Genomic DNA, 40,906 nt, shown 5'->3' on the forward strand with positions numbered 1-40,906 from the left:
AAAGACGAATAATTCAACAAATAATTTTATTAAAAAATCAAAAATGACTAATTACTTTAATTCACTATCATTAAGAGGTCAATTATATCAACTAGGACAAGCAGAATTTCTAAATAACTCAGAATTCGCAAAAGGTACAGACGCATTAAAAGACAAAAAAATTGTGATTGTAGGCTGCGGTGCGCAAGGGTTAAACCAAGGATTAAATCTACGAGACAGCGGTTTAGATGTTTCATACGCGTTACGCAAAGAAGCGATTGAACAACAAAGAGATTCTTGGAAAAATGCAACAAGTCATAATTTTACAGTAGGAACTTTCGAGGAATTAATCCCAAATGCTGATGTTGTTGCGAATTTAACGCCGGATAAACAACATACGCAAGTTATCAATACTGTTCAACCACTTATTAAACAAGGTGCTACACTTTTATATTCTCATGGATTCAATATCGTAGAAGAAGGTGTGCAAATTCGTAAAGATATTACAGTAATAATGGTTGCACCAAAATGTCCAGGTTCGGAAGTTCGTGCAGAATATTTAAGAGGATTCGGAGTTCCTACATTAATTGCCGTTCACCCAGAAAATGATCCCGAAGGAAAAGGTTTTGATCAAGCAAAAGCATATTGTGCAGGAACTGGTGGTCACAGAGCGGGAGTTTTAAGATCATCATTTGTTGCGGAAGTAAAATCAGATTTGATGGGAGAGCAAACCATTTTATGTGGTCTTTTACAAACAGGTTCTATTCTTTCTTTCGAAAAAATGATTGAAAACGGAATTGATGCTGGTTATGCTTCAAAATTAGTTCAATATGGTGTGGAAGTAATTACAGAAGCCTTAAAACATGGTGGAGTTAGCGGTATGATGGATAGATTAAGTAATCCTGCTAAAATTAAAGCTTTTGAACTATCAGAGGAATTAAAAGATATTATGCGTCCATTATTCCAAAAACATCAAGACGACATTATTTCTGGTGAGTTTAGTAAAACAATGATGGAAGATTGGGCGAATGATGATAAAAACTTATTAAAATGGAGAGCTGAAACTGAAGAAACTGCTTTTGAAAAAACACCCGCTGGAGATGCAAATATTACTGAACAAGAATATTTTGATCATTACACTTTAATGGTTGCTTTTGTTCGTGCTGGAGTTGAATTAGCTTTCGAAACTATGGTGGAAGCAGGTATTAAACCTGAATCTGCTTACTACGAATCATTACACGAAACACCATTGATTGCAAATACAATTGCTCGTAAAAAATTATTCGAAATGAATCGTGTAATTTCTGATACAGCAGAATATGGTTGTTATCTTTTCGATCAGGCTTGTAAACCTTTGTTAAAAGATTTTATGACAAAAGTAAACGTAGACGTTGTCGGAAAAAATTACAACGAAGGAAAAGACAATGCTGTTGACAATGCGACATTGGTACACATAAATGATGTTTTACGTAATCATCCTGTCGAAACTGTGGGAAAAAAACTTCGTAAAGCAATGACTGCTATGAAAACCATAAAAACGGCATAATCAAATATTAAAATAACTAAGAAAATAGTGAATTATGACAAAGGGACTTAGAAGTGAGAAAACTGAGACCTTAGGCGTTTCGCTTGACGAAGTAAACTTAGCACAAATGAATTTGAAAGGAGTTGCCAAAAACACTCCTTTCGATTTCAATGAAAATTTAAGTCGTCAATTTGATGCGAATGTCTATCTAAAACGAGAAGATTTACAAGTCGTCCGTTCATACAAATTACGTGGTGCTTATAATAAAATCGTTCAGTTATCAGAACAAGAAAAAAATAATGGTGTAATCTGCGCAAGTGCAGGAAATCACGCACAAGGTGTGGCGTATTCGTGTCAACAATTAAATATCAAAGGTAAAATTGTGATGCCAACGACGACACCTCAACAAAAAATAAAACAAGTAAAATGGTTTGGGAAAGATCAAATCGAAATCATTTTACATGGTGATACATTTGATGATGCATCGGCTTTTGCACATCAATTATCCCAAGAAGGAAATATTACATTTATTCATCCTTTTGATGACGAAAAAGTAATCGCAGGACAAGGAACTGTTGCTTTAGAAATTTTGAATCAATGCAATCAACCAATCGATTATATTTTCGTGCCAATTGGCGGTGGAGGTTTAGCATCTGGCGTTATTTCTGTGATGAAAACACTTAGTCCAAACACCAAAATTATTGGCGTAGAACCGAGTGGCGCAGCAAGTATGGCAGAAGCTATCAAACAAAAACAATCTGTTGCATTAGCGAAGATTGACCCTTTTGTAGATGGCGCAGCTGTAAAAAAAGCAGGTGAAAAAACCTACAAAATCTGTGCAGAAGGTTTAGAAACAACTTGTGCTGTTCCAGAAGGAAAAGTTTGTTCGAGCATTTTGCGTTTGTACAATGAAGACGCAATTGTTGTAGAACCAGCAGGCGCTTTGAGTGTTTCGGCTTTAGATTTTTTCAAGGAAGAAATCAAAGGAAAAAATGTGGTTTGCGTGCTTAGTGGAAGCAACAACGACATTACGCGAATGGAAGAAATAAAAGAAAGAAGTTTGCAATATGAAGGTTTGAAACATTATTTCATTATCAATTTTCCTCAACGTGCTGGCGCTTTAAAAGAATTAGTGAACGAAGTTTTGGGTGAAAATGATGACATCACCTATTTCCAATACACGCAAAAAAATAACAAAGAAACAGGTCCAGCAGTAGTTGGCATTGAATTAGACAAAAAAGAAGATTTAGATGGTTTAATTTTTAGATTAGAAAATCATCATTTCGACTATCAATATCTTAACACAGACAACACACTCTTTTCGTTAATGATTGGATAATTTTTCCATCATTAATATACTATTCAAAAAAAGCAAAGCTTCTATTTAGTTAGAAACTTTGCTTTTTAATTTATTAATTATTCAACAACCAATTTTTTAACTCATCAAAATTATTGTTCATTTTAACTTTATTCGATTGTTTCGATTTCAATTCTTCGACTTCTTTTGGATAGACAATTTTATCTCGTATTTCTTTCGGAAAAACTTCAGGAAATTTACACGGATGCGCTGTCGATAAAAATACCACTAACTCTTTTTCATCTTGCTTTTTCGCTTGGTATTCCTTCGCTGCCAACCACGCAATCGACGTATGCGGACAAGCAATGTAATCATATTCTTGATTAATTTTAACAATTGCATTTGTCGTTTCAATATCTGAAAAAGCTTTTGAAACCATTTTTGATTTTAATTGCTCCATATCTTGCTCGAAAAATTCCATCACACGAACCCAATTGCTCGGATTTCCAACATCCATCGCATTCGAAAACGTTTGTACAGAAGGTTTGGGTAGATAATTTTCGGTTTTTAAAAATAATGGAACAGTATCATTCGCATTTGTAGCCGCAACAAATTGTTCTACTTCCAATCCTAATTTTGAAGCCAAAATACCTGCTGTAATATTCCCGAAATTTCCACTCGGAACAACAAAAGAAACTTTCTCAAAACCTTTTCTTTTTGCTTGGGCAAATGCCTCGAAATAATAGAAAGATTGCGGAATTAAGCGAGCAATATTAATTGAATTTGCTGAGGTTAAGTTTAGATTTTTCATTAAATCTTTGTCTAAAAAAGCTCGCTTGACCAATGCTTGACAATCATCAAAAGTTCCGTCGATTTCTATGGCACGAATATTTTTTCCATTCGCCGTTAATTGCAATTCTTGTATCAGCGACACTTTTCCTTTTGGATACAAAATCGTTACTCTCGTTCCTTCTACTCCCAGAAAGCCAAGTGCTACAGCGCCTCCTGTATCGCCAGAAGTTGCGACCAAAACATCTAACAATTGATTATCTTTTTTTGAATAATGTGCCATCACGCGACTCATAAATCTTGCTCCAAAATCTTTAAAAGCAAAAGAAGGTCCGTGAAATAATTCCAAAATAGCTAAATCATCTTCTAAAAACACCAAAGGCGCAGGAAAATTAATTACATCATCAATTAAATTATTAATCGTTTCTTCAGAAAAATCATCTTTTAATAAGTGATTTGTCACCTTTTTCGCAATCTCTTGAAATGAATAATTTTCAATAGAATTCAACCAATTTTCATCTAATTTTTCCAACGACAAAGGCATATACAATCCTTTATCTTCTGGCAAAGATTGGAAAACCGCTTGTTTAAAATCGACTCTGTTATTATGATTATTTGTACTATATAATTTCATTTTTAGTGTTTTATGTAAGGTCCTTGTTGATTAATTTTAGAGACAAATGATAAATGTTCAATTTCTTTTATCGTCAAAAAATCATTTAGTTTTTGTTCGATATTTTCTGCACCCAATTTACTTTTAGATAACGCCATAACTGTTGGTCCAGAACCAGAAATACCGAATGTTAATGCATTATTTTCGAGCGAAATACTTTTCATTTCATTAAAATATGGAATCAATAAAGAACGATTTGGTTCGACAATATCATCTTGCATCGAACGACCAATTTCTTCGTAATCATTCTCATAAAGCGCTGCAACCAAACTTGCAATATTTCCCCATTGCTTTATTGCTTTACTCAATTGCACTTTATCTTTAATTAATTTGCGCGCATCCTTTGTTGGCACTTCTACTTTTGAGTAAATCAGTGTGACATATAAATTTTCAGGAACAGGTAAAGAACGCACCAAAATCGGCTCATAAGAAGGAATCAACGTAATTCCTCCAAACAACGATGGCGCAACATTATCCGCATGAGCAGCGCCACAAGCCAATCGTTCGCCTTCCATACAATAAGGCAAAAGCTCATTTTTAGAAAGTGGTTTTCCTAATAATTCATTCAATGCAAAAAGTCCAGAAACTGTGCTCGCCGCGCTTGAACCTAAACCACTTCCAATTGGCATTTTTTTGTGTAATTCTATCGATAATCCAAAAGAATCTTGTAGACCTAAATCACAAAATAATTTCCATGCCGAATGAGAAACTGTATTTTTCATCGCATCCAAAGGCAATTTACCCTCGTCACCTGTAATTGTCAGAATTTCGATTCCTAACTTTTCTGTCTTTTTCATGATTACCTCATCACCTGGATAATCCACCGCAAAGCCCAAAATATCATATCCACAGATCATATTGGCAACTGTTGCAGGAGCAAAAACATGTACTTTATCTAAAAACTTCGCTTGATCAAGCTTATATTTATTTTCGATTATTTGATTCATCTTTTATCGTATTGAACTTATATTAACTAAATCTGCAAAAACGCCAGCTGCTGTAACTTCTGCACCAGCTCCAGGTCCTTTCACAACCAAAGGACGTTCCTTGTAACGCGCTGTTGTAAAAGAAATAATATTATCGCTTCCAGACAAGGCATAAAACGGATGTTGATTATCCACCAATTCTAACGAAATTGATATTTTTCCATCTTCTAAAATCCCGATGTAACGAATCACTTTCTGCTCCTCATCTGCTTGATGTTTTATCTTTTCGAAATAATCATTTTCGTTGACTAATTCTTGATAAAAATCTTCTACAGTTGCAGCTTCTAAACAAGATTTAGGCAAAATAGAATCGATTTTTACATCTCCCGCTTCAATTTCGTAACCATTGTCACGAGCAAGAATCAACATTTTTCGCATAAAATCTATTCCACTCAAATCATCGCGAGGATCTGGTTCTGTATAACCTAATTCTTGCGCTTTTTTTACAATTTCGGCAAATGTATTTTCACCTTTAAAATGATTAAATATATACGAAATTGTTCCTGATAAAATTGCTTCAATTTTTAAGATTTGATCTCCACTCATTCTTAAATCTTTCAACACGCTAATAATTGGTAAACCTGCTCCAACATTCGTTTCATAAAGGAAATCAATGCCATATTTTCGAGCAGTTTCTTTCAATTTTTTATACTCTTGATAAGAAGATGAATTCGCAATTTTATTACATGTTACAACCGAAATACTGCTTTCAAAAATTTGTTTGTAATAATTTGGCAAATCAGAACTCGCAGTATTATCTACAAAAACACAATTTGGTAAATTATACTGTTTCATTTTTTGGATAAATTCATTCAAATCAGCTGGAGAAGAAGAATTTTCTAATTCATTTTTCCAATTCGATAAATTAATTCCGTTTTCATCAAACATCATTTTTTTTGAATTTGATAATCCAACCAATTTTATTTCGATATCATTATTTTTTGCTAAAAAATCTTTCTGTTTTTCTAATTGATTTAAAAATGTCGACCCAATATTTCCTACTCCAACATTGAAAACATGAATTGTTTTTTTCAAATGATTAAAAAACGCATCATGTACCGCATTTAAAGCTTTTGACAAATCATTTTCGTTAATCACAACCGAAATATTATACTCCGAAGAACCTTGCGCAATCGCTCTGACATTGATTCCATTTCGTCCTAATGCATAAAATAACTTGCCCGAAACACCAACCATTTTCTTCATGTTTTCTCCAACAATTGCAATAATTCCGAGATTTTCTTCAATTTCAATTGGTTCCAACCATTTTACTGCAATTTCCAAACAAAACTCTTCTTCAATTAATTGCTTTGCTTTTTCGACTTCATTATGATGAATGGCAAGCGTGATACTATGCTCTGACGAAGATTGCGTAATCAACACAATGTTGATATGATGTTGCGCTAAAAGTGAAAAAAGTTTTCCACTAAAGCCCAATTTGCCAACCAAGCCGCTTCCTTTTATATTGACTAATGCAATATCTTTGATCGACGAAATTCCTTTAATTGGATAATCTGTTGGTTGCGAATCGAACTGAATTTTTGTTCCCTCAAAATCCGGTTGAAATGTGTTTTTAATTAAAATCGGAATTCGAAGTTTAAAAGCTGGAGCCATTGTTGGCGGATAAATCACTTTCGCACCGAAATACGACAATTCCATCGCTTCTGTATACGATAAATTTTCTAACGAAAAAGCTTTGTTCACAAAACGAGGATCCGCCGTCATCATTCCATTTACATCTGTCCAAATTTCAATTTGTTCTGCATGTAAAGCCGCACCAATCAAAGCCGCAGTGTAATCAGAACCTCCTCTTCCCAAAGTTGTCACTCGTCCTTCTTCATTAGCAGCAATAAACCCTGTTACAACTAATAATTTATCCGAATAATCTTTTGCTAATTGTTGAATATTCTGAAACGATTTTTCCTCGATAACATTCGCTTGACCAAAATTATGATCAGTCAAAATATAATCTGATGCATTAATCGCCAATGAATTTCCAACATGCTCTTGCATTACTTTTGCTATTAATAAAGCACTACATCTTTCGCCGAAACTCAAAATCAAATCTTTTGTTTGAGGGCTTAATTCTTTCAGAATTTCCACCCCTTCTAATAATGCTTCCAACTCATTCATCAACAATTTTAATTTTGTTAAAATCGGATTTTGATTCGGCACATCGATTAAAGCTTTTACAATTTCGAAATGTTTGTCTTGAAAAAGTTTTAAATCATTTTCATCAAAATTTCCTGATGAAGCTTCTTCAGACATTTTGGTTAATAAATTGGTCAAACCAGAAATAGCAGACACAACCAAAATAATCGAGTTATTTTGTTGCTTTTCCTGTTTAACAATTTCTACGACCGCGCGAATACCTTCTACCGATCCGACTGATGTTCCTCCGAATTTTAAAACTTTCATAATTTAAATTTTGATCATAAAAAAAGCATCTTCCTTTTGAGAAGATGCTTTTGCATTATTTTTTTAGAATTAAATACATAACAAAACTCCTCTAAGTGTGAACACTAGAAGTCGTCGTAATTGAAATGATTGTATCTAATCCGTTTTGTTTCATTATTGATAACGAATATACAAACTTTTTCAATAAATCATTACGTATTTATTCTTTTTTTATATTTATTTCACCGAATCCTTTTTTACAGCCAATGAATCATTTGGTTCAGCAACAGGTTTTACATCACTTGCATAGCCAACAACAATTCCGTCTAGTTTATCAATTTTTCGTACTTTAAAAGTTTCTGTACCTTCTGCTCCTTTAAAAGATACTTTATAAACTGCTTCGTAAACTGTTTTGTCACCATCTTCAAGAGGCGTCATTTTCTCAAAGTTGTAGACATCAACTGGCCCATATTGTTTAACCACCGCATTCAAATCATCCACATTTACGCCTTCTACTTTCGAAAAAAGTGAATCTGGCTTATCTGCTCTGTATTTGTAAACATCTAAAACTGCTTCTTTCACCTTATAATCTGGCAAATCTGATTTTTTATTACATGCTGTTAAAGCCAAAATACCACCAACCATAAGTAATGCACTTGCTTTCATAATTCCTATTTTTTGTGTTAATTGATTATAACTAATGTAAAAATAAATAAGATAAAAAACAAGTATTTTTATTGAAATCAAATAGATAGAAACAAAAAAAGTCGATTCTGTTACAAAATCGACTTTTGAATATATTTTATTGTAAAATAAATTTTACACTTTAAAATTCACATAAAAACCTTCGTGACCTCGAACATTGAAAACGGTATTGTCTTCAAAAATCAAGTATTGACCTTTTATTCCTTTCAAAACACCTTCTATTTCTGGCGTTTTTTTCAAGTTTAATGATTTTACTTTTTCTGGATAAGATAAAACTGGATAGTCTAACTTCCAAACTTCTGGCTCATCAACCAAAAATTGTTGAAAATCTGGATTCACTTCATTTCTGATTTCGTGATACTTTTCAAACAAATTAATTTCTGGCACATCATTTTTCAACATTCTTTGCCAATTTGTTTTATCTGCAATAACATTTTTCAACGAAACCTCTATCATTCCAGCTTCGTAACGATTATCCGTTCGCGCAATAATAATAGCTTCTGAAGCTCCTTGATCGATCCAACGTGTCGGCACTTGCGTTAAACGCGTTACACCAACTTTTATTCCTGATGAATTTGCCAAATACACAATATGCGGTTGCAATTCGAATTTCGTTTCAAACTCTAAATCACGTTGCGCAATTCCCAAATGTGCTGTAGAAAGTTCTGGATTGATAATACTTGGATTAGCTTCTGGAACTGTAAAAAAACAATTTTTACAATATCCCATCTGATAAATCTCTTTGTCCTCGTGACAGTTTAAACATTCGTAATGATCAAAGTTAATCTTGATTTTTTTTCCTAACAATTGATTCATAACAATAAAATCATTCTTGAAATTCCAATAATAATTGATTGGCGTTCCATTTTCAGTTGTCATTTTACGAATTTGTCCTTCAAACTGCATCTTGCTAAAAAAGTTTAATTAATTTTGTGTAAATCTACAAAACTTTTAGCGGATGGGAATAGTCAATAAGATTATGGAAATTATGATGCGTAGCCGAATGAATATCATCGAGGAAAGTATCAAAAATCCAGTTGGTACGCAAGAACGTGTGTTATTTGAGAATATCAAAAAAGCCAAATCGACTATTTACGGAAAAGAATTTCATTTTGACGAAATCAAAACGACACATAAATTTCAAGAGCAAGTCCCTGCAGTGCATTACGAGGATTTTCAACCTTATATTGAATTAGCAAGAAAAGGTGAAAAAGATGTTACTTGGCATGGAAAAATAAAATGGTTTGCGAAATCTTCTGGAACAACAAATGCCAAAAGTAAATTTATTCCGATTAGTAATGAATCCTTAGAAGATTGCCATTACGCAGCAGGAAAAACAATGTTTGCATTGTACTTAAATGCTTATCCCGAAACGGATATTTTTATGCACAAAAACTTAAGAATTGGCGGAAGTAGTGAACTTTATCAAAAATATGATACGCGTTTTGGTGATTTATCAGCTATTCTGATTGATAATTTACCTTTTTATGCAGAAATGAAAAACATTCCAAATCGTGAGATTTCTTTAATGTCTGATTGGAATGTAAAGATGAATGCTATTATTAATGCAACAAAAAATGAAGATGTTGGTTCTTTAACTGGTGTTCCTTCGTGGATGTTAGTCGTTTTGAATAAATTATTAGCCGAAACTGGAAAGAATTATTTGGACGAATTATGGCCAAATCTCGAAGTGTTTTTTCATGGTGGAATCAGCTTCAAACCTTATGCAGAAAATTATAATTTAATTACTCAGAAAAAATTAAATTATTTCGAATTATATAATGCTTCCGAAGGTTTTTTTGGAATTCAGGATCAATTAAATAGTAAAGAGTTGTTGTTATTATTAGACAACGGAATTTTTTACGAATTTATTCCAATGGAAGAATTTGGTTCAGAAGCTCAACGATTTTTAACGATTAAAGAAGTTGAAGTTGGTAAAAATTACGCCATGGTAATTACAACAAATGGTGGTTTATGGCGTTATATTATTGGTGATACGGTTCGATTTACCTCAACTAATCCACACAGAATTGTTGTTTCTGGACGAACAAAACATTATATCAATGCATTTGGCGAAGAATTGATGATAGAAAATGCAGAAGAAGCTTTGAAACGTGCTTGTATGCAAACAAATTCAATTGTTTCTGAATATAGTGCTGGTCCAATTTTTATGCAAGGAAAAGAAAAAGGCGCTCACGAATGGATGATAGAGTTTGATAAAGAGCCTGAAAATTTTGAGCAATTTATTGATTGTTTAGATAAAGGTTTGCAAGAAGTTAATTCCGATTACGAAGCAAAACGTTACAATAATATGACACTTAATCGACCGATTGTACACAAAGCACGCACAAAATTATTCATCGAATGGATGGCTTCAAGAGGTAAATTAGGTGGACAAAATAAAGTTCCTCGTTTATCAAATACAAGAGACTTTATTGAACCATTAATTGAATTAAATAATCGATCATAATAAAAAAGAGAATCAATATGATTCTCTTTTTTTGGTTTAAAATAAATAGGATAATTACCTCGAAACAAGTAAATTTACTATTAAGAGAAAAAATACCTATTAATGCGAAGTACGAATTTATCTGAACTTAAATTCCACCAAATTGTGGAAAATAAGTTTCAAATTTACAACAGTCTCTTTATGAGTCTTCCCTACGAAAAAATGCAAAACATCGGATCATTGATTCCGTTTTTGTATGATGAAAGTCAAAAAGGTTTACCCGAAGGTAAATCACCAAATGAAATCATCAACAATTTTTTTGAGAAATACACTGATTTAAAAACCGAACAAGAGCAAATCGATTTGATGTTTCGAATGATACAATACATCGAGCGACAAGTTGTTTTGTTTGATAGTATCGAAGATGCTGCATTTCCGTCATTACATTCCGAAAATGAAAAAGGAAGTTTGGAAAGCATTTATCATATTGCACAAGCGCAAGGTAAAATGGAGCAAGTAAAAACCAGAATCGAAGATTTTGTAACAAGAGTTGTTTTTACAGCCCATCCAACGCAGTTTTATCCAACAAATGTTCAACAAATTATTCAAGATTTACGCGACGCAATTCAACAAGATTCGGTAAGTAAAATTGATTTATTGTTGCAACAATTAGGAAAAACACCTTTTATCAACGAAGAAAAACCAACTCCTTACGATGAAGCTGTTTCTATTATTTATTATTTGAGAAATGTATATTATCAAACAATTGGACGATTATACAACGAAATCAACCAATTGTTTTTTACAGAAAGTGAACCTCTAAAATCTCCTGTTATTCAATTAGGTTTTTGGCCTGGAGGCGATCGCGATGGAAATCCGTTTGTAACAGCAGAAATTACATGGAAAGTTGCAAGTTTATTGCGTACAAGTATCTTAAAAAATTATTACAATCATCTTAAAATTGTTCAACGTAGATTAACATTCAAGCATGTTACAGAACCTTTAAAAGCGTTGAGTAATTTGATTTACGAAAATATGTTCAATGAAAATGGAACAATTACAATTGATGAAATCAAAACGCGCTTACAAACGATTCGTACAATTTTAATTGAACAACACAATGGTGTTTTCTTAGATATTTTAGATGATTTTATCACACGTGTTGATATTTTCGGATTGCATTTTGCTTCTTTGGATATTCGTCAAGATTCGCGTGTTCATCAAAAAGTGATTAACCGAATTGTTGAAAAATATACTGGAATTAATCTGAAAGATTTAAGCGAAGCAGAACAAATCGAATTGTTAATAAATCCGTCTTTTACAGCTAAACCAGAAGATTTTGAAGATGATATTGTGATTGATACAATCAAAAATGTTTATCAATTAAAAAAAATTCAGCAACGAAATGGTGAATTAGGTGTTAACCGATACATTATTTCAAATTCTGAAACCATTTTCGATGTTTTAAATGTTTATGCTTTATTCAAATTTTGTGGTTATCAAGACGATGAAATTAAGTTTGATATCATGCCACTTTTCGAGACGATTAGAGGTTTAGATGGTGCTGAAAATACGATGAATAAATTGTATAATTTACCTATTTATGCGCAACATTTAGAACGTAGAAAACAACGTCAATCGATTATGTTAGGTTTTTCGGACGGAACAAAAGATGGTGGTTACATCAAAGCGAATTGGGAAATTTATCGTACCAAAGAAATCCTTTCGAATGTTTCGGATAAAAATCAAATCGAAGTTATTTTCTTTGACGGTCGTGGTGGACCTCCTGCGCGTGGTGGTGGAAAAACGCACGAATTTTACGCTTCTCAAGGGAAAACAATTGCGAATCACGAAATTCAAATTACAATTCAAGGACAAACAATTACGTCGAATTATGGAACAATGCCGCAGGCAAAATATAATTTTGAACAATTGTACACAGCTGGTATTATTTCGGATGTTTTCTCGACAAGCACAAGTCAGATTTCGCCAGATGAGCGAATTTTGATTGATAAATTAGCCACAATTAGTTATCAGAAATACGAAGATTTGAAAGCGCATCCTTCATTTTTACCTTATTTAGAAAATATGAGTACGCTTAACTATTATGGAAAAACGAATATCGGAAGCCGTCCGAGTAAACGAGGTGGTGATAAAAAATTAGAGTTCGATGATTTGCGTGCTATTCCATTTGTGGGTTCTTGGAGTCAATTAAAACAAAATGTTCCGGGATATTTTGGTGTTGGAACAGCTATAAATGAATTGAAAAAACAAGGTCATTTAGAGGATGTAAAAGATTTATTCAAGAATTCGAGCTTCTTCAAAACATTGATCCAGAATAGTATGATGTCGATGGAAAAAACTTATTTTCCATTAACATCTTATATGAAAAATGATCCTGAATATGGTGAATTTTGGAATATTTTGCACGATGAATTTGAATTATCAAAAGCATTATGTTTAGAAATTTCGGGTTACACAGAATTGATGCAAGACGAACCATTGAACAAATCTTCGGTACAAATGCGCGAAAAAATTGTGTTACCATTATTAACGATTCAACAATTTGCGTTGAACAAAATTCATCATGAAAGTGAGTTCAAATCAATCTATGAGCAAATTGTGATGCGTTCGTTATTCGGAAATATTAATGCGAGTCGAAATTCGGCTTAATTTTCAGAATATCTTAATACCTTCGCAACGATGGAAAAGATTATTTTAGGGATTGATCCTGGAACAATGGTGATGGGTTTTGGTTTGATTGAAGTCAAAAATAACAAAATAAAGTTGATTACTTTAGACGAATTGTTGTTGCATAAACTTCCGAACCAGCAAACGAAATTGAAAAAGATTTTCGAAAAAACTTTAGCCATTATCGATCAATATCATCCTGATGAATTAGCCATTGAAGCGCAGTTTTTTGGCGTTAATGTTCAGTCTATGTTAAAACTTGGACGTGCACAAGGCGTTTGTATTGCCGCTTGCCTGCATCGCGATATGCCTGTGGTAGAATATGCGCCAAAAAAAATTAAGATGGCGATTACTGGAAACGGAAATGCATCAAAAGAACAAGTTGCGGGCATGTTACAACATTTACTTGGTTTGAAAGAAATTCCGAAACGTTTGGATGCCACAGATGGTCTTGCCGTTGCGGTTTGTCATTATCTAAATTCGGGTAAAACAACTGGGACGTCAAATTCTTATTCGAGTTGGGATGCCTTTGTAAAAAATAATCCGAATCGAACAAAATAAAATATATTTGTAGTAGAATTAGCAACCTAATTCGTAAAACATAAAACACATCAAATGAAAAAATATTTAATCGCAGCATCAGTTTGTGCAACAGTTTTCTCTTCAGTGTTATTTTCTTGTAAAGATTCGACTGGAAAAAACAATACTGCAATCACTGAAATTGTTTCGAAAATTGAACAAAACAAATACAAAATTGGCGACAAAATCGATATTCCTTTAACTAATTTAGATGGAATTACGAAAGTTATTGTTTCGGTAGATGGACAAGAAGTTCCTGCTGATTTTACGATTGACGGAAAAACAATTGGATTAGGAAATCATACGGTTAATTTGAAATTCTTCAAAGGAGAAGAAGAAACAAATTCGCGCGATTTTACGTTTGTGGTTTATGCAAATGAGCCGGCTGCGCAATGGAATTATGAAATTGTAGGAACTTATCCACATAATCCAGATTATTTTACGCAAGGTTTTTATTTCAAAAACGGAAATATTTTCGAAGGAACTGGACTTCGCGGAGGAAAAACACGTTTGATTGAATATAAATTGGGGGCAACTGAACCTACAAAATTATATCAAATCAAAGACGATGTTTTTGGAGAAGGAATTACAGAACTGAATGGTTTTATTTATCAATTAACATGGCAAGATCGTGTGATTTATAAATATGATTTAAACTTTAATCAAGTTGAAAAATTTGATATGCCAGCTCAAATTATCGAAGGTTGGGGAATTACAACAATTGGAAAAGAATTGGCCATAACAGAAGGTTCTCAACGTATTCATTTCTTTGATGAAAACTTTAATTATCTAAGAACTGTTCAAGCTTTTGACAGTCAACAACCATATAGTTATTTGAATGAAATTGAATACCACGATGGTTTAATTTATGCAAATGTTTACCTAAAATCTGGACATGCAGATAACAGTAATATTGTGGTAATTGATCCGCAAACTGGCGCTGTAAAAGTAGAGTTTAACTTCGCTGAATTGAAAGGAAAACAAGGAAATCCGCAAGCACAAGAATTGAACGGAATCGCTTTCAAAGACAACGGAAATATGTTATTAACAGGTAAAAACTGGGATAAAATATTTGAAATTAAGATTAAGAAATAATTTCCTTAACACATAAAAAAGCAAAAAGCTCGACCTGCAAAATCGAGCTTTTCTTTTTCAAAAATCATCTAAAAAATTATAAGTAAAAATTTATGGTTATGAAAGATCCTATAACCAAAATTGATCTTTCCAATCTGTGTTAGTTAAAAGTGAATTAAATTGTTCTTTAATTACTTTTAACTTTTTTTGTGTTGCATTTTTCTCAAATTCAGGAAACATTTGTTTCTCCTCAAATCTGATGTGCAAATCCAATTCTTCTTCGATATAAATCAAACTTTTCATCGGATTTTTTGCATCTATTTTGAACAAGCGTCTCAAACGTCTATGTTCTTTCAATGCTCTTTTTACCAAGTAATGATCTTCATCTAAAAGCGAAAACAAGTAATTTTCTTCTATCTCAAATTTTTTGAATAATACTTTTTCCCCATACCAATTTACATAATCAACAATTCGTTGAATATCGACTCCTTTATCTATTCCAGCACGAATATTCCAACAAAAAAATAATGTTTTATGATGCCTTTCGCACGCTTCATTTAGATTTACTGTTACAGTATAACTCATCTGAGAAGCAGTTGTTTGAGGAAGTTCTATTAATAGGTTCATTGTTATAATTTTTCAATTCGGATAATCGGATATTTTTATCTTATTTTTAATCAAATTTTTTTAATGCTTAAGAAAAGCAATTCCTTTCTCTAGATCATCAATCAAATTAAACATCGATGTCTTTTCTAGCATACCTCGCAAATCATTACGAATTGCAAAAACACGGCTATGTAAAGCACAAGGTTTGTTAGTATCGCATTCTACTAAACCTAAAATGCAACTATGATAAAGACCATCTCCGTCAATCGCTTTGATGATATTCACTAATTTGATATCTTCTAAATGCGCTGCATCCATTTGGAAACCTCCCATTTTTCCTTTGACAGATGAAATCACATTTGCTTTAACTAATTGTTGAAGAATTTTGGCTGTGTAAGCTTCTGGAGAATTAATAGAATTTGCAATTTGTTTTAAATTGACTCTCTTTCCTTCTACAGATTCTTGTGCAATAAACACACAAGCCTTAATTCCATATTCGCACGCTTTAGAAAACATTAATTTCTTTTATTCATTATAAATTATGAAGCAAATATACAACTAATTTTAAATCGGACAAATTTATCTTATTAAATTTTTAAAAATAAAAAAACCACTCAAAAATGAGTGGTTTAATATTATCTGAAAAGAAAATTTCTTAATCTTCGTCTTCGTCTTGATCAGCATCCTTAACTGCGTTACGAGAAGTACGAATAGCTACTACTACTGCGTTATCTGGATGAGCGAATGTGTAGTTATCATTTTTCAATGTTTCTACATACATTTTGTGACCAATTCTCATTGGAGTGATATCGATTTCGATTTCGTCTGGTAAGTTTGCTGGAATAGCACGAACTTTTAATTTACGCATATTGAAACGTAAAACCCCACCAGCTACTAAACCACGAGCACGTCCTACTAAACGAACTGGAACTTCCATAGTTACTGGTTTGTCCTCGTTTAATTGGTAAAAATCTACGTGTAAGATTTTATCCGTTACTGGGTGAAATTGGATGTCTTGTAAAATTGCTTGAATTTTAGCTCCATCAGCTAACTCGATAGTTGCTGTATGAGCATCTGGAGTGTAAACTAATGATTTGAATGCTTTTTCATCAGCTGAAAAGTGGATAGGCTCTCCAGAACCGTAAACCACACAAGGTACTTGTTCAGCATTACGTAGGTTACGTGTAGCCACTTTACCTAAGTCTTCTCTTTTTACACCTTGAATTGTAATTGACTTCATAATAATATGTATATAATAAAAATAATTTAATATTTAGTTAAACCACTAGATAACAAAACGTTGACTAATAGATTTGTTGCTATGTACTAGATGCATAACATCAGCAAAAAGCGGAGCGCAAGATAATACTTTTATTTTAGATACGGAAGTATTTTTTAATGGAATACTATCAGTTATAGCAATTTCCGTTAATAGAGAGTTATCAAGACGCTCATAAGCTGGTCCAGATAAAACTCCATGCGTTGCAATCGCACGAACAGATTTTGCTCCTTTTTCCATAATCAATTCAGCCGCCTTTGCAAGTGTACCCGCTGTATCAATCATGTCATCCACTAAAATAACATTTTTACCTTCAACCTCACCGATTAACATCATGCTATCAACTTGGTTTGCAACTTTACGTTCTTTGTGACAAATTACGATATCTGCATTAAGGTATTTAGCATATGTATTTGCACGTTTAGCACCTCCCATGTCTGGAGAAGCAATACAAATATTATCTAAGCCTAAACCTTTAATGTATTCAACAAAAATTGTTGAAGCAAATAAATGATCAACAGGAACTTCAAAAAATCCTTGAATTTGATCAGCGTGTAAATCCATAGTCATTACACGAGTTGCTCCAGCTGTCATTAACATTTTTGCAACTAATTTTGCTCCAATTGGCACACGTGGAGCATCCTTACGATCTTGACGAGCAAAACCAAAATAAGGAATAACAACTGTAATACTTTTAGCAGATGCGCGTTTTGCTGCATCACACATTAAAAGTAATTCCATTAAATTGTCTGTTGGTTGCATTGTAGAACCAATTAAGAAAACGCGAGCTCCGCGAATTGGCTGTTCAAAAGCGGGTACAAATTCTCCGTCGCTAAATTCTACAATTTTAGATTTACCAAGTTCTTGACCATATTGATCGGCAATTTTTTGTGCTAATTCTAATGATCCTCTGGTCGAAAAAAGAAATGCTGATTGTTCCATTGTTTGTTTTGGGAAATATTTATGCAAAAATAATTTAAATGATTTAAAAATGATATAAGAAAATCAAAAATTAATTTCGGCACAATTATTGAATATTTTTTAAACAAGTTAAAATAATCATAAAGACATAATCATGACTTTCGTTAGTTATAGTGTTTTTTAACAGTTTTTGATTGATTCGTTTTTAAGTATTTATATAAATTTGCAATTAAATATATCCTCATGAAAAAGATTTCATACCTATTAAGTGTAATTGGATTAGGAATTTTTGCTCACGCGCAAGAAACTACTGAAACAATTAACAACGATTACAACAAATGGTCTATCGAGGCCAATGGAGGTGCGGTAAAAGCAAGAAAAGCATTCGCTCCAGGTTATTATTCAGAAACACCAAGTTTTTTCCATGCTGATTTTGGTGTACGTTATATGTTCAATCCAAAATTTGGTTTAAAATTAGATGGTGGATATGATCGTATCAAAGAAGGCGAAGATGTAGCTCGTTTCCGTTCTAATTATTACCGTGTAGATTTACAAGGGGTTGCGAACTTAGGACGAATCATGAATTTTGAAACATGGACAAATAGAATTGGATTATTAGCTCATGGTGGTGCAGGTTACTCTTGGATGAATAATGATGCGACAAAAGGTGCTGATGGTAAAGTTTTCGACGACAATGATAACATGGTAAATGTTATGGTTGGTTTAACACCACAATTAAGATTAACTGATCGTGTTGTTTTAACAGGAGATGTATCTTACGTAAGAAATATTCGTCAAAATGTAACATTTGATGGCACAGCTAACACATCAGGTTCAGGATTTGGAGGTGAAATTTGGAATGCTACTTTAGGTTTAACATTTTACTTAGGTAAAAACGAAAAACATGCTGACTGGGTTTACGAACCAACTCGTTCTGACTTAGAAGATCGTATTTCTAACATCGAACAAATGTTAAAAGATACTGATGGTGATGGTGTTGCTGATTACTTAGATCAAGAACCAGATTCAGCTCCAGGTGCAGTAGTTGACACAAAAGGTGTTACTATCGACCACAACGGAAACGGAATTCCAGATAATATTGAAGAATATATCAAACAAAATGCAGGAGGAAACACAACTGTCATTAACGATGCTGATTTCTTAGAGCAAATGATTAATTCAGGTATTATCAACGTATACTTCGATTACAACTCTGACAAACCATACCAACAATCTGTTGGAGGTATCAAATTTGTATCTGAGTACTTAAAAGCTAAACCAAATGCTCAAATTGACATTTTAGGTTTTGCTGATCCAGTAGGAGGAGATGCTTTCAATAAAGACTTATCTCGTAGAAGAGCAGAAAATGTTAAAGCTATTTTAGTTAGTCAAGGAGCTAATGCTTCTCAATTAACTACTGTTGGTGAAGGGGAAGATAAAGAGTTCAAAAACTCTCAAGTTTCATCTCATCAATTAGCAAGAAGAGTTGTTTTCAGAGTAAAATAATTCTCTCTTAATTTAAGATATTAATCAGGGATAGATTTTTCCATTTTTTGGAGTCTCTATTCCTGATTTTTTTATTATCTTTACCACCACTTAAATTACTAAAATATTGAATCCTTTTAACCAACACTTTAATGCTCCTAGATGGGTAGTATTAGTGCTAGACATACTTATTGTTTTCTTTAGCTATGTAATAACCAATTTTATACTTAATAGTTTTCTAAATTCTTTTAGTTTAGAAAAATTATTATTTAAATTACCATTTGTTGTAGCAGCATATACTCTATGTTTCCTATACTTCAAAACATATAAGGGAATTGTAAAAAAAACGGGGTTAAAAGATGCTGAAAATGTATTTGTATCTAATACTACGGCTTTTCTGATTCTTTTCTTCATCTCTTTTATCTATAGACAATTCATTGAATCTAATCTTTCGGAGAACACTCCTGTTTCATATGTTTTCAGAATGTCTTACTCTGTTATCTTTGTCCATTTATTTATTTCAACAGTAATAATGGTTATTGCCAGATTATATTATAAATGGATTTATAATTATTTTTTCTCAAAAAATAAGGAACAACAAAAAATATTAATTTACGGTGCAGGAGATTCAGGATTAATTACTCGAGATATTTTACAAAATGATACTCAGTTTAATTATAAAGTTGTAGGTTTTATTGATGATAAACCTTCTAAAATTGGAACATTTATAGATGGTGTTAAAATTTATTCTATAAATGATATTGATAATAAATTCATTGAACGAAATGATATTTCAGAAATTATTATTTCTATTCAAAATATTAAAACGAATCAATTATTAAATCTATCCAAATCATTAGAAGATTTGAATGTAAACATAAAAATAATTCCACCTATTTCTAATTGGATTGATGGTACATACAAGCCTGCTCAAATCAAACAATTAAAAATTGAAGATTTATTAGGTCGTGAATCAATTAAGTTGAAAAACCCTATTATTAATGAAAATGTACAAGGTAAGGTAATACTTGTTACTGGTGCTGCAGGTTCTATAGGAAGTGAAATTTCAAGGCAACTTGCTATGATGGATTTTGCTCAACTAATTTTGATTGATCAGGCAGAATCGGCTCTATATGATGTTCAACAGTCTTTAAAAAATGAAATTTCTGAAGAAAAACAAAATAGAATAGATTATATCGTTTCGAGTGTAAGAGATCGAAAACGAATGTTAAGCCTTTTTGATAAATATCATCCGCAAATTATTTTTCATGCAGCTGCATATAAACATGTTCCTTTAATGGAAAGATTTCCATATGAAGCAATTAATACAAATATTTATGGAACAAAAATTATTGCTGATTTAGCGAATGAATTTGGTGCCGAAAAATTTGTTATGGTTTCAACAGATAAAGCGGTTAATCCGACTAACGTGATGGGAGCAACCAAACGTGTGGCAGAAATTTATGTAAATTGTACAAATGAAAAATCTAAAACAAATTATATTGTTACTCGATTTGGCAATGTCTTAGGATCTAATGGTTCTGTAATACCTTTATTCAAACGTCAATTAGAAAACGGAGGTCCTTTGACAGTAACACATCCCGATATTACACGTTTTTTCATGACTATTCCAGAGGCCTGCCAATTAGTATTAGAAGCGGCTATTATGGGAAAAGGTGGTGAGATTTTTGTATTCGACATGGGCGAATCAATGAAAATTATTGATCTTGCTAAAAGGATGATTAGATTAAGTGGCTTTAAATATCCTGAAGAAATTGATATAAAAATTGTAGGTTTGCGTCCAGGTGAAAAAATCTATGAAGAGTTATTGGCTAATGATGAAAATACAGTAAAGACCCATCATGAAAAAATAATGATAGCAAAAGTTAATACAAACAAATGTCAAGACAATAAAAAACTAATTGAAGAACTATGCTTAATGTCTTCAACCATAGAAAAACATGAGCAAGTCATGCATTTAGTGGCTAAAATAAAAGAGATTGTACCAGAATTTAAATCTCAAAACTCAGAATTTGAAAAACTTGATAACTTAATTTATGAAAAATAAAATTTTTAATCTTTTAATTGTAATAGTTATACTCACTATTTCTTCTTGTGCATCAAAAAAAGAATTAGTCTACTTTCAAGGAGATCAACAATCTACTACGAAATACGAAGAATATATTCCTAAAATTCAATCTTCTGATATGCTAGCAATCAGTGTAAGTGCTGCTGATATAAAAGCTACAGAACCTTTTAATCAACAAAGTGTTTATCAAGTAAATTCTGGGGTGCAAAATAATCCTTATGCGAAGGTTTATACTGTTGATGAAAATGGTTATATCAACTATCCGTTAATTGGTAATGTGAAAGTAGGTGGATTAACTAGAACAGAAGCTGAAAATGAATTAAAAGCAAAAATCTCAAAATATATCGTTAATCCTGGGGTAAATATTAATTTTACAAATTTTAGAATTAGCGTTTTAGGAGAAGTTGCTAAACCTGGTAATTTTACAATTCCAAGCGAAAGAGTAAGTATACTTGATGCTTTAGGTATGGCTGGTGATTTAACTATTAATGGTGTTAGAAATAATATTATGGTTATTCGTGAACAAAATGGACAAAAACAAACATATAACGTCGATTTAACATCCAAAGAAATACTAAACTCTCCTGTTTATTATTTAGCCCAAAATGATGTTATTTATGTAGAACCAAATAATGCTAAAATTTCATCATCTAAATTTACACCAAACTATTCATTATGGATATCTGTTGCTGGTGTTATAATATCTGTAATTGCTGTTATTTCTAAATAAAAATGAGTACAAATAAAAATAACCTAGAAGACCAATACTTCGATGAGTCTGAAGAAACGATTAATATCAGACAAATTTTAGAACAATATCTTTATTACTGGAAATGGTTTGTATTTGGAGTTATTATTTCTTTAACCTTAGCCTTTTTATATGTTAAATATACTCAGAAACAATATCAAGTTTCAGCTAAAATATTATTAAATGAGAAAGAATCTGCAACAGGTGAATTAGCTGGTTTAATGGATCAAGCTATGCTTGGAGGGGGATCTTCAACAAATGCTGAAGTTGGTGATCAAATTGATGTTTTAAAATCAAAACGACTAATTACTAAGGTTGTAGAAGAAAATAATTTAAATATTCAATATTTTAGTAAAGGTCGTGTAGCTGAAGTTGAATTAACTCAAGAGAAATCTCCTATTAAAATTATTTTTCTAAACGAAGCTGATAAAACCAATGAAGATTTAGAAGCTAAATTTATTGTTCAAATAAAATCTACAACAAAATTTATTTTAACAAACAAAACAACTTCTACAGAAAAGGAATATTCTTTTGGACAAAAAATAAATGATAAGATTGGAAGTTTTGTTATCAGTCCTAATAAAAACTTAGCTAAATCAATTGATAATGAATATCTGATTGTTTTAAATTCTATTGATAAGACTGTAGATAATTACCAAAAGAAACTTGCTATAGATCCTAACAGTGAAAAAAGTTCTAAAATTATTAACTTCTCATTAGTAGGTCCTGTTCCTGAGATTTCTAAAAAAGTAATTAATGATTTAATTATTAATTACAACAAAGATATTGTAGGCGATAACCATAAATTAACTGAAGCTACATCTAAGTTTATTGATTCAAGGTTAGCTATTGTTAGTGGCGATTTAGATGGTGTTGACAAACAATTAGAACAATATAAACAAAGTAATAATATTACAGATGTTACCTCTGAAGCAAATATTTTTTTAGAGAGTGCTGCTGATAATGAAAAGAAATTATTAGATGCTTCTACACAACTACAATTAGTTGAATATATGAATGGAGCTCTTAATACGTCTCGTACAGATTTACTTCCTTCAAATATTGGTTTAGAAGATAAATCTATTTCATCAGAAATATCTTCATACAACGAACTAGTCCTAGCTAAAGAAGATATGTTAAAATCTGTAACAAATGAACATCCAAATGTTATTAAATTACAAGAGCAAATAAATGATGTAAAAAGAAACCTGAAGAATAGTTTAAAATTATATAGAAATAACACACAAACTATTTTAAATACAATACAAGGAAAGCAAAATCAAATTGCTGGAAAAATTAAAAAAGTACCTAGTCAAGAGCGTGGTTTTAGAGATATATCTCGCCAACAACAAATTGTAGAGGCTTTATATTTATTCTTACTTCAGAAAAGAGAAGAAAATGAAATAAAAGCTGCTGCAACACCAGAAAATATTAAAGTAATTGATTATGCTTATGGTATAAAAGAACCTGTTTCCCCTAAAAAAAGTATTATATTTTTAGGAGCGCTTATTGTAGGTCTTATAATACCTTTTATAATAATTTATATATACAAATTATTAAATAATACAGTTAATTCAAAAGAAGATGTAGAAAATGCCGTAGGAGCACCTATCGCAGGACAAGTACCGAAAAGTAATATTTCTATATTAGAAAATAATGATAACTCAAGTGCTGCTGAAGCTTTCCGAATCTTAAGAACAAATGTAAATTTCTTATTAAAGAACTCAACAGATCCTCAATGTATTTATATTACATCTACAACTAGTGGAGAAGGAAAATCATTTATATCAACTAACTTAACTCAGATTTTAACAATGTCTGGAAAATCAGTATTGTTAATCGGAGCTGATATTCGAAGTCCAAAAGTATTAGATTATTTAGGTATTTCTGATCAATATATACATAAATATGGTGTAACTGAATATTTAATTTCTAATGATGTTAATATTGATGATATTATCATAAAAAAACCTGCACATTATAAATTCGATGTTATTTATTCAGGTCAAATAGCACCTAATCCATCCGAATTATTAATGAATGGACGATTTGATGATATTATTAAATATGGAAAGGAACATTATGATTATGTAATAGTTGATACAGCTCCTGTAAGTTTAGTAACTGATACACTATTAATTTCAGACGATGCAGATATTACAATGTACGTAGTTCGTGCCAACTACTTAGATAAACGTATGCTAGCAATTCCAAGAGATTTATATAGAGAAAATAGACTTAAGAATATGGCTATGGTTATTAATGATGTTGACTTTACAAAAGGTTATGGCTATGGTTATGGCTATGGTTATGGAGAAAACCATAATAAAGGTGGATTTTTTAAAAACCTTTTTAAACGTAAATAAAATAAAAACCTGAAGTTAATCTTCAGGTTTTTTGTTCTATAAAATATATACACTATTGACCTTCCTTCTCCAATCTCTCTAATGCTTTTTCGTGAGCTGATTTTACATCATTTTTGATCTTTTTATCTTGTGTAGATTTTCTAATCTTTTCTGCATGATAAGCCAAATCATCTAATGTCATTTTATAACTCACATAAAATCCGCGATTATATCTTGAATATGAAGCTAATCCCCAACCAGCAATTAATTGATTCTTAATCTTTTTGGTTTGATATTCGTTCAAATAACGTTGAAGTTTTGGAGAAATTTCTTCTTTCGCAATTGATTTTACAGAACCATTCATTCGGCTAAACCAATATTTATTATCCAATTTTATATATGATTTTGCACCTAAAATGCTTTTAAAAGCAAGATCCCCAAGCAGTAAAACCTTTTCAAATTCAGATTTTTCATTGGTCATATAATCCCAATACATTTCAGAAGTCATTCCAACCATCGGACTTTTATCTATTGTTGCTTCATACAAATCTTTACCATTTTGATAAGCTGCTGCAACATTTTTAAATTCGATTCCAAAATCATCACAAGCCTTCTGATAACCTGTAAAAGAACCCGAATATTTCTCGAAATTATCTATAAAAACTCTATAAATACAATAATGTGAAATATCAATCAAAACTTTTTTAGAATCATCTAAAAAACCGTTTATCAACTGTATCGGAAAGTTATAATATTCGTAGGAACTCATAATTGTTTGATTGTCTTAAATGTGGTGTTAATTCATCGACTAAGATAAGATAGTTTTTATTATTCTTAAAATGATAAGTATCAAAAAACTTCAAAATTTAATAGGTTAGATTTTTAAAGGGGTAAAACTTCAATTCCTAATTTCTTCCTAAATCTTCTTTGTCCTTTGTCTCAAAATAATAAACAAATGAAATTTTTCTTAACAATAATTACAAGCACTTTCTTAACAATTACTACGATAGCTCAGACGAAAAATGATTCAATTATCACCATTCAACCTCAACAAAAAACATTAAAACCTAAAGTTGAACATGCAGAACCTCTCTATACAGATTTGATGCGTGATTTGGGCGCACGAAAAGGAGAAGCTGAGATAAATGTAGGATTTGGAGTGACCTCAAAAAAAGGATATAATGAATATAATGGTTTTATTGAGTATGAATGGGCTGTTGCAGATCGTTTGGGATTGGAGGTTGAAGTACCTTTTTCTTTTAATCACAAAAGCGATAATAACGATGGCTCTATTTATGTTCCGAACAATAAAATTGAAGGTTTAAAATTAGCAACTCAATATACTTTTTTAGTAAATGAAAAACAAAAAATGTCTTTGGCTGTAGCTTATGTTCATGAATTTGAGTTTAATAATTTTAAAGAATTAGGACATCAAGGTTCTGTATTTACGGGTATGAAAATGAATCCTGTTTTTATTGGAGCAAAGAATTTTAAAAATTTCAACACGTTAATCTATACAGGTCCTATTTTTGAACATCATTATAAAGAGCAAAAAGTAGATGTTGGAGCAACTATAAATGCAAGTATGATGTATGTTTTACCAAATTCGAAAAACTTTATTGGACTTGAAAATAATATGGATATTGACCGCGATGGATTTCATTATACTTTAAGACCTCAAATTAGATTGGCTATTCAACACAATTTAATGATTGGTTTGGTTACTGGAGTTTCTATCACCAAACATACAGGAACCAACCTTGATGTGATGACACGTATTATTTGGGAACCTTAGTTTTCTTAATAAAAAAACCTCCTTTAAAACTTTTTAAAGGAGATTTGTGGAGCTGGCGGGATTCGAACCCGCGTCCAAACAAGCAACAAATAAGCTTTCTACATGCTTAGTTTATTATTAATTTTCGACGAAATCCTGAGAATAAACACTCTGTCATCCGCTTATCATCTAAAATCTCAAAACCTATCCGATGCACTAAGGTTTCTATTCTTACTTTCCCGTGTCCCTGTATCAAACGCCGTAAGTCAAGGCTTTTGAGGGACATTCAGCTTCTATACCTAGTATAGACGTGGCGTATTCTTACTAAAATTCAGAATTATGCAGCTAAAGCGTACTCTTCGTTGCCAGTTAAAAAGTTGAAGTGCCTGATTAAAGTGAGTACACAACCTATCACTGCATGCTTACTTACCCATTGGCCCTGCTGTCAAAACCAGTCAGCCCCATAAAGTAAATTGTCAATAAATAATTGACGGATGCCAAATATACAAATTTTATACCAAATAGAATTAACTTTTTCTAAACATAATTATTGAACAAATTTGAATAAATTAGAGAAAATTCAATTCACAAAAATTTTAATAAAATGGGAAACTTAGTTAATGTACCTACATTCAAAGATCATTATGACAATTACATCAATGGTCAATTTACGCCACCTACAAACGGAAAATACTTTGATGTTGTAACACCACTTACTGGAAAAGTTTTTACAAAAGCTGCGCATTCTTCAGAAGAAGATTTAGCAAAAGCGGTAGATGCTGCTCACGAAGCTTTCAAAAGTTGGAGTCAAACTTCGCCAACACAACGAAGCATTATTTTGAATAAAATTGCAGATAGAATCGAAGAAAATCTACAAAATGTTGCGGCTGTAGAAACCTACGATAACGGAAAACCAGTTCGTGAAACATTGAATGCTGATATTCCTTTAGCAATCGATCATTTCAGATATTTTGCTTCGGTAATTCGTGCTGAGGAAGGTTCTATCAACGAATTAGATAAAGATACAGTTTCAATTATTATCCACGAGCCAATTGGTGTTGTTGCGCAAATTATTCCTTGGAACTTCCCAATTTTGATGGCGGTTTGGAAATTAGCTCCAGCTTTGGCTGCTGGAAACTGTGTGGTTTTAAAACCTGCTGAATCTACTCCTATCTCGATTTTATATTTATTCGAATTAATTGGAGATTTATTACCTCCAGGAGTTGTTAACATTGTAAATGGTTTTGGTGGAGAATTAGGTCGCGCATTGGTGACAAATCCTAAAGTATCGAAAGCTGCGTTTACAGGATCTACAGCTACAGGACGTTTCGTGATGCAATATGCAACAGAAAATATTATTCCAGTTACGTTAGAATTAGGTGGAAAATCGCCAAACGTATTCTTCGAATCTGTAATGGATCATGATGATGATTTCTTAGACAAAGCGATTGAAGGAGCTGTATTATTTGCTTTAAATCAAGGTGAAATTTGTACGTGTCCTTCGCGATTATTGATTCAAGAATCTATTTATGATAAGTTTATTGCGCGAGTTGTAGAACGTGTAAATATGATTAAAGCAGGAAATCCTCTTGATCCTGAAACAATGATTGGTGCGCAAGCTTCTCAAATTCAGTATGACAAAATTTTAAGTTATATTAAATTAGGAAAAGAAGAAGGTGCAGAAGTTTTAACTGGTGGTGACGCTAATCATTTACAAGGTGAATGCGAAACAGGTTATTACATCAAACCAACTTTATTTAAAGGAAATAACAAGATGCGTATCTTCCAAGAAGAGATTTTTGGACCTGTGTTAGCTGTGACAACTTTCAAAGATGAAGCAGAAGCTATTGAGCTTGCTAATGACACTATTTATGGCTTAGGAGCTGGTGTTTGGACGCGTGATGCACATCAATTGTACCAAGTTCCACGTGCTATTCAGGCTGGTCGTGTTTGGGTTAATCAATATCATAGTTATCCTGCTGGAGCGCCTTTCGGAGGTTATAAACAATCTGGTATCGGACGTGAAAACCACAAAATGATGTTAGATCATTATCGTCAAACTAAAAACATGTTAGTTTCTTACAGCAAAAAGAAATTAGGTTTCTTCTAAATCAATAATTAATTAAAAATCTCAAAAAATGAAACGTGTTGATGCAACAGAAAAAGCGATTAATTTATTGAATGAATTAAAAGCAAAACATGGCGATTTAATGCTTTATCAAGCAGGAGGTTGCTGTGAAGGAACGCAACCGCAATGTTTCAGAAAAGGAGAATTTTATCTTCGATACAAAGATGTTTGCATTGGAGAAATTGATGGAGTTGAATTTTGGATTGACAAAGATTTGTTCGAATATTGGAAACATGCTCATTTCGAATTAGATGTTATTGATGCAATTGGCGCAGGTGGTTTTTCGTTAGAAGTTCCGCTTGGCAAAACATTTAAAGTCAATTATCGAATATTCTCTCAAGAAGAACTTAATCAATTAAACGAAGTTAAAATCAATTTATAACAGAAAGGCCATTTGCAATGCAAATGGCTTTCTTATTTATGATAGAAATAATTTTATCCTAAAACTTCAATCGCTTTGTTAATACGTGCGATTGTTTCATCTTTTCCTAAAGTTGCCATAATTACAGGAACATCTGGTCCTTGTAATGCACCAACTAAACTAAGACGTAAAGGCATTCCGATTTTTCCAAATCCAATTTCTTGCGTTGTAACAAATTCTGCCATCGCATCGTGTAAAACTTCTGAAGTAAATTCTGATGAATTTAAAACTTCAACAAATTTTCCTAAAATCTCTTTCGAATCATCTTTCCACGCTTTTTTAGCTGCTTTTTCATCGTAAGTAGAAGGAGCTATATAAAAGAATTGACCTTGTTCAAAAATATCTTTTACAAAGTTTGCTCTTTCTTTTAACAATTCAACCACTTTTGCATCTAAAGCTGGATTCGCTTCAATTTCGTTTTCTTTTAAAACTTCTTCGAAAGATGGTAATAATTCTTCAACAGATTTTTGTTGTAAATATTGATGATTGAACCAAGTTGCTTTTTCCGGAGAAAAACGTGCACCCGATTTTGAAACTTTTTCTAATGAAAATAATTGAATCAATTCTTCCATTGTAAAAATCTCTTGATCTGTTCCAGAATTCCATCCTAATAAAGCCAACATATTCAATACTGCATCTGGGAAATAACCTTCTTGTTTATATCCTTTTGCAATTCCTTCTTCTGTTTTCCATTCCATTGGAAAAACGGGAAACCCGTGTTTGTCCCCATCACGTTTGCTTAATTTTCCTTTTCCTTCTGGTTTCAAGATTAATGGTAAATGTGCGAAACGAGGAGCTTCCCAACCAAATGCATCATACAATAATTCGTGCAAAGCCATTGATGGCAACCATTCTTCTCCACGAATTACGTGAGAAATTCCCATCAAATGATCGTCCACAATATTAGCTAAGTGATACGTTGGCATTCCATCAGATTTAAACAAAACTTTATCATCTAAAGTTGATGCATCAATCGTTATTTTTCCACGAATCATATCATCCAATAAAACTGTACGAGAATCATCAATTTTGAAACGAATTACATAAGGAGTTCCATTCCCAATTAAAGCTTTTGTTTCATCTTCCGTCAACGATAAAGAGTTTTTTAACTTTCCTCTTGTCGACCAGTTATAAATAAATGTTTCTTTATTTTCTTCTGCTTTTACACGCGCAGCATCTAATTCTTCTGCTGTATCAAACGCATAATATGCATTTCCAGAAGCTAATAATTCGTCTACATATTGTTTGTAGATTTCTTTACGCTCTGATTGACGGTAAGAACCTAAATCTCCACCAAAACCAACACCTTCATCAGGAGTTAAGCCTAACCATTTCAACGAATCGATAATATATTGTTCAGCACCTTCCACATAACGTGTTTGGTCTGTATCCTCTATTCTTAATAAGAATTTTCCGTTATTATGTTTTGCGAAAAGATAATTGTATAACGCAGTACGGACTCCTCCGATGTGTAACGCACCTGTTGGACTTGGCGCAAATCTTACACGAACTTCTTTTGCCATTGTATCAAAATTTTTGCAAATTTAAGTCGTTCAATTCTATAATAGATATTTATTTTAAATAATATTCTATTTTTTATCTTCGTAAAACGAAAATTCAACAAAATAAAACCACATAAAAATGAAATTATATACAATAGAAACAGGAAATTTTAAATTAGATGGCAGTGCCATGTTCGGAATTGTACCAAAATCGATTTGGAATAAAACCAATCCTGCTGATGATAGAAATTTAATCGACCTTGCGATGAGATGTCTATTAATCGAAGATGGTAAACGATTAATATTGATTGATACAGGAATCGGAACTAAACAAGATGCAAAATTCTTTGGTTTTTATTATTTATGGGGCGATGCTACTTTAGATAACTCTTTAGCCAAACATGGTTTTCATCGCGATGATATTACAGATATTTTCTTGACGCATTTGCATTTTGATCATTGTGGTGGCGCAATTCAATACAACAAAGAGAAAGATTATTTAGAAGCTTCATTCAAAAACGCAAAATTTTGGTCGAATGCGAATCATTGGGATTGGGCAGTAAATCCAAATCCACGTGAAAAAGCGTCTTTCCTGAAAGAAAATATTTTACCTCTACAAGAAAGTGGACAACTTAATTTGATTGATTTGCCTCAAAATGGATCAATTTTAGAAAATTCTCCACTTGGTTTTGATATTTTATTTGTGGATGGACATACCGAAAAGCAAATGTTACCAATCATTACATATAAAAGCAAAAAAATAGTTTATATCGCAGATTTAATCCCAACTGTAGGGCATATTCCATTAATTTATGTAATTGGGTTTGATACACGACCTTTAATAACAGTTGAAGAAAAAGGAACGTTTTTACAAAAAGCAGTCGAAAATGAATATATTTTGTTTTTTGAACATGACCATGTCAACGAATTAGCTACGTTAAAATTAACAGAAAAAGGGGTTAGATTAGATCAAACCTATTCATTTTCAGAAGTTTTTGATTCAATTTAAAATCAATTTCATAACCGAAATGATTTCACAAATTCAGAAAAATATTTTCATACCTTTGTGTTGTCATTTAAAAAAATTATAGAAGCATGGGATGTGGATCTTGTGGAACTTCTAATGGCCTTCCGAAAGGATGTAACAATAATGGTGCTTGTGGCACTGATGGTTGTGGAAAATTATCAGTTTTTGATTGGTTATCGAATATGCAACTTCCAAATGGACAAGAAAAGTTCAATTTTGTGGAAGTTCGTTTCAAAAACGATCGAAAGTTTTATTATAAAAACGAAAACAACATATCTCTAAATATTGGCGATGTAATCGCTGTTGAAGGAACACCTGGTCATGATATTGGGGTTGTTACACTTACGGGTGAGCTTGTTAGAATCCAGATGAAAAAAAAGAATCTTTCGTGGACTGCGGAAGATGTCAAGAAGGTTTATCGCAAAGCGAACCAAAAAGATATAGAAACTTGGGTAGAGTTTCGTGATAGAGAAAAACAAACAATGGTTGATTCTCGAATTATGGCGAAAAACCTTAATTTGGAAATGAAAATTTGTGATGTTGAGTACCAAGGAGATGGAGCGAAAGTTACATTTTATTATACAGCAGAAGGACGTGTAGATTTCAGACAACTAATCAAAGAATACGCTGGGAAATTTGGCGTAAGAATTGAAATGAAACAAATCGGATATCGTCAAGAAGCAGCAAAAGTTGGTGGAATTGGATCTTGTGGACGCGAATTATGTTGTTCTACTTGGTTAACAGATTTCCGCTCTGTGAGCACTGCTGCAGCACGTTATCAACAATTGTCAATTAACTCGCAAAAGTTAGCTGGACAATGTGGTAAATTAAAATGTTGTTTAAATTTTGAATTGGATTCATATTTAGATGCATTAAATAGTTTTCCATCAATGGAAAGCCGTTTCGAGACTGAAAAAGGTTGGGCACATTGTGTTAAAATCGACGTTTTCAAGAAAGAAATGTGGTTTGCTTATGACAAAGGCGGAATTGTTTGGTACAAATTTTCGGTAGACGATATTCAAGAGTTTTTAGCAATCACTGCAAAAGGTCAAAAAACTGAACCTTTAGAGGATTTAGCTAAAAATGTAGAAGAATCGAAACCAGATTTTACAGATGTAATTGGTGAAGATTCTTTAGAACGTTTTGAACGTAAAGAAAAACAGAACAAAAAACGTAAAAGAATTAAGAATAATCAAAATTCTGGAAACGAAAAAGTTGCGGCGAATGCTAATAATCTGAAACCTCAGAAGGCAAAACAAAAACAGCCTAACGAGACGAAAGATAAAGCAAATCGTCCTGAAAATAAACAAGGAAAGAATCCAAATCAGTCTAAAAAGAATAATCAAAATAGACCGAACAAAAATTCGAATCCTAATCAGAATCAGCAACAACAAAATCAGCCAAAAGAGAAGCAACAGCCAACTCAAGCGAAAGAGCAACAAGCTCAACCAAATACTGATCAGCAAAAGCCGCAAGGAAATAATCGCAATCGCAATCAACAAAAGCGAAAACCGAATAATCCGAGCAATAATAGCCAACAAAATAATCAAACAAATCAGGCTAATCAGTCAACTCAACAACCAAAAAAACAACCTCAGCAAAATAATCAAAATGCTGAGCAAAAACCGAAAACTAAGGACGAGAATCAAGCAAATAATTCTCAACCGAATCCAAATAAATCGAAGAATCGAAATAAAAAAAGATTTAATCGTGGGCCAAAACCAGATGATACGCAACAGTAGTTTGCTTTTTATTTTAGTCTTTTTATTGTTTAGTTGCGAGGCTAAACATTATTATCAAGACACAAAAGATGTGAAAGACGAATGGAAGAATAATCAACCTCAAACCTTTACGTTTGATGTAAAAGATCCTAAACCTTCGGCTGTTAACATTGGATTTGTGTTAAGAAATAATACGTCGTATGAATATAGTAACTTATATTTGTTCACGAAATTCATCGATCCTAAAGGAAATGAAATGATTGATACTTTACAGTATTATATTGCAAATCCCGATGGAAGCTGGATTGGTAAAGGAATGACAACAAAAGAAATGATGTTGGTTTATCGCGAAAATTTACCAATAAAAGACTCTGGTCGCTATCAACTAAAAGTTTGGCAAGGTATGCGAACAAAAAATTTGAAAGGAATCGAAGACATTAGTTTGATTGTTGATAAAGCTGAATAATACAGAATGGAAAACAATAAAAATTCTAAAACAAGCACAACTTCTAAAGCAAAAAAGAAGTTCAATAGCTTTTCATTAGCCAAAAAAATAATCGTTACCATTTGGGTACTGTTTTTTTGTGCCGTATTAGGAATTTTCGGAATCTTTTGGGCTACATCTAACGGATGGTTAGGTGAAATTCCCAATGTACGCGATTTAGAAAATCCTGATATTTATGTTTCATCAGAAATTATTTCTTCTGATGGTGTTTTGTTAGATCGTTTCGAAGCAGAACGCAGAACACCAGTCGATTACAAAGATTTACCTCCACATTTAGTTGACGCATTGTTAGCAAAAGAGGACGTTCGTTTCTTTGATCACTCAGGTGTAGACATAAAAGCAGCAGCTCGTGCAATTACTTCTGGAGGAGAATCTGGAGGTGGTTCTACAATTACACAGCAGTTAGCAAAACAATTGTACACAAAAGATCCTTCTTCTAATAAAGTAAAACGTGTTTTACAGAAATTAAAAGAATGGGTAACTTCTGTTCAGTTAGAAAAATTGTACACAAAAGAAGAAATTATTGCAATGTATTTCAATAAGTTCGACTTTATTTATAATGCAAAAGGAATTGAATCTGCTTCTAAAGTTTATTTCAACAAAACAACGAAAGAATTAAATTTAGATGAAGCTGCAACATTGGTTTCGATGTTTCAAAATCCTGTTGCGTATAATCCTGTAAAATATCCTGAAGTTTCTAAAAAGCAAAGAAATCTTGTCTTAAAGCAAATGATGAAATACAACAAAATTTCTCAAGCTGAAGGAGAAGCCGCGCAAAATGCGCCTTTGGTTACAGATAAACAAGATATTATGAAACATGATGAATCACATTCAGCATATTTCAAATCTGCTTTGAGAAAGGAAATTCAACAATGGATGGTTGATTATGAGAAAGAAACAGGAAAATCTTATAACCTTGAAAAAGATGGTTTAAAAATCTATGTAACGTTAGACTCAAGAATGCAAAATTTAGCTGAAGAAGCGGTTAAAAAACAATTAAAAGTTTTACAAGATCAATTCTTTGGAGAGCAACGTGGACGTAGTTTAGCACCATTTTATAATATTTCTGCTGCAAAAAGAACACAAATCTTTAAGCAAGCAATGGCTCGTACAGATTTATACAAAAAGATGAAAGCCGAAGGAAAATCTGAAGCTGAAATTGAAACTGTTTTCAATACACCTCGCGACTCTGTTCAGTTCTTTACATGGAACGGAATTCAGTACAAAAAAGGGAAAACATTGATGGATTCAATCGAATATCACAAACATATTTTACAAGCTGGTTTGATGTCAATGGATCCAAAAGATGGAACAATCAAAGCTTGGGTTGGAGGAATCGATTGGAATTATTTCAAATTTGACCACGTAAAACAAGCACGTCGTCAAGTAGGTTCTACGTTCAAACCGTTTGTTTATGCAACAGCTATTAACCAATTAGGATTAACACCTTGTCATACCGTTTCTAATGAGAGAATACCAGGAAAATGGTCTCCTCGAAATGCTAACGGTAAATATGGTGGATCTCAAGATTTAAGAACTGCATTAGCTTATTCAACAAATATTGTCGCTGCCCGTTTGATTATGCAAACAGGTGAAGAACCTGTAATTCAAATGGCTCGGGACCTTGGAGTTGAATCTCCTATCGTAAAAGATCCTACAATTGCATTAGGTTCTGCTGACTTATCTTTATATGAAATGGTTGGTGCGATGAGTGCTTTTGCTAATGGTGGTATTTACATTAAACCCCAATTAATCTTAAGAATAGAAGATAAACAAGGAAAAGTTATCAAAGATTATACACCTCAAACACGAGAAGTTGTTAATGAAAACGTAGCGTACACTATGATTGATTTGATGAAAGGTGTTATAGACAGAGGTTCTGGTGCGAGATTAAGAAATCGCTACGGAATGACTGCCGAAATTGCTGGTAAAACAGGTACAACAAACGAAAACTCTGATGGTTGGTTTATGGGATTAACACCAAATTTAGTTACTGGAGTTTGGGTTGGTGCAGAAGACCGATTTGCTCACTTTGCGAGTACAGCCACAGGGCAAGGAGCCAATACAGCTATGCCAATTTGGGCTTATTATATGCAAGGCGTTTACAAAGAAGGAGGTAAATTTGGGGTAACAGTTGGAGATAAATTTGACAAACCTAAAGACATTGAAAAACATTGGGATTGTTCGAATACATACGGATTCCATCAATATGATGAAATGTATGATCCAGGTCCAATTATCGAAGGAAGTGGTAGTGAAAGCGTAGGCGAAAACTATGAAATTCCTGATGAAGAAGGTCAATAATTAAATTGATATAAACAAAATAGCCACTCAAAATTGAGTGGCTATTTTTATTAGTTATAATTCCTCTTTTTCGTCTTCGTTATCAAACTGATTGTTGTACGCTTCACGCTCTTGTGCCAATTTCTTTTCGCGTTGTTTTTTCTTATAGTCTCGAATCGTCATATAGGTTAACAACACAACAAGCGCTGCAACTAAAAAATAATTAACATACGTAAATAAGTTCGTAATTGTATCAGTTACCACCTCATCTGGCGTTACAACAGCGTTTTCTTCCATAGGAAATATTTTTTATTGATAGAATTCTTTCGGATATTCTACCATTCCATTCACATTTTTTAGAGCTTCTTCAATCAACTCAATTGCCATGCAGTTCTCATCTGGAACATCAAAAGGTAACTGAATATCAAAATCAGATGCTTTTCTGTAACCAAATTTAGGATAATAAGTTGGATGACCTAATAAAATAACAGATTCAAAACCTAATTCTTTCGCTTTATTATGAGCAAATGCTATTAAATGACCACCAATTCCATTTCCTTGATAATTAGGTAAAACCGCTACAGGAGCAAGTGCTAAAGAATCGTAAGAAGAATCCGAATGATTAATTTTAATTTTTGTCAATAAAATATAACCAACAATCATCTCATTCATTTCAAATACCAAAGACAATTCAGGTACAAAACCATCAGAATCTCGTAATCGCTCTACTAAAAATTGTTCACGATGATCACTATATTCTTCATTTTCAAATGCCTTTTCAATCAATTTAAAAACTTGTTCATAATCTCTCTTCTCCTCTTTTCTAATATTCATTCCATCATAAATTAATTAACCTTATAAAATTAGAAAAAGGTTTTAACAAAACAAACAACAAATCGTATCTTTGTCGTTTATAGTTTTTAAGCAAATGAGTCAACCAAAAAGATATACAATTACAGCGGCTTTACCTTATGCTAACGGACCATTGCATATTGGTCACATGGCAGGTGTTTACGTTCCTTCTGATATTTATGCACGTTTTTTACGAAGAAAAGGAAAAGATGTAGCATTTATTGGAGGTTCTGATGAACATGGTATTCCAATTACAATTCGTGCCAAAAAAGAAGGCGTTACACCTCAAGACATTGTTGATCGTTACCACGAAAATATCAAAAATACATTGACAAATTTTGGTGTGACATTCGATATTTATTCTCGTACAACATCAGATAAACACAGAGAAGTTGCACAAGATTTCTTCAAAACGTTATATAACAACAACAAGTTTACAGAAGATGTTACGGAACAATTTTATGACGAAGATGCGCACGAATTTTTAGCAGATCGATACATTCGTGGTGAATGTCCGAAATGTGGAAACACAGATGCTTATGGAGATCAATGTGAAAAATGTGGATCAACATTAAGTCCAGAAGAATTGATTAACCCTCGTTCTGCTTTATCTGGAAATACACCAATCAGAAAAGAAACTAAAAACTGGTATTTGCCATTAGATCAGTACCAAGATTTCTTATCAAAATGGATTTTAGAAGGTCACAAAAATGATTGGAAATCGAGTGTTTATGGTCAAGTAAAATCTTGGTTAGACGATGGTTTGAAACCTCGTGCAATGACACGCGATTTGAACTGGGGAATTCCTGTTCCAGTAGAAGGTGCTGAAGGAAAAGTAATGTATGTTTGGTTCGATGCACCGATTGGTTACATTTCTTTCACGCAAGAATGGGCAGAGAAAAACGGTAAAAATTGGAAAGATTATTGGCAAAATGAAGAAACAAAATTGGTTCATTTCATCGGAAAGGACAATATCGTTTTCCACTGTATCATTTTCCCAACTATGATGAAAGCGCATGGCGATTACATTATGCCAGACAATGTTCCTGCAAACGAATTCTTGAATTTAGAAGATGATAAAATATCAACTTCTCGTAATTGGGCAGTTTGGGCACACGAATATTTAGAAGATTTTCCAAATCAACAAGATACATTACGTTATGTGTTAACGGCGAATATGCCTGAAAATAAAGACAATAACTTTACGTGGAAAGATTTCCAAACTAAAAATAATTCTGAATTAGTTGGAATTTTAGGAAACTTTATCAACCGCGTAATGGTTCTTTCTCACAAATATTACGAAGGAATTGTTCCTGCAAAAACAATTGAATTTGAAGAATTAACTGAAATCAAATATTTTGCAAAACGCATTGGTGATCATTTAGAGAAATATGAATTCCGTGCTGCATTGACAGAATATATGAATTTGGCTCGTCTTGGAAATCAATTTTTACAAGCGCAAGAACCTTGGAAAAAAGGTGATGATCCTGAAGCTGTGAAAGGAATTATGTACACTGCAACGCAAATTGCTGCTGCATTAGGACAATTGGGAGAACCATTTATTCCATTCGCTTCTGAGAAAATTTTGGCTATGATGAATGTAGAAAAAATGAGTTGGGACGATTTAGAATCAACTGACGAATTTGTAAAAGCTGGACATCAATTGGGACAGTCTGAATTAATTTTTGCAAAAATTGAGGACGAAGCAATCGAAGCACAAATCAATAAATTAAACGAAAGTAAAGTCAAAAATAATATGACAAATCCAAATGCAGAACCTCAAAAAGAATTGATTTCTTTTGATGATTTCCAAAAAATGGATATCCGTATCGGAACTATTTTAGAAGCGAAAAAAGTTGAAAAAGCAGACAAATTATTCGAACTAAAAGTTGATACAGGAATGGATGTTCGTACAATTGTTTCTGGTATTGCAGAACATTTTACATTAGAAGAAATCATTGGTAAACAAGCAATGGTTTTAGCAAATTTAGCGCCTCGTAAAATTCGTGGAATCGAATCGAACGGAATGTTATTATTCGCTGATAAAGTAGACGGAAAATTAACATTTGTAAATCCTGAAGAAGAAACGCCAAACGGCGTTCAAGTTGGATAGACTTAGATTTTAGATATAAGTATTGAGATATTAGAAAGCCACTTCATCGAAGTGGCTTTTATTTTTATTTTAGTTTAAATTCAGTTGCAATAACATATTGATGATTTAAATCGTTAATTGCCATTACGATATTTAGTTTTTCTTAATTATTTTATTAGATTGTAAAAAAGACTTTATATCATTTAAAACGTCTTTCGGTCTTTCATCTTTTACTCCATGCCATGTTTTTTCATAAACTTTGTGCGTAATATAAGCTTTATGTTCATTGGTTAGTTTTTCATTTTCAGCTTTAAAATCAAACCAATCTTGATCATTTATCGGATCAAAAATTAACATAGGTTTATCTAAATTTCTGTAAATAATTTTAGGATTTAATTGATGTGTTGAAGCTCCAAAAGCTGTTTTTGAAGTAAAAGGAGTATAAATAATTGAAATGTTTTCTTCAGCAGAATTTTCTCCTGTAAGCTCTTCAGCACCTGGATTTATTTCAAATTTGTTTTGATTATTCTTTTTAATTCTTGCATACAAAATGAAAATTTCTTTTTTAAGTTTTTCATCTTGTTTTCCTCTTACTCCCCAATTATTATAAATGTACCAATAAGCGTCAAATTCTGAATCGAAAATCAATGATTTTTTATTTGCATAATACTGATTTGCCTCTTCAATACTCTTGACAATATTAGCCACTTTTTCATTAAAATCCCAAGCAACTGAGCCACCATCTTCTAAAATCAATGCTTGTACAGATTTTGGATATGCATCATAAAATGCAGAACTTATTGTACCTCCTCTCGACCAACCACCAATAATAGCTTGTTTAATACTCTTTTTATCCATCAAGAATTTTATATCATCAACAACATGATAGATACTTACATCTTTTTTAGGAATCTCAGTAAAACCATGTCCATAATAATCTATTGCAATGACATGCAAATTCATTTTGACAAGATTATCAATAATTTCATAAAGTTCATAACTATTACTATAAGTTCCATGAATCCAAATAAGAGTAGGATTTTTAGGATTTCCCCACTCTAAATAATGCATTTTCACATTATCTGTCTGAATATAATGACCATATTGTTTTTCATATTTATCAAAATCAATTCTAAACTCATCATATAATTTTGATTGATTGATAGAATCCTGATTAATTGTTTTATTAGATTGTCCATATAACGAAAAAGTCATTAAAACGGTTACCAAAAACAAAAAATAACACTTATTTAAGTTTCTTTTTTTAGTGGATTTGACTTTCATATAATATTAAGAAAATACTTGATATAATGATCTTCTAAGGATGTTCTGGAAAAGTAAACGAATCTCCTGTATTTGGTTTATTTTTTCGTTGAGTTGGATTATCTTCTTTTGTTATTTGATGCTCATTCAGTTCATGTGCAGCTGTAAAGGAAGTAACCATTGTATTCAGCATTTCCGAGGCGGCAGTTGGTGAATTTGGTAACAAAACTAATTTGCTTCCAGATTTTTCTCCAATTGCTTGCAAGGTATCATAATGTTGCGTCACCACAATTAACGCAGAAGCTTCTTGCGACGTAATTCCTGCTCCATTCAAAACATCTACAGATTCCAATAAACCTTTTGCAATTTCGCGACGCTGATCTGCAATACCTTGTCCTTGCAAACGTTTTGACTCTGCTTCGGCTCTTGCTTTCTCAACAATCAAAATACGAGCTGCATCACCTTCATATTGTGCAGCTAATTTTTCTCGTTCGGCAGCATTAATACGATTCATCGCATGCTTTACTTGCTCATCTGGATCGATATCGGTTACCAATGTTTTGACAATTTCGTAACCATATGAATTCATTGCTTCTTGCAATTCACTTTTTACAGCAACCGCAATATCATCTTTCTTCTCGAAAACATCATCTAAACGAAGTTTTGGAACTTCAGCTCGAACAACGTCAAAAACGAAAGAAGTTATTTGTGTATAAGGATT

The 40,906-nt window shown here is 32.4% G+C and carries 34 protein-coding genes and 1 other RNA gene (1 of these 35 only partly in view); 19 read left to right on the top strand and 16 right to left on the bottom strand.

Going from position 1 to position 40,906, the window contains the following annotated elements; translation table 11 throughout:
* The 3 genes in view from ilvN to ilvA are tightly spaced (at most 41 nt apart) and all read left to right on the top strand, a layout consistent with a single transcriptional unit that may run on beyond the window.
* Window positions 1-2, top strand: partial view of an acetolactate synthase small subunit gene (gene ilvN, locus B2X73_RS00525; RefSeq protein WP_125348895.1) — a 2-nt sliver only. 592 nt of this gene lie to the left of the window's left edge; a 2-nt sliver of its 594-nt coding sequence is all that appears in the window; its start codon lies off the left edge, out of view; the stop codon is cut by the window's left edge — 2 of its three bases fall inside, at window positions 1-2.
* Between the two features lie 41 nt (window positions 3-43).
* Entirely contained in the window at window positions 44-1,525 is a 1,482-nt protein-coding gene (gene ilvC / locus B2X73_RS00530; RefSeq protein ID WP_286494976.1) for a ketol-acid reductoisomerase, read from the top strand.
* A 34-nt stretch (window positions 1,526-1,559) separates the two neighbouring features.
* On the top strand, window positions 1,560-2,843 hold the full coding sequence (ilvA, locus tag B2X73_RS00535) for a threonine ammonia-lyase IlvA (protein WP_221854717.1): 1,284 nt from the start codon (window positions 1,560-1,562) through the stop codon (window positions 2,841-2,843).
* A 73-nt stretch (window positions 2,844-2,916) separates the two neighbouring features.
* On the opposite strand, the gene thrC is transcribed toward ilvA, so the two are convergent.
* From thrC to B2X73_RS00560, 5 genes are all read right to left on the bottom strand, one after another.
* Window positions 2,917-4,224, bottom strand: coding sequence for a threonine synthase (gene thrC, locus B2X73_RS00540; RefSeq protein ID WP_291048844.1), 1,308 nt, complete (start codon window positions 4,222-4,224; stop codon window positions 2,917-2,919).
* Window positions 4,225-4,226: 2 nt separating this feature from the next.
* The gene (locus B2X73_RS00545) at window positions 4,227-5,210 is read right to left on the bottom strand and encodes a homoserine kinase (protein WP_291048841.1); all 984 of its coding nucleotides are present in this window, start codon (window positions 5,208-5,210) and stop codon (window positions 4,227-4,229) included.
* 3 nt (window positions 5,211-5,213) lie between these two features.
* Window positions 5,214-7,667, bottom strand: a complete 2,454-nt coding sequence (thrA, locus tag B2X73_RS00550; protein ID WP_286494979.1) for a bifunctional aspartate kinase/homoserine dehydrogenase I — start codon at window positions 7,665-7,667, stop codon at window positions 5,214-5,216.
* A 216-nt stretch (window positions 7,668-7,883) separates the two neighbouring features.
* On the bottom strand, window positions 7,884-8,312 hold the full coding sequence (locus tag B2X73_RS00555; RefSeq protein ID WP_147280028.1) for a hypothetical protein: 429 nt from the start codon (window positions 8,310-8,312) through the stop codon (window positions 7,884-7,886).
* 153 nt (window positions 8,313-8,465) lie between these two features.
* Window positions 8,466-9,257 carry a DUF2797 domain-containing protein gene (locus tag B2X73_RS00560; RefSeq protein WP_221854722.1) on the bottom strand — a complete coding sequence of 264 codons (792 nt, stop codon included), beginning with the start codon at window positions 9,255-9,257 and terminating at the stop codon, window positions 8,466-8,468.
* Window positions 9,258-9,309: 52 nt separating this feature from the next.
* On the opposite strand from B2X73_RS00560, the gene B2X73_RS00565 reads away from it, so the two are divergent.
* The 4 genes from B2X73_RS00565 (at window position 9,310) to B2X73_RS00580 (ending at window position 15,165) form a co-directional block, all read left to right on the top strand.
* A complete protein-coding gene (locus B2X73_RS00565; RefSeq protein ID WP_291095451.1) occupies window positions 9,310-10,821 on the top strand; it encodes a GH3 auxin-responsive promoter family protein in 1,512 nt (503 codons plus the stop codon).
* 180 nt (window positions 10,822-11,001) lie between these two features.
* Window positions 11,002-13,473 (top strand): phosphoenolpyruvate carboxylase, encoded by a 2,472-nt coding sequence (locus B2X73_RS00570; protein WP_286494982.1) that lies wholly within the window; start codon window positions 11,002-11,004, stop codon window positions 13,471-13,473.
* A gap of 30 nt (window positions 13,474-13,503) precedes the next feature.
* Window positions 13,504-14,052 carry a crossover junction endodeoxyribonuclease RuvC gene (ruvC, locus tag B2X73_RS00575; RefSeq protein WP_125348885.1) on the top strand — a complete coding sequence of 183 codons (549 nt, stop codon included), beginning with the start codon at window positions 13,504-13,506 and terminating at the stop codon, window positions 14,050-14,052.
* A 54-nt stretch (window positions 14,053-14,106) separates the two neighbouring features.
* Window positions 14,107-15,165, top strand: coding sequence for a glutaminyl-peptide cyclotransferase (locus B2X73_RS00580; RefSeq protein WP_286494984.1), 1,059 nt, complete (start codon window positions 14,107-14,109; stop codon window positions 15,163-15,165).
* A 108-nt stretch (window positions 15,166-15,273) separates the two neighbouring features.
* Here the strand turns inward: B2X73_RS00580 and B2X73_RS00585 are convergent, their stop codons facing one another.
* The 4 genes from B2X73_RS00585 to B2X73_RS00600 form a co-directional block, all read right to left on the bottom strand.
* Window positions 15,274-15,771: a hemerythrin domain-containing protein gene (locus B2X73_RS00585; protein WP_221854727.1), complete on the bottom strand. Its 498-nt coding sequence runs from the start codon at window positions 15,769-15,771 to the stop codon at window positions 15,274-15,276.
* A gap of 60 nt (window positions 15,772-15,831) precedes the next feature.
* Window positions 15,832-16,266 carry an RrF2 family transcriptional regulator gene (locus B2X73_RS00590; RefSeq protein WP_286494986.1) on the bottom strand — a complete coding sequence of 145 codons (435 nt, stop codon included), beginning with the start codon at window positions 16,264-16,266 and terminating at the stop codon, window positions 15,832-15,834.
* Window positions 16,267-16,405: 139 nt separating this feature from the next.
* Window positions 16,406-16,990, bottom strand: coding sequence for a 50S ribosomal protein L25/general stress protein Ctc (locus tag B2X73_RS00595; RefSeq protein WP_038336278.1), 585 nt, complete (start codon window positions 16,988-16,990; stop codon window positions 16,406-16,408).
* A gap of 45 nt (window positions 16,991-17,035) precedes the next feature.
* Window positions 17,036-17,971 (bottom strand): ribose-phosphate pyrophosphokinase, encoded by a 936-nt coding sequence (locus B2X73_RS00600; RefSeq protein WP_038336277.1) that lies wholly within the window; start codon window positions 17,969-17,971, stop codon window positions 17,036-17,038.
* Window positions 17,972-18,193: 222 nt separating this feature from the next.
* On the opposite strand from B2X73_RS00600, the gene B2X73_RS00605 reads away from it, so the two are divergent.
* The 4 genes from B2X73_RS00605 (at window position 18,194) to B2X73_RS00620 (ending at window position 24,638) form a co-directional block, all read left to right on the top strand.
* Window positions 18,194-19,456 carry an OmpA family protein gene (locus B2X73_RS00605; protein ID WP_286494989.1) on the top strand — a complete coding sequence of 421 codons (1,263 nt, stop codon included), beginning with the start codon at window positions 18,194-18,196 and terminating at the stop codon, window positions 19,454-19,456.
* A 106-nt stretch (window positions 19,457-19,562) separates the two neighbouring features.
* Window positions 19,563-21,503 carry a polysaccharide biosynthesis protein gene (locus tag B2X73_RS00610; protein ID WP_286494991.1) on the top strand — a complete coding sequence of 647 codons (1,941 nt, stop codon included), beginning with the start codon at window positions 19,563-19,565 and terminating at the stop codon, window positions 21,501-21,503.
* Window positions 21,493-22,254 carry a polysaccharide biosynthesis/export family protein gene (locus B2X73_RS00615; RefSeq protein WP_125348880.1) on the top strand — a complete coding sequence of 254 codons (762 nt, stop codon included), beginning with the start codon at window positions 21,493-21,495 and terminating at the stop codon, window positions 22,252-22,254. The genes B2X73_RS00610 and B2X73_RS00615 overlap by 11 nt, the downstream gene beginning before the upstream one ends.
* 2 nt (window positions 22,255-22,256) lie before the next feature.
* A complete protein-coding gene (locus B2X73_RS00620) occupies window positions 22,257-24,638 on the top strand; it encodes a GumC family protein (RefSeq protein WP_286494994.1) in 2,382 nt (793 codons plus the stop codon).
* Window positions 24,639-24,690: 52 nt separating this feature from the next.
* On the opposite strand, the gene B2X73_RS00625 is transcribed toward B2X73_RS00620, so the two are convergent.
* Window positions 24,691-25,386 (bottom strand): hypothetical protein, encoded by a 696-nt coding sequence (locus B2X73_RS00625; RefSeq protein WP_219034502.1) that lies wholly within the window; start codon window positions 25,384-25,386, stop codon window positions 24,691-24,693.
* A 186-nt stretch (window positions 25,387-25,572) separates the two neighbouring features.
* Between B2X73_RS00625 and B2X73_RS00630 the strand changes: the two genes are divergently transcribed.
* On the top strand, window positions 25,573-26,412 hold the full coding sequence (locus B2X73_RS00630; protein WP_038336266.1) for an HAEPLYID family protein: 840 nt from the start codon (window positions 25,573-25,575) through the stop codon (window positions 26,410-26,412).
* Window positions 26,413-26,456: 44 nt separating this feature from the next.
* On the opposite strand, the gene ssrA is transcribed toward B2X73_RS00630, so the two are convergent.
* Window positions 26,457-26,854, bottom strand: a transfer-messenger RNA (tmRNA) gene (gene ssrA, locus B2X73_RS00635).
* 141 nt (window positions 26,855-26,995) lie between these two features.
* Here ssrA and B2X73_RS00640 point away from each other — a divergent pair.
* Together B2X73_RS00640 and B2X73_RS00645 are read left to right on the top strand one after the other, a co-directional pair.
* Window positions 26,996-28,501 (top strand): aldehyde dehydrogenase family protein, encoded by a 1,506-nt coding sequence (locus tag B2X73_RS00640; RefSeq protein WP_221854736.1) that lies wholly within the window; start codon window positions 26,996-26,998, stop codon window positions 28,499-28,501.
* A 28-nt stretch (window positions 28,502-28,529) separates the two neighbouring features.
* Window positions 28,530-28,901 carry a DUF779 domain-containing protein gene (locus tag B2X73_RS00645; RefSeq protein WP_291095454.1) on the top strand — a complete coding sequence of 124 codons (372 nt, stop codon included), beginning with the start codon at window positions 28,530-28,532 and terminating at the stop codon, window positions 28,899-28,901.
* 53 nt (window positions 28,902-28,954) lie between these two features.
* Here the strand turns inward: B2X73_RS00645 and gltX are convergent, their stop codons facing one another.
* On the bottom strand, window positions 28,955-30,463 hold the full coding sequence (gltX, locus tag B2X73_RS00650; RefSeq protein ID WP_291095456.1) for a glutamate--tRNA ligase: 1,509 nt from the start codon (window positions 30,461-30,463) through the stop codon (window positions 28,955-28,957).
* Window positions 30,464-30,581: 118 nt separating this feature from the next.
* Here gltX and B2X73_RS00655 point away from each other — a divergent pair, with 118 nt between their 5' ends.
* The 4 genes from B2X73_RS00655 (at window position 30,582) to B2X73_RS00670 (ending at window position 35,999) form a co-directional block, all read left to right on the top strand.
* A complete protein-coding gene (locus B2X73_RS00655) occupies window positions 30,582-31,451 on the top strand; it encodes an MBL fold metallo-hydrolase (protein WP_291095458.1) in 870 nt (289 codons plus the stop codon).
* An 86-nt stretch (window positions 31,452-31,537) separates the two neighbouring features.
* Window positions 31,538-33,211 carry a PSP1 domain-containing protein gene (locus B2X73_RS00660; protein ID WP_221854738.1) on the top strand — a complete coding sequence of 558 codons (1,674 nt, stop codon included), beginning with the start codon at window positions 31,538-31,540 and terminating at the stop codon, window positions 33,209-33,211.
* A complete protein-coding gene (locus tag B2X73_RS00665) occupies window positions 33,195-33,656 on the top strand; it encodes a gliding motility lipoprotein GldH (protein ID WP_221854739.1) in 462 nt (153 codons plus the stop codon). The genes B2X73_RS00660 and B2X73_RS00665 overlap by 17 nt, the downstream gene beginning before the upstream one ends.
* Before the next feature lie 6 nt (window positions 33,657-33,662).
* Window positions 33,663-35,999 carry a transglycosylase domain-containing protein gene (locus tag B2X73_RS00670; protein WP_291046733.1) on the top strand — a complete coding sequence of 779 codons (2,337 nt, stop codon included), beginning with the start codon at window positions 33,663-33,665 and terminating at the stop codon, window positions 35,997-35,999.
* Between the two features lie 54 nt (window positions 36,000-36,053).
* Here the strand turns inward: B2X73_RS00670 and B2X73_RS00675 are convergent, their stop codons facing one another.
* Both B2X73_RS00675 and B2X73_RS00680 read right to left on the bottom strand, forming a co-directional pair.
* Entirely contained in the window at window positions 36,054-36,275 is a 222-nt protein-coding gene (locus B2X73_RS00675) for a hypothetical protein (RefSeq protein ID WP_291046735.1), read from the bottom strand.
* 12 nt (window positions 36,276-36,287) lie between these two features.
* Window positions 36,288-36,812, bottom strand: coding sequence for a GNAT family N-acetyltransferase (locus tag B2X73_RS00680; protein WP_291046737.1), 525 nt, complete (start codon window positions 36,810-36,812; stop codon window positions 36,288-36,290).
* Between the two features lie 94 nt (window positions 36,813-36,906).
* Here B2X73_RS00680 and metG point away from each other — a divergent pair, with 94 nt between their 5' ends.
* Window positions 36,907-38,943 (top strand): methionine--tRNA ligase, encoded by a 2,037-nt coding sequence (gene metG, locus B2X73_RS00685; RefSeq protein ID WP_286495032.1) that lies wholly within the window; start codon window positions 36,907-36,909, stop codon window positions 38,941-38,943.
* Between the two features lie 132 nt (window positions 38,944-39,075).
* On the opposite strand, the gene B2X73_RS00690 is transcribed toward metG, so the two are convergent.
* Both B2X73_RS00690 and B2X73_RS00695 read right to left on the bottom strand, forming a co-directional pair.
* Window positions 39,076-40,137, bottom strand: a complete 1,062-nt coding sequence (locus tag B2X73_RS00690; protein WP_286495033.1) for an alpha/beta fold hydrolase — start codon at window positions 40,135-40,137, stop codon at window positions 39,076-39,078.
* A 103-nt stretch (window positions 40,138-40,240) separates the two neighbouring features.
* Window positions 40,241-40,906 (bottom strand): SPFH domain-containing protein (locus B2X73_RS00695; protein WP_291095460.1); only part of this gene is annotated, 666 nt, incomplete at its 5' end.

The sequence above is a fragment of the Empedobacter sp. UBA7252 genome (genome assembly GCF_002472765.1).
Taxonomy (GTDB): Bacteria; Bacteroidota; Bacteroidia; order Flavobacteriales; family Weeksellaceae; genus Empedobacter; species Empedobacter falsenii_B.

Excerpts from the sequence above, each read along its gene's own strand:
- ilvC (WP_286494976.1), top strand. The coding sequence starts at position 44 with ATGACTAATTACTTTAATTCACTATCATTAAGAGGTCAATTATATCAA.
- ilvA (WP_221854717.1), top strand. The coding sequence starts at position 1,560 with ATGACAAAGGGACTTAGAAGTGAGAAAACTGAGACCTTAGGCGTTTCG.
- thrC (WP_291048844.1), bottom strand. The coding sequence starts at position 4,224 with ATGAAATTATATAGTACAAATAATCATAATAACAGAGTCGATTTTAAA.
- B2X73_RS00545 (WP_291048841.1), bottom strand. The coding sequence starts at position 5,210 with ATGAATCAAATAATCGAAAATAAATATAAGCTTGATCAAGCGAAGTTT.
- thrA (WP_286494979.1), bottom strand. The coding sequence starts at position 7,667 with ATGAAAGTTTTAAAATTCGGAGGAACATCAGTCGGATCGGTAGAAGGT.
- B2X73_RS00555 (WP_147280028.1), bottom strand. The coding sequence starts at position 8,312 with ATGAAAGCAAGTGCATTACTTATGGTTGGTGGTATTTTGGCTTTAACA.
- B2X73_RS00560 (WP_221854722.1), bottom strand. The coding sequence starts at position 9,257 with ATGCAGTTTGAAGGACAAATTCGTAAAATGACAACTGAAAATGGAACG.
- B2X73_RS00565 (WP_291095451.1), top strand. The coding sequence starts at position 9,310 with ATGGGAATAGTCAATAAGATTATGGAAATTATGATGCGTAGCCGAATG.
- B2X73_RS00570 (WP_286494982.1), top strand. The coding sequence starts at position 11,002 with ATGAGTCTTCCCTACGAAAAAATGCAAAACATCGGATCATTGATTCCG.
- ruvC (WP_125348885.1), top strand. The coding sequence starts at position 13,504 with ATGGAAAAGATTATTTTAGGGATTGATCCTGGAACAATGGTGATGGGT.
- B2X73_RS00580 (WP_286494984.1), top strand. The coding sequence starts at position 14,107 with ATGAAAAAATATTTAATCGCAGCATCAGTTTGTGCAACAGTTTTCTCT.
- B2X73_RS00585 (WP_221854727.1), bottom strand. The coding sequence starts at position 15,771 with ATGAACCTATTAATAGAACTTCCTCAAACAACTGCTTCTCAGATGAGT.
- B2X73_RS00590 (WP_286494986.1), bottom strand. The coding sequence starts at position 16,266 with ATGTTTTCTAAAGCGTGCGAATATGGAATTAAGGCTTGTGTGTTTATT.
- B2X73_RS00595 (WP_038336278.1), bottom strand. The coding sequence starts at position 16,990 with ATGAAGTCAATTACAATTCAAGGTGTAAAAAGAGAAGACTTAGGTAAA.
- B2X73_RS00600 (WP_038336277.1), bottom strand. The coding sequence starts at position 17,971 with ATGGAACAATCAGCATTTCTTTTTTCGACCAGAGGATCATTAGAATTA.
- B2X73_RS00605 (WP_286494989.1), top strand. The coding sequence starts at position 18,194 with ATGAAAAAGATTTCATACCTATTAAGTGTAATTGGATTAGGAATTTTT.
- B2X73_RS00615 (WP_125348880.1), top strand. The coding sequence starts at position 21,493 with ATGAAAAATAAAATTTTTAATCTTTTAATTGTAATAGTTATACTCACT.
- B2X73_RS00620 (WP_286494994.1), top strand. The coding sequence starts at position 22,257 with ATGAGTACAAATAAAAATAACCTAGAAGACCAATACTTCGATGAGTCT.
- B2X73_RS00625 (WP_219034502.1), bottom strand. The coding sequence starts at position 25,386 with ATGAGTTCCTACGAATATTATAACTTTCCGATACAGTTGATAAACGGT.
- B2X73_RS00630 (WP_038336266.1), top strand. The coding sequence starts at position 25,573 with ATGAAATTTTTCTTAACAATAATTACAAGCACTTTCTTAACAATTACT.
- B2X73_RS00640 (WP_221854736.1), top strand. The coding sequence starts at position 26,996 with ATGGGAAACTTAGTTAATGTACCTACATTCAAAGATCATTATGACAAT.
- B2X73_RS00645 (WP_291095454.1), top strand. The coding sequence starts at position 28,530 with ATGAAACGTGTTGATGCAACAGAAAAAGCGATTAATTTATTGAATGAA.
- gltX (WP_291095456.1), bottom strand. The coding sequence starts at position 30,463 with ATGGCAAAAGAAGTTCGTGTAAGATTTGCGCCAAGTCCAACAGGTGCG.
- B2X73_RS00655 (WP_291095458.1), top strand. The coding sequence starts at position 30,582 with ATGAAATTATATACAATAGAAACAGGAAATTTTAAATTAGATGGCAGT.
- B2X73_RS00660 (WP_221854738.1), top strand. The coding sequence starts at position 31,538 with ATGGGATGTGGATCTTGTGGAACTTCTAATGGCCTTCCGAAAGGATGT.
- B2X73_RS00665 (WP_221854739.1), top strand. The coding sequence starts at position 33,195 with ATGATACGCAACAGTAGTTTGCTTTTTATTTTAGTCTTTTTATTGTTT.
- B2X73_RS00670 (WP_291046733.1), top strand. The coding sequence starts at position 33,663 with ATGGAAAACAATAAAAATTCTAAAACAAGCACAACTTCTAAAGCAAAA.
- B2X73_RS00675 (WP_291046735.1), bottom strand. The coding sequence starts at position 36,275 with ATGGAAGAAAACGCTGTTGTAACGCCAGATGAGGTGGTAACTGATACA.
- B2X73_RS00680 (WP_291046737.1), bottom strand. The coding sequence starts at position 36,812 with ATGAATATTAGAAAAGAGGAGAAGAGAGATTATGAACAAGTTTTTAAA.
- metG (WP_286495032.1), top strand. The coding sequence starts at position 36,907 with ATGAGTCAACCAAAAAGATATACAATTACAGCGGCTTTACCTTATGCT.
- B2X73_RS00690 (WP_286495033.1), bottom strand. The coding sequence starts at position 40,137 with ATGACTTTTTCGTTATATGGACAATCTAATAAAACAATTAATCAGGAT.